The organism is Streptococcus thoraltensis DSM 12221, from assembly GCF_000380145.1.
Classification (GTDB): domain Bacteria; phylum Bacillota; class Bacilli; order Lactobacillales; family Streptococcaceae; genus Streptococcus; species Streptococcus thoraltensis.
Map to the genome: position 1 here is coordinate 57,672 of NZ_KB904620.1, position 57,671 is coordinate 115,342.

Sequence of the window (57,671 nt, forward strand, 5' to 3'; positions counted from 1 at the left end):
TATCATCGTTACTATTTTTTGGAAAAAGAGATGCTAGAAGATGCTATTGTGCAATATCGTGAAGGACATATCAGAGCAGCAGTGGTTAAAAATGTTGAGAAAGAACTGTTTGAACGCTATCAAGATCCTGATTTGAAGCTATCATTTTGGTAGTTAGAAACATTTTTAGTAATGTTTATGCAAGTCATTCCCAAAGTTACTATATGATTTATGGATTGAAAGAATCATGAAGCTAAGTTCAAGCCGTCATCTTTAATTGATTCTAGAGTCTTTTGAATTACCTTTGATACATGGTCACTTTCGACTTGCCTTATTCATACTCAATGAAAATCAAAAGCAGACTAGGCAACACAGATAGCAGATAGAACTAAAGTCCATCAAATCAAGTCAACAAAGTTCGTTTTTGATTTTCAAAGAGTATCAAGTACTGTTCTGCGTCTTTCTGTTCCTTGTTCTGAAAGGTAATGCATTTGACTATAGTAACATCAAATTGATGTATATAGTTGATTATCGTCTTCGTCCTCTTTTCAAGCACCAAAGATAATACCACCAACTGTGCGATGGTGGGAGTAAAATAATCCAGTGAATGATGTCAGAATGAATAAAAAGTCTAATTTGGATATTTTTCTTCAATCTTTTTTCTTTGTATCCAAAAGTAAAAAACTCTCAAAAACACTGAAATAACAGCCTTTTTAAAAGTCTCATTAGTTACTCGTTTCTCTGCACAATTTCCCAAATGATCAAATTTTTAGGAGATTGTCTACGTTCTGAGATACTCCGGTGGATTATGTTAGCCTGAGCCTCGAACACAGAGAGCGAGGTTTCTTTTTCTTTGTTAGAGTTCCTACTGACCTCCTGCTTTGTTTTTTTAGGGTTCTTTGTTTCAAAAATTTGCAAACGTTTACGTAAAAGACTACAATGAATATATCAAGTAAAAAGGAGATAATTATGGCTTATAAAACAATCTACCCTTACACGAATGAAGTGCTCCATCAATTTGACAATGTTTCAGATGCAGATGTAGAAAAAGCGCTGGAAACAGGCCACCAACTCTATAAAGAGTGGCGCCGCGATGATCGTCTAGACGATCGCAAAGCGCAACTACACAAGATTGCCGATTTGCTCCGTCGTGATCGTGATAAATATGCGGAAGTTATGACTAAGGACATGGGGAAACTCTTCACAGAAGCTCAAGGGGAAGTGGAGCTATGTGCTGATATTGCTGATTATTATGCTGATAAGGCTGATGAATTTTTGAAACCTGTTCCTTTAGAAACTAATACTGGTGAGGCCTATTACCTCAAACAAGCAACTGGTGTTATCTTAGCCGTTGAGCCGTGGAATTTCCCATTTTATCAAATCATGCGCGTGTTTGCCCCCAACTTTATTGGCGGTAATCCAATGGTTTTGAAACACGCTTCGAACTGTCCTGCTTCTGCCCAGGCTTTTGAAGATTTAGTTCTTGAAGCAGGTGTGCCCGAAGGGGGATTTAAAAACCTTTTCGTTTCCTATGATCAAGTGAATGCGATCATTGCAGATAAACGTGTTTCAGGTGTCTGCTTAACAGGTTCTGAACGTGGTGGCGCATCGGTTGCTGAAGCAGCGGGACGTCATCTTAAGAAATCGTCACTTGAACTCGGTGGTAATGATGCCTTCATTATCCTTGAAGATGCTGATTTTGACTTACTAAAAGAGACTATTTTCTATGCTCGACTTTATAATGCAGGTCAAGTATGTACCTCTTCAAAACGTTTCATCGTTGTTGGTGAAGAAAACTATAACAAATATGTGGATATGGTTGTGGAAACCTTCAAAACGGCTAAATGGGGTGACCCGATGGCAGCTGAGACAACCTTAGCTCCTCTATCTTCAGCTGGTGCTAAAGAGGAGGTCTTGGAACAAATCAAATTGGCTGTAGATAATGGTGCAACTGTGGAATATGGTAATGAGGCCATTGACCATCCTGGTAACTTTGTTATGCCAACTGTTTTGACTAATATTACAACAGAAAATCCTATTTACAATCAAGAAATTTTCGGTCCAGTTGCTTCTATTTACAAAGTTGATACGGAAGAAGAAGCGATCGAACTTGCTAACGATTCAAGTTACGGTCTGGGTGGTACAGTCTTTTCAAGCAATCAAGAACACGCAGAACGTGTCGCCGCTCAAATCGAAACGGGTATGAGTTTCATCAACTCAGGTTGGGCATCTCTTCCAGAATTGCCATTTGGTGGTGTCAAAAATGCCGGTTACGGTCGCGAACTTAGTGAACTAGGCTTTGCAACCTTCTTGAATGAACACTTGGTATATACACCAAAACGTTAATAAAGAAAAAAATAGATTGGAGAAAAGTCCATTTTAGACATTTTTCTCCAATCTTTTTTTGTAGCCCAAAACACTGAAATAACAGCGTTTCTAACAGGTTAATGTTTATCCGTCTTCCTACAAAGTTTCTCAAATCATCAAATTTTCAGAGGTGTGTCTATGTTCTGAAAATTCTAGTTCATTTTGAACTAGAGTTTTTGATGCAAGCGATCTAATATTATTTCAGTTAAAAGTATTGGAAAAACTTGTGAGTCAATGACTGAATTTCTCGAGAATGTTTTATCTGGTAGTCTAATAATATGTTTAAAATAGGCATCAATAGGAGAGCTTTGATTACTTGTGATTAAGTAAGCATTATGAGGCATATTTTCACTAATTCCGCCTAGACTTCTTTCAAAATTGGATTTATTCGCAGAAACTGAAAAATAAATAAGGAGATCGTTTTCTGTGACGAGATTAGTGAGGTGAGCAATGTCAAGGATGTCACCACTGAAAAAACTATGCTTGTCTAAATTAATCAGACCATAATGGAGTAATTTGGCAGGTAAAGACGATTGATACAGGCCAACTACAAAGATATGGGGTGATACTGCTAGTTGATCTGTTAGAGACTCGAGTATTTTTGATGGAATAGTTTGCAGACTGCTTAAACCATTTTGATATTGTTTTAACATATTTGAGTATGGATCCTCAGTTTTAGAACGAATGCTGGTCCGTAAATCGGTTATGGCGGCATATCTAAAGTCTTTAAACCCTTTATAACCGAGGGATTTGCACAAACGCAATACAGCAGATGTTGATGTGTTGGATAATTGGGCAATTTTAGTAATGGTTAAGGTCTCGATATACTCTAAATGTTCAATGAGTAATTGAGCAACTTGCTTTTCAGCTTTTGGGAGTTCATTTAATTTTTTTGTAAGTAACTCTATTATTGTCATAAGTATCAATCCTTATTGTTCATTCTTAGTTAAATCATATAAAAAAGACAAGAAATAAACAAGCTTTTGACAAAATAATCAAAAAAAAATAACAATTTTATCAAAAAATCTATTGACGGCGCTTTCATTGGTTGTTATATTAGTATTATAAAATTCAAAAAATTATTGAAAGGAATGCTTATGGCAAAAAATTACGATAATTTGGCAAGGGATATCGTTGCTCATGTTGGTGGTGAGGACAATGTTACTAATCTTGTTCACTGTATTACACGATTACGTTTTTATTTGAAAGATGAGACTAAAGCAGACACTGACTATCTTTCAAATCATGACGAAATTGTCACAGTAGTTAAAGCTGGAGGGCAATATCAAGTGGTAATAGGCAATCATGTTGGTGATGTTTATAATGCTATTTTAAACACCAGTCATATTAAAGGTGCTGGTGGTATTGATGTTGATGAAGGGGATGAGGAAGGTCCTAAAGGTAGTCTTCTTGATCGTTTCATCGCTTTAATGTCAGGCTTATTTCAACCAATTCTGGCAGTACTTTCTGGTGCAGGGGTTTTAAAAGGATTAGCTGCCATTATTGCTGTTTTGGGCGTAGAAAAAACTAGCGGTACTTATTTAATTATCAATGCCGCAGGCGATGGTTTTTTTCAATTTCTACCAATGGCCTTAGCGATAACAGCAGCTCGCAAGTTTAAGTCAAGTGAATTTATCGCTATTGCTATCGCAGGTGCCATGCTTTACCCAAGTCTAGTAACTCCTGTAGATACAGATCCGGTGATGACTTTGTTTAAAGGTTCTATGTTTGAATCTGATATTTTTATGACTTTTGCCGGTATACCTGTTATTTTACAATCTTACTATTCAACGGTAGTGCCTGTTATCGTAGCTGTATTCTTTGGATCTAAGTTAGAAAAGTTTTTTAAGAAAGTAATCCCAGATACGATAAAGTTAGCGGTCGTACCTGCATTAACATTATTGATTGCTGTACCGGTTACAATTTTACTGATTGGCCCAATCTCCAACTGGGCATCAGATATTGTCGGTGGTGTTATTTCTGCTGTTATTGATTTTAATCAAACTATTGCATATGCTATTGTCGGTGCCCTTTGGCAAGTCTTTGTTATGTTTGGTCTTCATTGGGGTTTGATTCCAATTATGTATAATAACTATGCAACACAAGGGTTTGATACGGTTTTAGTTGGTGCTTTTGGTGCATCTTTTGCACAGATTGGCGTCTTATTAGCAGTTATTTTTAAATCCAAAGAGAAAAAAGTTAAGCGTATTGGTTGGCCAGCATTTGTAACAGGAATTTTCGGCATCACAGAACCAGCCATTTACGGTATCACCCTTCCTATGAAAACACCTTTTATCATTAGTTGTATTGCATCAGGTATTGCAGGTGCTTTGGCAGGATTCTTAAAACTTGTTTCTTATACTTCTGGAGGCTTAGGGGTTTTCAAATACCCAACATTTCTAGATCCATCAGGAGTAAATACAATGAATATTTGGAATGGTGTCATTGTTAGTGTCTTTGCTTTTGTTGTTGGTTTTGGAATGATGATGTTAGCTAAAGTGCCAGCACTTAATTCTAAGGCGAGTCCAAAGGAGATGTCATCTGTTGATGAAGATAAAAAAGAAAATACGATCAATATTACTGATGAGATGATTAATAGTCCTATTTCTGGGTCTGTGATTGAGCTTAATCAGGTCCCAGATCCAGTTTTTGCTACAGGGGCCATGGGACAAGGGATTGCTATTGATCCTACAGGAAATACTATTGTAGCTCCAGCAGATGCTACTGTTAATCTGCTATTTCCAACAAAACATGCTATTGGCCTTGTAACAGATGGAGGTGCTGAGCTGTTAATTCACGTTGGTATGGATACGGTAGCTCTGGAAGGTGTACCGTTTACTGCATATGTGACTAGTGGTGAAAAAGTAAAAGCCGGACAAAAATTGCTCTCTTTTGATAAAGAGGCGATTACTAAAGCAGGATACTCTGTGGTGACTCCGATTATTGTTACTAATACAAATGCATACAATACCGTGTCGTCTCAGGTAACAGGGTCTGTATTAGAAAATGAGTTGTTATTAACATTGAAAAAATAATATAAAGCTGCATGTCAGCTTTTTTATCTATCAGATTTTTCAGGGAGATAAAGGCGATGCCATATCAATTACCCGCCAATTTTTTATGGGGTGGGGCTACTGCAGATTTTCAGTTTGAAGGAGGTTTTAATGAAGGAGGTAGAGGATTATTATCTCATGACTTTGAGACAGATGGTTCCCTAAAGATTCCCAGACATCATACAATGACATTACCAAATGGTGAGATTATTAAACCCAAAAGTTCCTTCTTTCTTGCTGAAAAAGTTCCAGAGAATGCGCAACCTATTTTTCTTGAAGATGAGTATTATCCTAGTCACAAAGCAGTAGATTTTTACCATCGTTATAAGGAGGATATTGCTTTGATGGCTGGAATGGGATTTAATGTGTTTCGGTTTTCAATCTGTTGGACCCGTATTTTCCCTACTGGCGAAGAAGAGAAACCTAATGAAGAGGGATTAGCATTTTACGATAATGTTATTAGTGAGATGCTTAAATATGGTATGGAGCCTTTGATTACCATTTGTCATGATGAGCTACCAATGGCTCTTGCTTTGAAATATGATGGCTGGTCTTCAAGACATGTTATCAATGCTTATCTGAAGTATTGTAAAGTTTTATTTGAACGTTTTGGTGACCGTTGTCGTTATTGGCTAACCTTCAACGAAATTAATGCTGTCAGAGGTTTTGGACCAACGGGTGTTCGAAACCCAGATGGTCAAGATCGTTATCAAGCCGTGCATCATATGTTTGTTGCTTCAGCTAAAGCTGTTAAGCTTGGTCATGAGATGATGCCTGGTAGTCAATTTGGAGCTATGTATGCTATGAGTGAGCTGTATCCAGCGAGTTCGAAACCAGAAGATGTTTTTCATAGACTTCAAGCACGTCGCGAAAATTGGTATTTTATTGATACGATGGGGAGAGGCTATTATCACCCCTATGTTAAGGAGATTTGGCGAAAACATGGTGTTAAAAATATTAAAATGGATTCAGATGACCAAATCCTCTTAAAAGAAGGACAATTAGACTTTATTAGTTTTTCATATTATAGATCTAACGTTACGCAAGCTGGGGATCCATGGTTTAATGTAGGAGGTTCTCCAAATCCAAATCTTGAAACAACTCCTTGGGGATGGTCTGTTGATCCACTTGGCTTAAGACATGTTATGAATGAAATTTACGACCGTATTCAAAAACCTATTTTCATTGTCGAAAATGGCATGGGAGCTATTGATGAACCTGACCAGAATGGAAATGTCCAAGACGATTATCGAATCAAGTATCTCAGAGATCACTTGAGAGCCATGGCGGATGCTATATTAATTGATGGTGTCGACTGTTTGGGTTATACCATGTGGGGACCGATTGATTTAGTTTCCTTATCTACAGGAGAAATGAAGAAACGCTATGGATTTATCTACGTTGATATGGATGATAAGGGTAAGGGGAGTTTGGATAGGACACCTAAAAAATCCTACTATTGGATGAAAAAAGTAATCGAAACTAAGGGAGCTTATCTTAATGACGATTATCCGACTCCATAGGATAGTACTATTTTTCCCTAGAAAATCATCAATTTAAAGATGTATGGTCTATACTGTAGATAACAAAGTCATTTAAAGGAGATAGTATGCAACATAGGACGCTCAAACCATTTCCAGATAACTTTTTTGGGTGCTTCCACGTCAGCTTATCAAGTTGAGGGAGCAGCTCTATAAGATGGTAAAGGGCGATCGTGTCAAGATGTTAAGGAAACTCCAAGAGAAACTTCAGATTTGTCAGTTTCTGTTGAACATTATCACCATTATAAAGAAGATATTGCTTTAATGGCAGAAATGGAGTTTAAATCATACCGCTTTTCCATTTTTGGGACTCGTATTTTGCCATAAGGAACCGGTACGGTAAATTCCCAAGGGATTGAATTTTACAACAATCTGATTGTGAATGTTTGAAATGCAATATTGAGCCAATCGTGACCATGTTCCATTTTGATATGCCTGCTAAATTAGATGAAGGTGACTCTTGGTCAAACCGCGAGTCTATTGCCTAGTTTGCAGATTTTGTTAAACTTTTATTCGAAATTTTTGGGATCGTGTCACATATCGGCTTACCATCAATGAGCAAAACAAGCTAATATTGGCTGGTCCTGTCATGTACCAGCAGGTACTGAAAACCTTACACGCGAAAGTTATAAACAAAATCGTCGCCCAAGCCTAAATCATGTAGTTTTGCCATGAGGTGCTTCCAGAAGCTAAGATTAGTCCTGCTCCAACTATTTCTCTAGTTTATGCCTCTTCTTCAAAGCCATGTGTAACTGGCTCTACCTAGATGCAGCGGGTTATGGTGTCTATAATAATTTAGTTTGGTCATATTTGGAAGAATATGATGCTGTGTCCGAAGTGACGAAAGAAGACCTCGCTATCATGAAAGCAAGAAAACCTGATTTTATCGGATGCAACTATTACAATACTGCAACAGCAGCAGCTTCATATGGTAGTGAAAATAATTGTTCAACATATGCTGGCCAACAATCTAAATAAGGCGTAGCTAATGTCTTTAGGACAGTAAATAATCCAAATCTGCCTAAGACAGAATTTGGATTGGAAATTGTTCCAATGGGATTCAGGACTACAGTTCGTGAAATGTATAGTCGTTACTGCTTACCATTACTGGTAACGGAAAATGATCTGGGCGCTCATGCTACTTTAACTGAAGATGGAAAAATTCATGATAGTTATCGTATCACATATCTCCAAGATCACATTGAGCAAATCCAACTTGCCATTACAGATGGTGTTGATATGATGGGATACCCCCATGGTCGGCTATTGACCATATTTCAACCTACGAAGGAATTAAAAAACGTTATGGATTTATTGATGTTGATCGTGACGAATTTGTTTTAAAAAACTCGCACGCTACCGTAAGGATTCTTTCTATTGGTATCAATGCGTTATTAAAACAAACGGTCAAGATTTGAGTGATTTGTAAGTTGTATTTGACCATATAAAGGATGAAAAGCAGATGTCTATTAGATTAGGTATCTGTTTTTTTGAAATAGAATAGTTTCAAAAATGGACGATTTTTGTAAGTTGAAGATATATTTAAAATAAAACATCAAATAGGTTTCAAAATAGAACTATTTTTCGAGAGATTTGATATTTTTTTATATCATAATGCTATAAAATTGAAAATGTAAACACTTACAATATTTAAAGGAGAAAATTATGACTTTACAAATGATTTTAGCATTAGGTATTCTAGTACTCATGATTGTCATGATTATGTCTGATAAATTTGCGTTTGGGGCACCCCCATTGTTCGCATGTTTATTACTAGTAGCAACAGGATTATCGACTCCACAAGAAGCATTTGCTGGTTTTATTAATTCTAGTGTTATTATGGTTGCTGGATTTATGGTTGTAATGGCTGCATTGATGAAGACAAGTTTCATTGCTAAAGTTCAAACAACAATGATTGCATTAGTTGAAAAGGGTGGATATAAGAGTTATGCATTGTTATTACTAGTTGTTATGCTAGGAGCAAGTCTAGCTGGTATGGGAGCCACAGGTTATTATGTTCTCATCTTATCGCTAGTATCTACTATTCCTTATAATAAAAAAATGCCGACTTCAAAATTGATGATGCCTTTGGGTTTTGCAACAAATCACCCATTAGTCCCAATTAATGTTGCCCTTACCTATGGTGTGACAGTAAGTGTCTTGGAAAGTTCCGGTGTAAAAGAAACACTTTCAATGGGACGTTTCGCAATTGTTAATCTAATTTTATCTCTAGGGTTTTTGGCTTGGAGCTTAGTTGCCTATAAGTTACTCCCTGATCATCCTATCCAAGCAGATCTTGATCGAGAAGAAGCCAAAGAGCAGGAAATTGCTGTTATGATGATGAATCCAGTTCAGGAAAAGATTACTGTAACCATGTTCATTGTCAGCGTCATAGGCATGATGTTAATGAATCAACTTGGTAACTTTGCATTTGTTCTTCCTGGTTTGTGTGCGGCAGTCATTCTATTCTCTGGTGCACTGGATTTTCGTTCTGTTCGTGATAATATGGGGGCACCTGTTATTCTAATGATGGCTGGTGTTATCGGAGTAGCAGATGCTCTCGCAAATTCTGGCTTTACGGCAATGGTTGGCGACTGGGTTGCAGCAACAGTTGGAACTAATATCAGTCCATTCCTTCTTATTCTTTTGTTTACTTTCTTAACAAGTAGTGCAGCAACATTCACAGGATCAAACATGGGGTCAGTCTTTATTTTTGCACCCATTGCGATTGCAACTAGTGTTAGTTTAGGACTCAATCCTTTAGCTGCAGCTGCAGCAGTAACTATCTCTGGTTGGAATGGCGGGTATATGCCAGTTGATGGTATGCCTGCTATGATTTTGGGTATGGGGAATTACAAACTACCAGAATTCTGGGTGTATTCAGTTCCAATGTATCTCATTCGTGTATTCGCATTAGCATTGGGAGCATATCTCATGTTTCCATAGCGCTGATGTCATTTTAATAAATAGGAAAAGAAGTAGACACTTTTGCTTATAGAATCTTAATGGATAGACTTTAATAAAAGAAGTTTGGAATTTACTTCCAAACTTCTTTTATTGATTCAAATAACGCCATAATGTGGTTCGACTTATGCCAAGTTGTTTTGCAGTTTTAGTCTGATTTCCATTGTTTTTATCTAATGTTAAACGAATAATTTCTTTTGAATAATCAAATAGTGTTCTATTTGAATTGATCCAATCTTTAATTGCTTCTGATTCAAAAAGATTATCGAACTTATTTTTTTCTAAATTTAAGCTAGTCTCAATTTGCGTAGAGGAAATATAATAAGTATCTGTCGCAATAGCAACTTGTTTTAAAATTTGATAAAGTTGATTGAAATTTCCTGGAAAATCAAATTCTGTTAATAATTGTAAAGCCCCCGGCTCAAAACCTACAATATCTCTATTATTTTCAATGTTAATTTTATTTAAAAGTAAGGTAACAATACTGCTTATTTCAGTTTGACGTTCCCTCACTGATGGGGAATAGGTGGTATAAAAGTCTAATTCATCGTTTAAGTGATTTAAGATTGATTGATTATCGTCATCTTTCTTTATGGTATAGGTAAATATAATATTATTTCTTTGTAGTAACTTAGTATTGGAAATAATTGTCATTAATTTATCAAATTCTATAAGTGGCAACTGATCGATATTTTTAAATAAAAAAGTAATGTTGCTATCCATCAATGGACCATTTGAAGGATTAAGGAGATATTTCCAAGTTTTGTCGTTAATGAGTTGTGATTTAATAACGATGAGTTGTGATTGGTTATTTTTTTGTGACAAAAAACTTGTGTAGGCCAAGCTAGTTTTGAATGTTCCAGTCTCACCGGTAATTAGTATTGCATGGTAATGATTTTGAGCTTTTTGAATTTTTTCTTTCATATCAGGTGTGATAAAAGAAGAAAATGACATGTCTGTTGATAATCTTTCTGCTACAGTTTTTTTATCTAAGTATTCGATTCCGAATTGATGATTAATCATAGGAGGAGTCGTTTCTTTAATTTCAATAAGATAGTGATTGTCATCGATAACATTAATATTTAAATGGTAGGTTTGGGACTGATAAGTGTGATAATATTTTGGGTTATCATTTTCGATTTTATCTTTTAAATAGTTCATTATAGCTTTTTGATGTTTGGCATCTATATTGGAAAAAATCGATTGGAAATCTTTTGACATAATCAGTATTTTTGAGTTTTGCTTATAAAAAGCAGTCTGTAGTAATTGTGTGTGATTTTGAACTGCTTTAATATACTGAGTTCTTTCAATAGCGTCATTGTATGCTTTTTTGATACTTTGTTGTCCAGAAGTGATCAATAACGTATTGAGAGACATTTGGAGTGCTGTTTTATTAGTAACGGCATCACAAAGTATTAAGTCAAATTGTTTATTTTGTAGATCACTTAAAATTTCTTTAGTATCACTATTGTGATGTAAGGTGATAATAGAAATGTTGTATTTTAAAATATTGGCTAAAAGATGTGCAGTCTCAGTAATATTATTATAACCAACAATGGCAAATTTTTGACTATAATTTTGGGCTAATTGGATGACACTGAGTATATCATACAAAGAAATCGAAACTTCAATAACAGGAATTTTGACTGCTTTTTGAATTAATTGGGCAGTACCTCCACGAGAAATAATAGCATCATATTGTGTAATATTTAACTTTTTTACTAAGGTTATTGCTTCTTCTAAGTCAGCAGTATAGACATCTAACGTAATATTATCGTAATTAGATGCAATGGTGGCCATAGATTCTCTCAATTCTTCATAAGGAGCAATACCTAATAATCTAACGTTACTCATAAGATCCCTCTTGTTCCATATATGAACAATTATACAACATTATTATTGGTTATAGTATCGTTTTGTGAAAATGTTTCAAAAATAAACATTTTATTATTTCTATTACTTCAATATTTTAGACAGTGTAGTAGAATATCTTCAAGGAGGTGAAAGGATGATAAAGTTATTGGTATTAGCCGATGATTTTACTGGAGCCCTAGATACTGGAGTACAATTTTCAAAGCAGGGTGTTATAACTGAGGTAACTACAGATATTGACATCAATTTTTCAGAAGAAACTGATATTGAAGTATTAGTTATTGATACGGAGAGTCGTTATCTCAGTTATCAAGAAAGCTATCAACTGCATCTAAATATTATAAAAAGAGCTAAAAAAAGCGGTATTCACTACTATTACAAAAAAATAGATTCAGCATTAAGAGGAAATGTTAGTAGTGACATTGCGGCCCTAATGACGAGTTTTCCAAAGGAGCGCATCTCACTTATTCCGGCATACCCAGAGATAAACCGTGTCGTGAAAAAAGGCATTCTGTACATAGAAGGTAAACAAGTCACTGAAAGTAGGTTTGCCGATGATCCATATGAACCTGTTTTAGAGAGTGACATCTTAAAAAGATTACATGACGAAGCTGGTATTGTTGCAAAATTGATTTCTAACCCACAAGATGAAATAGGTGATTATTCCATTGGATTATTTGATTCAGAAACAAGTGAAGAGATTCATTCGATTGGTCAATTATTAAAAGAAAAGAATTTGCTCAATATTACAGTCGGATGTGCTTCATTTGCGAAGGAACTTTCCAGTTTATTATTTAAAAAGAAAGCAATTGAGTTTCAAGAAATAAAATCACCTCTATTAGTGATGTGCGGATCCGTAAATCAGACGACACAAAACCAAATAACATTTGCTCAAGAAAATGGTCACTTTAGACATTCTTTAGATGCGAATCAACTTTTAATAGATAGTTATTGGAATACCAATGAAGGAAAAAAAGAATTTGATAATATCAAAACGCTTTTGAATCCACGACAAATTGCTATTTTTGAAACCTTCTCTTCAAAAACTTCAAAAAATATACTTCGACTTCAGAAAAATTTTGGAATTCAAACATTTGAAGTTCGACAAAAGATTGGTCAATCATTGGGAGAATTAAGTAAAAAGTTATTCTCTTCGGAAATAGATAGAACATACCTTTTTACTGGGGGGGATACCCTGTTTCAATCAATGCAAGTTATTGGAATAACTAGGATTCGACCAAACTTTGAATACAGTCCAGGAGTAGTTGTTTCAACTATCTATTGGCAAGGCAAAGAATATCAAGTCTTAACAAAGTCAGGGGGATTTGGTGAGGAAAATTTGTTTGTTGAAATTCAAAACGACTATTTAAAAAAGGGGGAAAAATATGTTAACTGATTATAATTTAAAGATGCCTAAAAATATTTTTGCTGGCGAAAACGCACTGGAACAGATTGAAACCATTATTCCTGAAAGAACCAAAAAAATTATCGTATTTTCAGATAAGGGTATTCAAGATGCTGGGTTATTGGAAATTCCATTAACGATTTTAGATAAAACCGGAATTGATTATGAGATTATTACAGATATTCCAGCAGAACCTACTTACCACCAGGCACAGGAAATAGTAGAGTATTTTAAATCTTTAAAGGGAGATTTCATCATAGCCATTGGTGGCGGAAGTGTGATGGATACTGCTAAGCTAGCTTCTATATTGGCAACAGATGAGTATGGTGTTAAAGATTTACTAGATAATCCTTTGTTAGCAAAGAAACAAATTTCATCTTTAATGATACCAACAACAGCGGGAACCGGTTCTGAAGCAACCCCAAATAGTATTGTCGCTGTGCCAGAAAAAGATTTAAAAGTTGGTATTGTTAATCCTGAAATGATTGCAGATTTTGTCATTCTTGATGGTCGGTTAATTAAGAATTTACCACTAAAAATTGCTGCAGCAACAGGTGTTGATGCGATGTGTCATGCCATTGAATGTTTTACTTCAAACAAACGTAATCCATTTAGCAACACTTTTGCTTTAGAAGCTTTTGATTTGATTTTCAATAACGTTATTGAAGCTTGTCAAAATCCTGATGCACTAGATGCAAAAAATAAAATGCTTCTTGGGTCTTTCTATGCCGGAGTAGCTATTACTGCTTCAGGCACAACAGGGATTCATGCTCTTTCCTATCCACTTGGAGGAAAATATCATATCTCCCATGGTGTTTCCAATGCTATTTTGCTAATGCCAGTTATGACTTTCAATGAGCCGGTTATTAAAGAATATTTTGCAGAGGCTTATAATAGAGTCGTTAAAGATGGTAACAAGGATCTCTCAGTTGAAGAAAAATCTCAATTTATTCTCAATGGTATGGGAGATATTGTTAAAACATTAAAAATTCCAACCAGCTTGAAAGAATTTGATGTTTCAGAAGATGATCTTGAAGGCTTGGTTGAAGCCGGCATGCAAGTAAGACGTTTACTAGTTAATAACATGAGAGAAATTACAGCAGATGATGCTCGCGAAATTTACAAACAAGTACTATAAAAGGAGAAATCATGGTTAAAATTGAAGGAATTATTGCCCCCATCATCACGCCAATGAATGAAGATGAGTCTATTAATCTAAATGAATTTAGAAATCAAGTAGATCGTTTAATTGATAATGGAATACACGGTATATTCGTTTTTGGCACTAACGGAGAATCATATATTTTAAGTGAGGAAGAAAAACTTGAAGTCATCAAAGTCGCTGTGGAACAAGCTGATGGTCGTGTTCCTATCTACGCTGGTACAGGTTTAAATGGAACAAAAGAAACCATCCGATTTTCTCTCAAAGTGAAAGAGCTCGGTGTTGATGCCTTATCAATTATTACACCTGGTTTTGCAGCTGCCTCACAAGATGAACTTTATGAACATTTTAAAGCAGTTGCTGAGGCAGTTGATTTACCGATTATTTTGTATAATATTCCATCTAGAACTGGAAATACAATTGCTCCAGTAACGGTTGGTAAATTAAGTGAAATCCCTAATATAGTAGGTGTTAAAGATTCCAGTGGTAATTTTGATAATATACTTCAGTATATTGAACAAAGTCGTAATGCAGAAGATTTTGTAGTTCTTTCGGGAAATGATTCCCTTATCCTTTGGACTTTACTTGCCGGTGGTTCGGGTGCGATAGCAGCATGTTCAAATGTTTATCCTTATACTCTTTCACAAATTTATGAACAATTTGTTGAGGGAAATATTGAAAAGTCACGTCAGTATCAGGATTCTATTCGTTCCTTCCGAAACCTATTTGCATTTGGCAATCCAAATACAATTGTTAAATATGGTGTTGCTGAGCTCGGTCATCCAGTTGGCAAAGCAAGAGCTCCATTTAATCATTTATCAGCTGAAGGTCTTGAAGCTCTCCGTCAAGTTTTGGCTAATAATAAAAAGAACGGTATGAAATAGAGGTGTCTTCATGACAAAAAAAATAATTGGAATTACTTTGGGTGATCCAGCTGGAATTGGTCCAGAAATCGCATTAAAGGCTTTTACTAAGGAAGAATTATACAAGAAGTCAAAACCATTATTAATAGGAGATAGTTCGATAGTAAATTACTATCTTGAAAAGCATCCTGAATTAAACTTGAACGTCAATATTATTGATAAACCAGCCGATGGGCAATATGAATTCGGTAAAATAGATTTAATTGATCTAGGTATTATTGATATGTCAACTTTTGAAATTGGTAAAGTATCAGCAGTTGGTGGAGATGCAGCTTTTCAATACGTTAAAAAAGTTATCGAGCTTGCACTTGCTAAAGAGATTGATGCTACAGTTACTAACCCATTGAATAAAGAAGCAATGAATTTAGCAGGCCATCACTATGCAGGTCATACAGAAATTTATGCTAATTTGACAGACACTGATAAGTACACGATGATGTTAGCTGATGGTAATCTGCGCGTCGTCCATGTTTCTACTCATGTTTCTTTAAGAGAAGCTTGTGATAGGGCTACTAAAGATAGAGTTTTAGATGTTATTCGAATAGCTGATAAGGCATGCAAAGATTTGGGAATGGAAAATCCTAGAATTGCCGTTGCAGGACTAAATCCTCACTGTGGCGAAAATGGATTATTTGGTACGGAAGAAATTGAGCATATCAATCCAGCTGTTGAAGAAGCTAAATCAGAGGGCATAAATGCTTATGGATCATTGCCAGCTGATACAATTTTTTCAAAGGCAAATGGAGGAATGTATGATATTGTGGTTGCAATGTATCACGATCAAGGCCATATTCCTTTGAAATTGCTTGGTTTTGTTTATGATCAGGAAAAAGGAGCGTGGCAAGCAGTTCGAGGTGTTAACATTACACTAGGTTTACCAATCATTCGAACATCGGTTGATCATGGAACGGCATTCGATGTTGCTGGTGAGTGGATGGCAAGTGAAGTAAGCCTCGAAAATGCTATTGATTATGCTATTCAATTAGCTGAAAATTCAAAATAAAATAAAGAGGTCACCATTATGATTATTGACCGTCGAGAATGCTTGGCTAATTACCAAGCTATTCTTAGAAATATTGATAAAGCGCTTTCTAAAGTGTCGGAGGTGGAAAATACATGGGAAGAGGGAGTGAGGTATCTTTTTGACGGTGGTTTTGTTTTCTTTCAACAAGGAAAAACGAAGCCATTAAATGAATCTCAATTCGAGGCACATAAAAAATATGTTGATGTCCAGCTTGTCCTAGAAGGGTCAGAGTATGTTGCTATCAATGTTCGTGAAGAGGTATCAATGCTTATTCCTTATGACAATGAGAAGGATGTTGAAAAATATCAAGGTGAAACGGAACACTTCATTAAAGTATCTAAAGGAATGGGGTATGTTTGTTTTCCATGGGATATTCACAAAGCTATTTTTCATATTGAGAAACCACAAGAATTTATAAAAGCAGTAATTAAAATAGAAATTTAGATGAGGTAAAAAATGAAAAAACTTCCAAATGTTCTAGTTTCAGAGCCTAATGGCGTTATTTATCATGATGATTTTTTAAATATTGATTTTGGATTAATTCCAACTGGTGGGAATGCTACCGCACATGCTCCCGCCTTGATTGAAACTGAAGACGGCGGACTTCTTTGTGCCTGGTTTGCGGGTTCATTTGAAGGCTCAGGTGATATCTCAATTGCTATTTCCAAATTAAATCCTAAAACTCAAGAGTGGTCTGATGCTGTTATTGTATCAAAAGGTGAAGATCGTTCTGAGCAAAATCCAGCTTTCTTTCGTGCGCCAGATGGGCAAATTTGGTTGATTTACACCTCTCAGTTAAGTCGTCAAGAGGGTAAGGATAATATGCAATTCACCTCTATTATCATGGTTCAAAAATCTTCTGATGAAGGTATAACTTGGAGTGAGCCAGAAGTATTGTTCCCCGAAGAAGGAACATTTTCACGTCAAGCAATTCAAATCTTAAGTAACGGCAGATGGATTTTTGCCACATGGATTTGTGAAGATTCTCCTGAAGGGCTAACAAATGATCCAACAGAATTTCGAGTTTCTGATGACGAAGGAAAGACATGGAAAGTAGTTCGTATGCCTGAATCTGCAGGTCGCGTCCATGCTAATTTAATTGAAGTTGAACCTGGTCATTTGGTTGCTTTTATGCGTAGTCGTTTTGCAGATAACGTTTATATTAGCGAGTCAAACGATTACGGAGATACTTGGTCAATTCCTGAAAAGACTTTACTTCCAAATAACAATGCAAGCATTTCGGCAATAAAACTTCAAACTGGAGAAATTGCCTTGGCTTATAACGATAATGCTAGCAGAAATGCTGAATTCGGAAAAGTTGCCTGGCCAGGGTTAAGAAATCCTGTTGCTGTATCGGTTACTGAGGATTTCGGTAAGACTTGGCCGATTGGTCGTGTCTTTGAACAAGCAGAAGGATATATTGGTTCAGAAAATCGAACGAACAATAAACAATATGAATACCCAACTTTATATCAAACGAAAGATGGAAAGTTACATCTAGTTTATGCCTATCGAAACAGACTTTGTGTTAAATATGTTAGATTCACTTTAGATGATTTATATGGTTTAAAACGTGAAGTAGAAGGCTTGTATAATCCTACTTCAGGAGCAGGTGTTGATAAATAGTTGACAAAAAAACACTTCTCACGTGAGAAGTGTTTTCTTCTTATTCTTAATCACGTCCTTCAAATACTGGAAGGCTGATGATTTCAATTTTGTAACCATCTGGATCTGTGATGAAATAAAACATTGGTTTTTGGTCTGGCAATCCTTTAATATCTGTGATTGAGTAACCTGCTTCTTGATGAGCTTTATGAAGGTTTTCAATATCTTCAACACCAAGAGCAATGTGGCCATAGCCATCACCAAGTTCATAAGCACCGTGACCATAGTTGTATGTCAACTCAAGTTCGTATTCATACCCTTCTGCACGTAGGTAAACAATAGTAAATTCTTGCTCAGGGAAGTCTAAACGACGGTCTTCAGTCAATGATAGGGCGTCTGCGTAGAATTTTAATGAAGCGTCTAAATCTTTGACGCGAACACAGGTATGTAATGGTTTCATATCAATCTCCTTTGTAGAAATGCTGACTATTTCTTAATTCAGCAAGTATTTTATCAAAAAATTTATTCTTTTACTAATGATAATGCTTACTTTGTATCATCTATTAGTTGAACGTTGAAATGACTGCCTTGCGTTCTTTGCGTTGACGAGGATGTTTAGGATTTTGAAGGCGATAGCCTAAGGACAGCATACTTGCAATCCCCTCCTTGTCACTGTCAATCACACCGTGTTCAGCTAAAATAGCATTGACTTTACCATAAGGGAAACCTTCAATCGGACAGGAATCAATGCCCAATAAAGCGGCAGACGTCATCATATTTCCCAGGGCGATATAGGTTTGTTTAGCGGTCCAATCCCAGAGGCGACGCTCATCGTCTGCGATTTCCATATCTGATTCTTGAAAGATTTGGTACTGTTTTAAACGAGCCTCTAGGGCTTTAGAATCAGAAATACCACGCCGTACAAGACTGTCATAGACTGATGGGCTATCGTAACGGGCATTTTTCTCAGCAATTAAAAGAATAAAGTGACTTGCTGTATCCAACTGCGATTTGGCACCCCATGAAACGGCTTTGATGGCTTCTTTAACGGCTGCATTTTCCAAAACGACAAAACGCCATCCTTCTAAACCGATAGACGAAGGACTCAACCAAGCAGCGTCTAAAATGGTATCTAGGTCTTCTTGAGGAATCTTTTTATCTTGATAAACACGTATGGCTACACGGTTTTGATAGGCGTCTTGAAGTTGTTGACGAATGTTTTGATTATCCATAATGTCTCCTTTTCTTTGGGGATATGATAACATTTTCTGAACCTGATGACTACACATCAAACGCATGAAGTAATTTATTCCTTTCTGATAGCTATCTTTCATCAACAATATAATCCAATTGAAATTGAATAAATAATTATGTTTGACTGTAAAACAGTGAAAAAATCTTAAAAAATGACTGTATCTAGAAAGTGGTGACATGTATTTTTTCAGGCGTATAGCGTGCGATTGCTATGATTCCCTCTTGAAAGTGCGTCTTAAAACGTGTTAAGATAGAAGTATTTAGGATAAAAATGACAGGAGGAATTATGGATCAGCATCAAAAAGCCAGGTCGTATCTATCAGAATCGATTTTGTTTCTCATTTTTAGAGGCATTATCGTAGGACTAATTGCAGGATTTGTTGTTAGTAGTTTTAGGCTGCTTATTCAGATATTTTATGAAAAGTTCTTGTATTTATATGAATTAGCCCATGAAAAAAGTATCTATTTAGCTCTTATTTTGGGGTTATATGTCCTTATTTCTTTGATAGTAGGAAAATTATTGCTATCAGAACCACAAATTAAGGGATCTGGTATTCCCCAAGTTGAGGCTGAGCTGAAAGGATTCATGCATTTGAATTGGTGGAGTGTGCTTTGGAAAAAGTTTGTAGCAGGCTTATTAACCATCTCAAGTGGGATGCTCTTAGGCCGTGAGGGTCCTAGTATTCAGCTGGGTGCTATGGTCGGAAAAGGTGTTGCTACCAAGTTTGGTCTAGCCTCTTTCGGTGAGAAAACCCTAATTGCCAGTGGTTCAGCAGCAGGAATTGCAGCAGCTTTTGGGGCACCGATAGCAGGTCTTCTTTTTGTAGTTGAAGAAGTTTACCATCATTTTTCACGAACGGTTTGGATTACGACTCTAACAGCCAGTTTAACGGCAGATCTTGTTTCCAAACAGTTCTTCGGTATGGCACCTGTTCTCGATTTTGCTTCCAATTTAGCTCAGATGCCTTTAGAGGCTTACTGGTTGTATCTTATCATGGGCCTTGTCTGTGGCTTGTTGGCTTTTGGTTACGAAAAAGTGATTTTGGTTGTCGGAGAGTACTACCAAAAGTTAGGGAAAATCCTTCATATTAAACCGATCTATTTTAGCATTGTTGCGCTCGTTGCCATCATGCCCCTAACCTATTTTCTTCCGATTCTTTCTGGAGGCGGTCACGAAGTCATCATCACCCTCCCAAAACTCCATCTAGGCTTTTGGGTCTTGCTAGCCTGGTTTGTCATTCGCTTTGTCTACTGCATGATTTCCTATGGTAGTGGTGTCCCGGGTGGTATTTTTCTGCCAATCTTATCCCTTGGAGCCCTTTCTGGTGCAGCCTTTGGTGCCTTAGCTGTTCAACTTGGTTTGATTGATGACAGTATGTTTAGTCTCTTCGTTATCGCAGGGATGAGCGCCTACTTCGGCGCCGTTTCAAAAGCCCCACTGACCGCTATTGTCTTAGTCTGTGAAATGGTTGGAAACCTTTCGCAGCTCATGCCGCTAGCCTTCGTCACTCTCATTTCATACACCGTCATGGATTTGCTTAAAGGTGCCCCAGTCTATGAAGCCATGTTGGAAAAAATGTTTGCCAACAAGGAAGTCGAAGTTTCTGAAAAACTCATGCTTTTGCAGTGGCCAGTATCAGACAAAATTGCAGGTAGGCAAGTTCGCGAATTAGAATTACCGCGACAAATTTTGATTACTAATCAAGTCGTCAATGGAAAAAATGAAGTCGTGTCAGGGTCATCTGTCCTATATTTGGGCAATACTATTGATGTCATTATCCGAGAGTCTGATCGTCATTTAGCTGAAAAATATTTACTATAAAATTAGGAGAATTACACATGAAGATAACGATTTTTTGCGGTGCCAATTCGGGGAAAAATCCCATATATGCTCAAAAAACACAAGCATTAGCCGCTTGGATGGCAGACAATAAGCATAGCCTGGTCTTTGGTGGAGGTAAGGTCGGTTTGATGGGAATTTTAGCAGATAGTTTGATCGCTGCCGGCTGTGAAACGATTGGCGTCATGCCGACCTTTCTTAAAGAACGTGAAATTGTGCATACAGGCCTATCTCAACTGATTGTGGTTGAAGACATGCCAAGTCGAAAAGCTAAGCTGATGTCCTTAGGTCAAGTTTTCATTGCCTTGCCAGGAGGTCCGGGAACCCTTGAAGAAATTTCAGAAGTCATTTCTTGGTCACGGATTGGACAAAATGATAAACCCTGTCTGTTATTCAATGTTAACGGTTATTTCGATCCTTTGAAGAAGCAATTCGATCACATGGTTGAAGAAGGCTTTCTCAGTCAAGAAGACCGTGATAAAGTTCTTTTCACAGATAATCTTGATGAGATAGAAGCGTTTATTCAAAATTATCAGGCACCCCAAGTGAGAAAATACTAAAAGGTTGTTGGGATAAAAATCTAACATAAGACATAAAAAAGCGAACAAGATAGAATTCTGTTTAAGAAAAAAACTATCTTGTTCGCTTTTTATCAACCTTATGTAGCCAGATGGTAAAGAATTTCTAAGCTGAAAATCTTTTTTCAAAACTCTTTTTTACTTATATATTTAGTTGATTAGCCTTCAAAATAAAGTAACTCTTTTGGCGTTTTGGTGAAGGTTTCAAAGCCATTTTTGGTGACATAGCCACAATCTTCAATTCGAACACCGACCTTGCCAGGAATATAGATACCTGGTTCTACAGAGAAACACATGCCTTCTTGGATTTCCATATCATTGCCCTCCATAATAGATGGGAATTCATGAACATCCATACCAAGCCCATGCCCAAGACGGTGATTGAAGTATTCTCCGTAACCAGCTTTTTCAATGACACGCCGTGCAGCAGCATCAACTTCAGAAGCTGTGACACCTGGTTTGATAAATTCTTGAGCAGATAATTGGGCTTCTAGACAGAGATTATAAATATCTTTTTTGAATTGATCGGGCTGCCCAACGGCGACTGTTCTGGTCATATCACTAGTATAGCCAAGTGTTTCAACTCCCAAATCGAAAAGAAGTAGGGCGTTATTTTCAATCTTATTGGTGCCAGGAATACCATGTGGGTTGGCAGCATTGTTTCCCGTTAGAACCATAGTTTCAAAGCTCATCTTGGAAATGCCTTGTTTTTTGAGTTCAAATTCAATCTGAGCGATGATGTCAGTTTCTGTTTTATCAAGTGAAATATTGTCAAAACCGATTTGCACAGCCTTATCAGCCCAGTCGCCAGCAATCAACATCTTGTTAATCTCATCTTCGGATTTGATTAGACGCATGTTTTGAATTAAAGGAGTCAAGTTTACAAAGGCACCTGTGAAGACTGTTTCTAAGCCTTTAAACTTGGTGACATTAAGGTTGTCGAATTCCACCGCCACTTTGGTAAAATCAGTTTGCGGCAAGACTGCCTTAATTTTATCCCATGGATTTTCAGAATCTTGATAGCCAACAACTGGAAAGTTGACCACGCTTTTAGCACGAGCAGCATCAAGTGCTGGTAAGAAAAGGAGTGGTTGCTTGTCGGCCATCAAAAAGAGGAACATGTAACGTTCGTGGGGATCGCTAGCAAATCCTGTTAGGTAGTTGATGGTAACAGGATCGGAAACAACAGCTCCTGCAACATCCTGTTTAAGCAAGTTTTCTAAAAGTAAATCAATTTTTGTCATGTTATCCCTTCTTTCTGTCTCTTATTTTTTCAAAAATACCTCTAAAAATCAAACTTTTACAGCCTTTTTCCTCAGATTCTCAAATAAATTAACGAAAAAAATAGCATTAGACTTGAAAGTGTTTCCAAATCATGATAGTATAGACTATGAAAGCGTGATTTTCAAATGACAAAAATACAATGAAAGGAAAATTTATATGAATACAGATGATACTATTACGATTTATGACGTTGCCAGAGAAGCTGGTGTATCTATGGCAACAGTTAGTCGTGTGGTCAATGGTAACAAAAATGTTAAAGAAAATACTCGACAAAAGGTTCTTGAGGTTATCGATCGTTTGGACTACCGTCCAAATGCCGTAGCACGTGGACTTGCCAGCAAGAAAACAACTACAGTTGGGGTTGTTATTCCCAATATTTCAAATGCGTACTTTGCTCTTTTAGCTAAAGGTATCGACGACATCGCTGAGATGTACAAGTACAACATTGTTTTAGCTTCAAGTGATGAGAATGAAGATAAGGAAGTTAACGTGGTTAACACGCTCTTTGCTAAGCAAGTTGATGGGATTATCTTCATGGGTCACCGTTTGACTGACAAGATTCGTGCGGAGTTTTCACGTTCACGTACACCGGTAGTTCTTGCAGGAACCATCGATTTGGAGCACCAATTGCCAAGCGTTAACATTGATTACGAAAAAGCGGTTGAAGGTGTCGTTTCAGACCTAGCTAAAAATCATAAACAGATTGCCTTCGTTTCAGGACCACTTCTTGATGACATCAATGGCAAGGTGCGCCTAGCTGGATACAAAGCCGGTTTAAAATCTAATAAAATTGACTATACAGAAGGTCTTGTTTTTGAAGCCAAATACCGCTATGAAGATGGTTTTGAATTGGCAGAACGTGTGATTAACTCAGGTGCAACAGCCGCCTACGTTGGAGAAGACGAACTTGCTGTAGGTCTTTTAAATGGTCTGTTTGCAGCTGGTAAACGCGTTCCAGAAGATATTGAAATTATCACAAGCAACGACTCGGAAATCGTCAAATACACACGACCAAACTTGTCATCAATTAGCCAACCAATCTATGATTTAGGTGCGGTTGCCATGCGTATGTTGACTAAAATCATGAACAAAGAAGACTTAGAAGAAAAAGAAATTATTCTTAACCATGGTGTTACAAAACGCGCATCAACGAAATAAACAAACAGCATGACCTCTTAGTGGGGTCATGTTTTCTTATTTCTAAAAATAGTGGTAGAATAAATCAAATAATGAAAAAGTGAGACAATAATATGACAAACGAAACCCTCATGCAGTATTTTGAATGGTATTTACCACCAGATGGCCAGCATTGGCAGCGCCTTGTTGATGATGTTGATACTTTAAAACAACTAGGTGTCAATAAGGTTTGGATGCCACCAGCTTTCAAGGGAACTGGCTTTGAGGATGTCGGTTACGGTGTTTACGATCTCTTTGACTTAGGAGAATTTGACCAAAAAGGAACTGTTCCGACGAAATATGGAACCAAAGAAGACTATCTTCGTGCCATCAAGGCTTTAAATGAGGCTGGAATCATGCCTATTGCAGATGTGGTTCTTAATCACAAGGCAAATGGTGATGAAAAAGAACGTTTTAAGGTTTTGAAAATGAATCAAACTAATCGCCAAGAAGCCATTTCAGAACCTTACGATATTGAAGCCTGGACTCACTTTACCTTCCCCGGTCGCCAGAAACAGTATGATGATTTTGAGTGGCACTGGTACCATTTCACCGGGATGGACTATGACGCGCTTAATAATGAAACTGGTCTGTACATGGTCATGGGTGACAATAAGGGATGGGCAGATCAGGACAGTGTTGACGAAGAAAATGGTAATTATGATTACCTCATGTTCAACGATATTGATTTCGATCATCCAGAAGTAGTCGCTAATCTACAAAAATGGGTTAGTTGGTTCTTAGAAACAAGTCAGGTAGGAGGATTTCGCTTAGATGCTGTGAAGCATATTGATTCTAAATTCATGGCTGATTTTATCCGTTATATTCGTGAGCATCTCAAAGAAGATCTTTATGTTTTTGGAGAATATTGGAAGGATGATACTGAGGAAAACATTGACTACTTAGAAGATGTTGACATGCAATTTGACTTGGTGGATGTTGTTTTACACATGAACCTTTACCAAGCCTCACAGACTGGTCAGGACTTTGATTTATCGAGAATCTTGGAAGGGAGTTTGATGCAGACTCGACCAGATTTTGCGGTAACTTTTGTGGACAATCATGATTCTCAAAGAGGGCAGTCCTTGGAGTCTACAGTGGCAGACTGGTTTAAACCTCTTGCTTACAGCTTTATTATGCTGCGCCAGCAAGGGAAACCCTGTCTTTTCTACGGGGATTACTACGGTATTGAGGGAGAATTTGCTCAGCCCTCTTTCAAAGAGGTTATTGACAAATTAGCCTACCTCAGACAGCACCATGTTTATGGCAATCAAGTGGACTATTTTGACCATCCTAATTGTATTGGCTGGGTCAATCAAGGTGATAAGGAACACCCGAATCCACTAGCAGTTGTCATATCGAATGGTGATGCTGGTTGGAAAGACATGGAACTTGGTCAATTACATGCTGGAAAAACTTTCATTGATTACCTAGGTCATTCAGACGAAGAAGTCGTCATTGATGACAAGGGTTGGGCAAGATTTCCAGTTCAAGCTGGGTCAGTCTCAGCCTGGGTTCCAAAAGCTTACTGATTTGAGATTGAAGAAACTGTCTATCTTGGACATTTTCTTCAATCTTTTTCTTTGTAATCATAATCGAAAAACTCTCGAAAATGTTGAAAAAACAACGTTTTTAAGATTTTGATTACCATCCGTCTCCCTAGAAGATGTGTCAAATTATCAAATTTTCAGAAAGGGATTTACCTTTTCTGAATCAGTCCTTGGACTGATTTTTTGGTTTGTTAATGAAAATGTCCTCTGATTACGTTATAATAGGCTTTATGAAAGTATTACTGTATTTAGAAGCGCCAGAACAGCTGAGCAAATCAGGTATTGGTCGGGCTATAAAACATCAGAAAAAAGCGTTGGAGCTAGCAGGTATTGACTATACGACAGATCCCAATGATGATTATGATCTTGTACATATCAATACTTATGGCCTCAAAAGTTGGAATCTTTTAAGGAAATCTCAAAAAGCAGGCAAGCGCGTGATTATGCACGCACATTCCACCAAGGAAGATTTTGAAAATTCTTTTATCGGGTCAAATATGGCTGCACCTCTTTTCAAAAAACATCTCATGCGCTTTTACCAAGCGGCGGATTATTTGATTACGCCAACAGACTATTCTAAAAAGTTGATTCAATCCTACGGTATTACGACGCCCATTTCAGCCATTTCCAATGGAATTGATTTGAGTCGTTATCAACAAAGTTATAGTAAGGAAGCTATTTTTAGGGCACATTTTAACCTTAAAAAAAGCGATAAGGTCGTCATTTCTGCAGGTCTCTTTTTTGAGCGTAAGGGAATCGATGATTTTGTCAAAGTCGCAAAACTGATGCCTCACGTAACCTTTATCTGGTTTGGACACATTAATCATTACTTGATTCCAAGTCATATTAGAAATATTGTCGAAGGCGATCATCCAGACAATGTTATCTTTCCAGGCTATATCAAGGGAGATATTTACGAGGGTGCCATGACAGGAGCTGATGCCTTTTTCTTCCCAAGTCGTGAAGAAACAGAAGGGATCGTTGTTTTAGAAGCTCTAGCTAGTCGTCAAAATCTAGTTTTACGTGACATTCCTGTTTATGAGGGGTGGATTGATGAGAATTCTGCCTATCTAGCTAAGACTGTTGTCGGTTTTGTCTACGCCTTAGAAAAAGTTCTTGCTGGTAAAGAAGATAAGATTGAGGCTGGTTATCAGGTTGCCGCAAGGAAGGATATCAAGCTGGTTGCAGAGCAATTAGCAGCAGTGTATCAAAAAGTATTGGAGCTCTAAAATGAGAGTTGGACTATTCACGGATACCTACTTCCCGCAAATTTCGGGGGTAGCAACGAGTATCAAAACCCTAAAAACAGAGTTGGAAAAATTAGGACATGAGGTCTTTATTTTTACAGCAACGGAAAAAAATATCCGTGTTGATGAAGACCCTACCATCATTCGCTTACCAAGTGTTCCATTTGTAGCTTTTAGTGAAAGACGTGTCGTTTATTCTGGTTTGTCTTCGGCATATAAGATTGCTAAGGAACATCATCTAGATATTATCCATACTCAAACAGAATTCAGTGTTGGCATTTTTGGTTGGATGATTGGGAAAGAATTAGGGATTCCAGTCGTCCATACCTATCACACGCATTATGAAGACTATGTGCATTACATTGCCAAAGGACGATTGATTAGACCGGGTATGGTCAAGTATTTTGTGCGCAATTTCCTGAAAGATTGTGACGGTGTTATCTGTCCAAGCCCTATTGTTTTGAACATTTTAGATTCTTATAAGGTCAAAATTCCTAAGAGGGTTATCTCAACTGGGATTGATTTGGAGCAGTATAAACGCCCTGAGATTCAAGAATCTGATATTGTGGCTTTACGTCAAGAATTAGGGATTGCTAGTGATGAAACCATGCTGTTAAGTTTATCACGTGTTTCCTATGAAAAAAATATTCAAGCTGTTTTACGCGCTCTTCCAGAGGTTATTGCAGAAAATCCAAAGGTCAAATGTGTAGTGGTAGGTGATGGCCCTTACCTTGATGATTTAAAAGAGTTAGTCGATGCCTTAGCCCTACATGACCGCGTGATTTTTACGGGAATGATAGCTCAGAATAGGACAGCTTATTACTATAAGGCAGCTGATTTTCTAGTATCTGCCTCAACCAGTGAAACACAAGGGTTGACCTATACTGAGAGTCTGGTTAGTGGGACACCAATTATCGCACACACCAATTCTTATTTAGAAGATTTGCTGGATTGTCCCATGTTTGGCTATCTTTATGATGATGACGAGGACATTGCCCAAGCCATTTTAAATGCTATCTCTGGTACGCCAGAAATGACAGAAGAGTGTTTAGCTCATAAACTTTATGAGATGTCATCAGAGCGCTTTGCCTTGTCGATTTACGAGCTTTATATTGATGCCATTATTTCTAAAAATTATCAAGTGAGCACAAGTCCCTTTGCTTTGGATGGTAAGAAAAAATACACGCACATCAAATTAATGAGAAACACTTTTGGTGTTCCGTCAACACTTGTTCGAACGACAGCTCAAACGTCTGTTAGGGTGTTAAAAACGCCAAAATTATTAGTAGATCGGATTAGAACAATTTCGTTACGAGATCGGGATTCGGACGACTAAATAATCCGCACAAGAAGGGCATGAAAAAAGTCTCTATTTCAGATAAGGTATTTTCATAAAATTACATTTTTATGCTGACATTTTGTGTGATAGCAATGAAAATGAGGGAATGCCCATGCGATGATATGAATTTATTTGAAACTATTTTGAAAAAATGAACGTAATAAGAAAATAATTTCATTTATTTTCATTCAATAACTGACTTGACAATCTGATGAATTGTGATATTATAAGCCTTAGAAGACACGTCTGTCAGTCGTCATTTTTGAGAGAGTATCCGGTTGGTGTGAGGATATAGGTGGCCTGATGAGATACTACTTCTCATGATTTTATGCAAACATAAAAGGGTGGTTCCCTTATCGCCATTAGAGTTCTAGGGGCTTTTCTTGTCACTAGATAAACTAAGGTGGAACCACGTTACGACGTCCTTTTGGAGGACGTCGTATTTTCTTTTTTAAGAAGCTGGATCCCTTCTTAAAAATAGAAGCCCATAAAATCAGGTGTGTTTTCTTAAACAGTTGTCTAATAATTAGCAAGACTAAAGTCTTGTTTACTAAATAAAAAGGAGATTCTTATGATTAAAATTACTTTCCCAGATGGTGCTGTTCGCGAGTTTGAGTCTGGTGTATCAACAGTTGATATTGCTGAATCTATTAGTAAATCATTGGCTAAAAAAGCTTTGGCTGGTAAATTTAACGGTCAGTTATTGGATACTGTTCGCCCACTGACAGAAGACGGAACACTTGAAATTGTCACTCCAGACCATGAAGATGCCTACGATGTGCTTCGCCACTCAGCGGCTCACTTGTTCGCTCAAGCAGCGAAACGTCTTTTCCCTAATCTTCACTTGGGTGTAGGTCCGGCTATTCAGGATGGTTTCTACTACGATACTGACAATGCTGAAGGTCAAATTTCAAATGAAGATCTTCCTCGTATCGAAGAAGAAATGCAAAAAATTGTTCGTGAAAACTATCCATGTATTCGTGAAGAAATTTCAAAAGAAGAAGCACTTGAACTCTTCAAGGATGATCCTTATAAAGTTGAATTAATCAGCGAACACGCTGACGATGCTGCTGGTTTAACCATTTACCGCCAGGGTGAATTCGTTGACCTTTGCCGTGGTCCACATATTCCTTCAACTGGTCATATCAAAGTCTTCAAACTGCTCAATGTGGCGGGAGCTTACTGGCGTGGAAATTCTGACAATGCCATGATGCAACGTGTATACGGAACAGCTTGGTTTGATAAAAAAGACCTTAAAAACTACCTCAAAATGCGTGAAGAAGCTAAAGAACGTGACCACCGTAAACTTGGTAAAGAACTTGATCTCTTCATGATTTCGCAAGAAGTTGGACAAGGTTTCCCATTCTGGTTACCAGATGGGGCAACTGTTCGTCGTACTTTGGAGCGCTACATCACTGATAAAGAATTGGCTTCAGGTTACCAACACGTTTACACCCCACCTCTTGCTTCAGTAGAATTGTACAAAACATCAGGTCACTGGGATCACTATCAAGAAGATATGTTCCCAACTATGGACATGGGTGATGGTGAAGAAATCGTTCTTCGTCCAATGAACTGTCCACACCACATTCAAGTTTATAAAAACCACGTTCGCTCTTACCGTGAGCTACCAATTCGTATCGCAGAGCTTGGTATGATGCACCGTTATGAAAAATCTGGTTCCCTCACTGGACTTCAACGTGTACGTGAAATGACTTTGAATGACGGTCATATCTTTGTGGCGCCTGAACAAATCCAAGAAGAATTCCAGAAAGCACTGCAACTGGTTATTGATGTTTACGGTGACTTCAACCTTACTGACTATCGTTTCCGTTTGTCATACCGTGATCCTGAAGACAAGGAAAAATACTTTGACAATGATGAAATGTGGGAAAATGCTCAAACCATGCTTAAAGCAGCGCTAGATGAAATGGAGTTGGATTACTTTGAGGCAGAAGGTGAAGCAGCCTTCTATGGTCCAAAACTTGATATTCAAGTGAAAACTGCCCTTGGTAATGAAGAAACCTTGTCAACAATCCAACTTGACTTCCTTCTTCCTGAACGTTTTGAACTTTCATATGTTGGTGCAGATGGAGAAGAACACCGTCCGGTTATGATTCACCGTGGTATTATTTCAACTATGGAACGCTTTACTGCCATTCTGATTGAAACTTATAAAGGAGCCTTCCCAACATGGCTTGCGCCACATCAAGTGACAGTTATTCCGATTTCAAATGAAGCTCACGTAGACTACGCTTGGGAAGTGGCTAAGAAACTTCGTGATCTTGGTATTCGTGCCGATGTTGATGAACGTAACGAAAAAATGCAATACAAGATTCGTCAAAGTCAAACAAGTAAAATCCCTTACCAATTAATCGTTGGGGATAAAGAGATGGAAGATAAATCTGTTAACGTTCGTCGCTACGGTAAGAATGAAACTGAAACAGTGCCAGTTGAAAGCTTTATCGAAGCAATCCAAGCAGATATTGCTCGCAAATCAAGACCAGTTGAAGAAGCTGTAGAATAATAATCTGATATAAGAAGCATTCTGTCTTTGGGTTACTAGCAGTCACAACATTCTATACCTTATAAGATTATGCTTTAAGGCAATCGCATGTGGTTTTGTAGAAATCACTTGCGGTTGCTTTTTTTGTTTTCCCTAAAAAATGTGAAAAATTGTAAGGTGTGGTATAACTAATGCGATGTTATATCCTTTAAAAATCAAATTCAGAACTTGTTGAGTTAAGTCTATGAACTTCCTTATTTAGTATGGGCTATTCAACATACTAAACAAAAGATATAGAAAAATTAAATTATAGAAATTTCAATCATAATCAGAAGATGGTTTAGAATGAGTGTGATAATGATGATAACAGTAAATTGATAAATTCAGATGTAGTATTGAGTTGAGCTGTTTTAAATCAATTCTTAAAAGTTCTTCAATTTTTTGAAGACGAAAGCGTAAAGTATTTTTATGAATGAAGAGTTTCTGAGCAGTGGTTTGATGATTTAAATTGTTAGCAAAAAACTGAGTTAAGGTATTAATTAAGTCGGTGTGATGCTCCCTGTCATATATTTTTAATGGGTCAATATACTGTTTTAAGAGTCTATCAATCATGGCGTGATTTAATTGACTATCATCATCCAAAAAGAGTTGTAAAATACCTAATTGTTGGTAGTATTGGCACCGTGATGATGATGGATTATTTTTCGTAAATAGATAAGCCTGTTCAGCTTCTTTATATGCCTCGTCAAGTTTATAGTAAGAGTGAAGGTTACTTACTCCAATTGAATAGGTGTTATAGGCGACATTGTGGTTTATAAAATGTACTAGAGAATCAATAAATCTTTTAATTTCTTGCTGTTCCCTTCCATATAAAAGAATTAGGTAAGAACCTCTATTAAAAACTAATATATTCTCGTTATTAAAGACTTTAGAAATCAAATCCTCACTTAATCGATGAAGATTGTTTTCCCTCTTAATAAAACTAATTTTTTCTAAATCAGGAGAAGAAATAATCACTAAATAGTAATTAGTTTCGATTTTTGATCCTAAAGATAGACTATAGCTGTCTTTATTGTATTGGATATGTTCTGTATTTTGAGTGAGAAGTTCTTCTAGAATTAAATTACGATAGCGTTGGTTATTTTGTCTAATTTCACGAAAGATGGCCTGTCTTAAAAGAAAAATTGATTGAATACTCTTGATACGAGCAATAATTTCAGAAGAAAGAGTGCTATCTTTACTCATTTTTAAAAATGTGTGAGCAATAAGTTTTCCTTTCTGAATGATGGGTATTTGATAGTATTTATAAGAATTGTCCTGATTATTTATAAAAGAATGTCCATAAACAGCTTGCCTATGTATATCATAACCAATAATAATTTCAGAATCTAGGAGTATACGCTTGAAAAGAGTGATTTGTGATTGCCAGTCAGATTCGAATGAGGCGTCAATAATTTCCATATTTGGGTTAATGATTGAAAGAGATATTCCTGTCATATTATAGACAATTGAACATAATTCGTTCATGCTTTTACTGTCACTTAGATAATTTAGGAGAGAGTGATGGAACTTTTCAATTTCTTGCATTTGTATATTTTGTTGTTCTTGACTTAGTTTATGGATTTCACGTGTTAACTCACTCCAAGAATAATCATTATCAACAAAGATTATGGGAAGGTCAATATCTAGAAGGAAATCACGAATAGTTTTATCAACATGAATTTTAAATTTTTTCTTACTAACAATAGCAGTTACACCTTTATGTTTTAATCTACGAATAAAATTTATAGATAAATGGGTTTCCATGAAGTTTCCAATGATCAAAAGCTCATTTGGCACAATCCAATCATCAATAGTCGGAGTATCCATAATAGTGAAGTTGATAAATTTTTTGAGAAGGCTTTTTTCATTGCTGGCTAGTAAATCAGCTTGTCTAAAAGGTTTACAGATGAGCAGTTCTTGAAGGCTTAATTTCATATAGAGTTCTCCTTGTAACAAAGCACAAAGAATGCGCTTTCATTATGTGCTTTAGTACATTGATTCTAACATATCCGATTGTTAAAATAAAGATAAAAAAAGGAGGGATTTCGTTATGAGGAATCGTTATCAAGGAAAAGACTATTTGGCTTTTAAAGATATGACACGTGAAGAAATCGAATTCATCACAGATTTATCTTTAGATTTTAAGAAAAAATGGTATGCCCGTGAACCACATGAATACTTTAAAGGTCAAGTATGGGCGGCATTGTTTGAAAAAAATAGTACGCGCACTCGTAACGCATTTGAACGTGCAGCAGCTGATTTAGGCATTAAAGTTGTATATTTACGTCCAGATGAAATGCAAATGACGCGTGGAGAACCTTTGAAAGATACTGCACGTATTCTTGATCGTTATTTTGATGGTTTATTCATTCGTACATTTGGACACGAGATTGTAGAAGAGTGTTCTGCTTGGATGGAGAGTCCTGTTATTAATGGTTTAACAGCTCTTGAGCATCCAACTCAGGGTATTGCAGATTTAATGACTATTAAAGAAAAGAAAGGTGATTTCAAAGGTCTTAAGATTTGTTACTCTGGTAATCTTTACAATGTTTGTTATACAACAATGATTTTCTGTGCGACACTGGGAATGAATCTTTCGATTGCTTGTCCAGAAGGTTTAGAGCCAGATTCAGAAATTTTAGCTGAAACAAAACGTCGTGCAGCTGTATCAGGTGCAAAAATTGAGCTTACACAAGATTTTGACGAAGCCCTAAAGGATGCCGATATCGTCTACGGAATGTCACAATACAGTATGGGACAATCAGAAGAAGAAATTGAATACTTAAAATCAGCTTTCAAACCTTATCAAATTACATTAGAAGCTATGAAAAAGGCAAAACCAGATGCTATTTTTATGCATTGCTTACCAGCTCATCGTGGTGAAGAAGTTACTGATGAAGTGATGGAATGTACCCAGTCAGTTATTTTTGATGAAGGTGAAAACCGAATGCACTCAATTAAAGGTATTTTAGCAGCGGTTGCGAAATAATACCTCGTTTACATTAAGAAGTTCGAGGTAGTAAGATGAAAACAAAGAGAAACAAAAGACAATTTAAGTCTCCAAATACCTATGTTATTATTTTTATAGTGCTAGTATTAGTATCACTGTTAACCTGGATAATTCCAGGTGGGCAGTATAATTTAGATGATGCGGGTCGGTCTATTGGGGGAACTTACCATACTGTAAAAGCCAATCCACAAGGTTTGTGGAACGTTATTATGGCACCAATTATTGGGATGGTTGGTAATGATAAAGTTGCTGGCGCTATAACTATTTCTTTAAATGTTATGCTGTTTGGTTCATTTTTAGAGATGATGGACTCGACTGGAACTGCCAAAATCGCTTTAAAGAGTGTTGCTAAGAAGTGTCAAAAAAATTACTATTTTTTAATTACAGTATTAACCTTTATAATGGGTATTTTTGGTACAGTACAAGGTGCTTATGAGGAAGGTTTTGTTTATCTTTTAATGTTTGTCCCTATTATTTTAGCTTTAGGAATGGATACTATAGTTGCTTTAATGATTGTTATTTTTGGCACGCAGGCTGGATGTGCAGCTTCTATCATCAATCCATTTTCAACAGGTATCGCTTCAGGTATTGCAGGGATTAGTCCAGGTGAAGGAATTCTTTTTAGAAGTTTAATTTTTATAATCTTATTATCACTTAGTTCCTTTATGATTTGTCGCTATGCAAAATCTATAAAAGAAAATCCTCAAAAGTCAGTTCAGTATTTTAGACATGAACAAGACTTAGCTGAATTTTCAAAAGAAGAAGAAGCGTTAGAGTTAGATAGTAAGCAACGCAAAGTATTAGCGATCTTTGTATTAACCTTTGTGATTATGATTATATCTTTGATTCCCTGGACAGCATTAAATGAAAAATTTACATTTTTTGTGGATATTACTAACTGGCTCAATAATTCCCCTATTTTAGGTAAAATTTTAGGAAGTAATTTAGTTCCTCTTGGAGATTGGTATTTCAATGAAGTAAATGGACTTTTAATTGTTATGACTCTAGCAGTGGGTGCCATTATGGGATATTCTTTTGATAAGAGTATTCAAATTTTAATAAAAGGAGCAGCAGCTCTCGTTTCAACTGCTTTTATTGTACCTTTAGCACGGGGAATTCAAGTTTTAATGACCGAAGGTAATATTACTGCGACAATATTAGATGCTAGTTCTAATACACTAGGCAATTTACCCCCAGTTGCTTTTGTATTAGTATGTTTCCTAGTCTACATTGTGATGGCCCTTTTTATTCCGAGTTCTACTGGTCTTGCAGCTGCAACAATGTCTATTATGGCGCCATTAGCTGTCTTTTCAGGCGTCTCAGAGAGTTCGATGGTTGTTATTTATAACTTAGCACTTGGATTTGTCAAACTGTTTGCACCCACATCAATTATTGTTATGACATGTACACAAGCAGTACATGTTGATTATGGTTCGTGGCTTAAAGCTACTTGGAAATACGCAGCAATTTTCTTTGTTGTTTGTTGTGGATTATTATTGTTACAAGTTATGTTGATTTCAATAGGAGGATAGAAAATGACTAAAAAACATTACGTTTCAAACGCAACTAACCCTTTAAAAAAAGTACTCGTATGTTCCCCTCGTTATTATAAATTTAATGCTATTAACGAAATCACCAAGAGTTGGATGGATAAGGGTGAGACAGAACAAAACGAACGTATGGTTGCAGAGTGGCAAACATTAGTGGATGCGTATAAGAATGAAGGTGTAGAAGTTATTGAAGTAGATAGTTTTCCAGAATTAGAAGTGCAGACGTTTGCTCGTGATTTTGGTGCGATGGTAAAGGAAGGTGCCATTATTGGACGTTTTCGTCATCCTGCGAGACAGAAAGAAACAGAAATCTATGAGAAAAAACTAGAAGAACTTGGTGTTCCAATTATCGCTCGCTGTAATGCTGGTTGTTTTGAAGGCGGTGATTTTTGGATGATCGACGAACACACTTTAGCTTTTGGGTTGGTAGATCGTACAGACAAAGCTGGTGTAGATAATCTCCGTGAACAGTTGGAAAAATTTGGTTACACAGTTGTCGGTGTTCCTGCGCCACCATCTAATTTACATTTAGATATGATTTTCAATATTGTAAGTGAAAAAGTTTGTATTGCGGCAACAGATGAGTTACCATATTGGTTTTTGGAAATGTTAAAACGTCGTGATTTCAAGATTATTCATGTCCCAACTGAACTAGTGTTTAAACATGGTTGTAATGTTCAGGCACTTGGCAATGGAAAAGTGCTGGGTATTGAAAATAATAAGAGTGTTAATGAGGCAATGGAAGCCGCAGGTATAGAAGTTATCAAATTACCGCTAGAGCAAATCTTGAAAGCTGGGGGAGGACCTCACTGTATGACTTATCCTGTAGAGCGCGCTTAGATAAAATGGAGGATATAAATGAAAATTGTTATTTCAGATTATCCAGATTCAATGATGCCTACTCACGATTATGAGAGAGAAATACTGTTAAAGGGTCTAGGACAGTGTGAAGTTATTATTCATGAATATAGTGATGGGAACCGTGAGAAATTCTTGAAGCTTATGGAAGATGCTGATGCACTATTAACAGCATTTATTCAATTAGATGAAGACTTTTTTAAACGTGCAAAAAAACTCAAGATTATTTCAAATAATGCCACAGGATACGATAATGTTGATTTAGAGATTGCAAAACGTTATAATGTGGCAGTTTGTCCAGTAGGTGAGTATGCCACTGTTGACGTTGCTGAATTTACAATTGCATTATTGGTATCATTAGTGAAAAATTTAAAACAATATGAAAAAGATATTGATGTGAACCATTTATGGCGTTATGATGCAGCAAAACCAAATAAGCGTCTTAGTGAAATGACTTTGGGGATTTTTGGTTTTGGTAAAATTGGGAAAAAAGTAGCACAATTAGCGCACAGCTTGGGAATGAAGGTATTGGTATGTGATATCATTGACTACTCAAGTGAAGCGGATGAAATGGGAGTGAAACAGGTTTCTAAAGAAGAAATTTTAGTACAATCTGATATAATCAGTAATCATATGAATCTTAACCCAACAAATATAAATTTTTTTGACTATGAACTTTTTGAGCGTATGAAAAAAAATCCTTATTTTATCAATATGGGTCGAGGAGGTAGTATTGTTGAGGAAGATTTAATAATGGCTTTGGATAAAGAATTATTAAAAGGTGCTGGATTGGATTTACTCAGCGATGAAACACCAGACTTAGCTAATCATCCATTGGTAGGACGGACAAATGTTTTGATAACACCGCATGTAGCCTTTTATTCTTCAACTTCAATCAAAGAGCTGCAACGAATCTCAACAGAAAATTTAGTTTATTATTTAACAAATCAGAAAGAAAAAGTTTTTAAGTTAGTAACCGATTTTTAATCCCTGATAGAATTTTATCTTTCAAGAAAGCAAAGAGAAATCATTATAAATGGAATTTTACTCTTTTTGATGGTGAAATGATTATATGAAAAACACCTGATATAGTTACTTTGAAAGTAAGATATCATAATAATCTGTAAGAAGCATTCTGTCTTTGGGTTACTAGCAGTCACAACATTCTATACCTTATAAGATTATGCTTTAAGGCAATCGCATGTGGTTTTGTAGAAATCACTTGCGGTTGCTTTTTTGTTTTATAGACTGCAAGGCGTAGCATGATATAAACTTGAGTGAATTATTGTTATGATTTGTTACGACTCAGTCATGTCTTACAGTACTAAGGAAAATAAATGATCACTGTTACTATGAATGGCAGCTCTGCTTATTCTTACAACAGAGATTCTTTTTGGGTAGAAGTAACGAGAAGAACGGTTGGAATGTGTTATTTTTAAATTAGGTAACTAGAGAACATATCTTGATGTTAATTGAGTAACGTGATTTATATAATCAGGTGAAGTCCTATCACTGCCGTTATCGTTATATTTTTGCTAGAATAGAAACATGACTATGATAGTGACAAAAGAAGAATTAAGGCAACAGGGGTGGGCTGAAGTGTTGCTGGTGCATTTCAATGAAGCGATTACAGAAGGAGTGGACTTGACAGTTGGAGGGCATTTTTTTAATCGTTTCTGGAAGAAAAGCCAGACATTAATGTCTCCTAAGGAACGCTTAGAAGCCTTTCTAAATTTAATTAATATGCCGAGTGATTTAGTCGGAAAAGTTAGAGAAAATAAACAGTTGGTTCAGAAAATCAGTTTGGATTTAGCACCAGATGCGCCTTTTTGGTATGATTTTGCAGCCTTGGTTGCTAAAGCTTTTCCAGAGAGTAGTCTCGCTCAGGCAGGAGATTTGGAAAGGCGTTTGCATCAGTTTCGTTATATTATTTCGAGTCATCAAGCTCAGTTTGTTCGAGAGCATTTTAAAAAAACAGGAATGACCGATCGAGATGCGCTAGCGTTTTATTTGAAAGATAAGAAGCGAGCAAAGTTGTTTTGCAAGGGTGACTACACACTTAGGGAGTCTTCACGACTTCATAATAAAATAGCCATTCAAGATGGTCAGGTGATTTACCCTGATCAAGAACGTTCTGCTAATATTAAGGTTTTGATGGGCTTTCATACGGAATTTATTCTTGATAGTAAGGGGAATTTTTTAAATGAGAATGATGCTGAAGTAGTGACTGAAAATGGTATTGTCAATGGGGCTAGCTTTAACTATGGAACAAAGGGGAAGAGACACTGGCAATTAGATGTCGATCCTGTCCGAAGGCATGATCCTATGTTTCGTAAGCAGGTTACACGAGGATTTCGAGCGCCTAATCGCCGTCGTCATTGGTTAGTTATGGTGAAAGAAGATTATGAGCGGAGTTATTTTAATGCTAAGGGCAAGTATAGTATTAATCAAACAAGTCGTCAGAAGTTGGTTGCCAGAGAGGTGAGACGTTTCAAAAAGAAAATATAGCTTTTTGCATTCACTTTGATACAGCATCACTTTCGACTTGCCCTACTCATACTTAATGAAAATCAAACTCAGACTAGGCGATGCTGATACCTATAGAACTGAAGTTCATAATTGAAGTTCATCAAATCAAGCCCAAAAGGTCTGCTTTTGATTTTCGAAAAGGATCAAGTACTGTCCGCGTCTCAACTCCTTGTTCTGAAAGTTAATTCATTTGACTATAACATAAGCCTAAAAAGAACTTGAGGGGGAGATGCTATTTAAAGGTGATGTCGTGTGTCTCACCTTGATGCTAATACTTGCTTTAGTTAGTAACAGAGACTTCTAAGATTTCCTGGCTTTGTGATATTCTTTCAGGTTAGCCTAGCTAGGCTAGTGGTTGGAAAGATGAGTGAGAAATAAAACAGCGACTGACGATTTTGATAGAAAGATGAGGAGCAATCATGTATACAATCTATGTAGCTGATGACGAAAAGTCCATTCGTGACTTAATCAAGACGTTTTTACAAAAGGAAGATATGGACGTCAAAACCTTTGAGACGGGTGATCAGCTCTTATTAGCTTTTATGGAAAGGCAGGCTGACCTTGTTGTTTTAGATGTTATGATGCCAGGTACCGATGGTTTTAGTATTGCTAGAAAAATCAGGCAAGTTTCCCAAGTACCCATCTTTTTATTGACTGCGTTGGATTCTGATCAAAATTATATTGATGGATTCAAGACAGGGATAGATGATTATTTTACCAAACCCTTTTCTCCCATCAAGTTAGCACTTAGAATTAAAGCAATCCTAGCTAGACAGCCTTTTACAACAACGGTTACAGAACTAAGTTTTGAAGGATTACGTCTTATGAGCGCTCCTCCTCAGCTAATGATAAAGGATCACATTATCAGTTTAACGAACACAGAATATAAAGTCATGAAGCTCCTTCTAACAGAGCCAAACCGTTCTGTTTCTAGAGAACAGTTACTTGATGAGGTTTGGGGGATTGATAGCGACGTGGAGACACGAGTGACAGATGATACGATTAAACGATTACGTCAAAAATTAAGGCAGGTGGACAGTCATGTCATTATTGAAACGGTTTGGGGATATGGCTTCAAATTGTCTAAAAAAGAAGTCTCCTAAAGCACCAAGTTTAAGGGCTATTCTCTTAAAACGGCCCTTTTTAGTTATTGCTGGGACCTTTTTACTCCTATTTCTAGGATTTAACATTGCAGTAACGCGGTTGGTGAATACCCAGACTCGCTCTGCGATTCAGTCGCAATTCAACCGTTTAGATATTCTTTACCGGTCAGAAAAAGTAAAACTAGAATCAGAAGCACTGGTGGGGACGTCATATCTCATTATGGATAAGCAGTTTAAACCAGTATATGTCTCTGAAAGCCTGTCGCACCAGGAAGATGAAGAATTGATTGAAGCACTAACAGATTACGTTGAGAGACGACAGCGCTTCTGGTCGGTTGACAAGGATGATGACGAGACAGACGATGAGAAGAAAATTGTTTTGGACCGTCAAGTTCAGAGCCGTCTTAGTAAACGTTCAGGTCTGGTGAGAGTCGATGATGAGAGCTACACTATTAGGTTACAAAAATATTTTGGCAAGCTGGCTGGTGATCATATCGATAGAACGCAACGACATCAAGCGCAGACTTACTATGTCATCGCTTTTGCTAATATTACTCCCATTCAAGATTGGTTGATAGGTGTCAACATTATTTTAGGGATTTTGCTATTGCTAAGTGCTTTAATGCTATTAGTTTTCGTTCAATCCATTGCTAGGAAAACTCAAAAAGATTTTCAGAAGCTAAGCTACTATTTAGCGGCTATTGGTGAGAGGTCCGAGGAACGCACGGAGCCGATGTTGCGTTATCAGGAATTTCAGGAATTAGGGCAGGCAGCGACTCGCATGGATGACTTGATTAGTCGCCATCAAGAAAGTCAAAAAATCTTTTTCCAAAACGCATCACATGAATTGCGCACCCCCTTAACGTCCATTAAAGGTTATGCTGAAGGGCTAAAAGCAGGTCTTTTAACAGATTCTTCATTAGCAGCTGAAACTATTTACCAAGAAAGTCAAAAAATGTCGCACTTGATTGATGACATTTTAACCCTATCACGTTTAGAAGTTCAAAGTGATAACTTGACGCTAGAGCGTTTTGCCATTAACGACTTTCTTTATGATATTTCTTGGCGTTTTGAACATCAGATAAAATCAGCTAATCTAATCTTGCTACATGAATTTCCAGCAGGTCATTTTGATATTATTGCCGATGAAGACTTGCTAGACAGAGCTCTTTCAACGATTATTAGCAATGCTATTCGTTACGCTAAAAGAACCATCCGCATTAGCTATGAGCTATCTTCTCACAGTCTAAGGATTAGTATTGCAAATGATGGTCCTCCAATTATTCAGAAAGATCTTCCTCATATTTTTGATCGTTTTTATAAAGGGGAATCAGGTCATTTTGGCATTGGTCTGGCTATCGCTAAGGAGATTGTGAGTCAGCACGGAGGTGATATTATAGTCTCTTCAAATCAGCAAGAAACTCGCTTTACTCTTTATCTTCCACAGTGATTAGTCTTTGCCACAATTTTGCCACAACTTTACCCCAAAATTTCCCAACATTTTAAAGCAATCTCTTGTATACTAAGGGTATCATATATAAGAAAAGAGGAATAGTTATGAAAAAATTAATTCGTTTTGCGATGGCTTTCTTAGTCATTTTAGGAGTAGGATTTGGTGGATACTTTGTTTATCAGCAATCACAATTTAAGGTTTCAGAATCAACAGCCAAGAAAACAGCGATGACAGATGCCAATCTAAAAGCTAAAGACATCACAAGAACAACGGTTGAAAAAAGTCTTGATGATGGTATGGCAGTCTATGAAATTGATTTAACCACTGTAGATGGCGAGTACGAATACACAATTGATGGAAAGACAGGTGACATCATTACACGAGATGCTGAATTGTCAAACCTAAAGCAGTCCTCATCTAGAGCTTTAGAAAGTGAGACTGCAGACACTTCGTCAACTTCAAAAACATCAACCGCTTCCTCATCTTCTGCCAACATCAGTGCTGCTGATGCGAACAAAATTGCGTTAAAAGATGCCGGTCTAACAGAAGACCAGATTACTAATTTGGAAACGGAAGAAGACACCAAGAATGGTAATTTGTACTATGAGATCGAATTTGATAATCCAGCTACCAATGAAGAACACAGCTACGACATTGATGCACGAACAGGAAAGATTGTCCACAAAACAAAAGAACCGTTAGACAACTACTAACTGTAATTACTACTAAAAAATATTAAAAGCAAGAAGCAGTGCCAAAGTGAACTGCTCCCTTTAGAGCTTTCAGTGACATGTTTATTCTTTCACTAGCCACTTGACAGGGAGCAGTTCATATCAAGGCTACCTAGCTTCTTTTTTTATAGCCTTTTGAAGTAGCTTTGATACATGGTCACTTTCGACTTGCCCTACTTATACTCAATGAAAAGCAAAAGCAGACTAGGCGACACAGATAGCAGATAGAACTGTCTTCATTAAATCAAGTCCACAAGATCTGCTTTTGATTTTCGAAGAGTACCAAGTACTGTCTGCGTCTCACTTTCTTGTTCTGAAAGTTAATTCATTTGACGATATATTCGTGTGGCTGCTCGTAGTCTGTCGGGTGCATGAATATAGTTAAAAGACTATAATTTAGCCCCATTAGATAAGTGTTATTCGTTTTAAGAGGCAGTCAAGTGGTCTTTATTTACCGACTGCTTAGCTTTTATCAGGAAGCTTCATTTCGCAGAACTAAGCTGACAAAATCACTGCTTCGCATGAACTATTTTTGCCTTACACATCTTTGACTTTGATGTTGGTACAAACTAATGCTTACAAATAGGGTATTCCACTGTCATAAGAACAGGGTAAAACATTTCAAAGAGTAAAGACATTGATATTCTTTTTTGGGTCACATTTATACTAGCCGTATTTCATTACTCATACGTCACTTCAATAGCTTTTCATTAACTTAAAAATAATTGTCAATCAAAAACAGCACATTATTTTAAGCAAAATACTGTGACATGGAAGTCTTATTGAGCATAGAGAGATTCATATTTGTGTTGATTGTGTCCGGGTGAAGTGACCGCTATTGTGCTAAGTTTAATGATGTGTATAATAATGTTTTGCCTTGGAGCTGATTTGTAACTGCTGTTAGAAATAGTAAGTCTTATTAAAAAATATGTTACAATGTGTCTATGATTGCAATGGAAGAAATGGAAACCCTAACCTTAAAAAATCTCCCCTTGATTACGTTAATCACAGGTGAAGACTTGGGTCAATATACTCAACTAAAGGAGCTATTCTTAACACAGATAGGCTATGATTCTTCAGATTTGAATATGACTTATTTTGATTTAAGCATGGTGCCTTACAGTGACGCCGCTTTAGATTTAGAGAGTCTGTCTTTTTTTGCAGAAGAAAAAGTCGTCCTTTTAGATCATTTTTTAGACATCACAACTGCCAACAAATCCTATCTCTCTGACAAGGAGTTGAAGCAATTTGAGGCCTATGTTGAAAATCCTGTGGAAACAACGCGATTGGTCATTTTTGCTCCTGGAAAGCTAGATGGACGGAGCCGTTTGACCAAACGTTTAAAGCGAGATAGTCGCCTTTTTGAAGCCGCACCTTTAAAAGACCAGGAACTGAGTGCCTATCTTCAGCATTACGCACAAAAACATAATCTTCATTTTGAAGAAGCCGCACTTGAGGCTTTATTGATTAAGTCCAACTTTGATTTTTCAGATAGTCTTAACAATCTGGCTTTTTTAGAAAGTTACAAAAAACAAGGTACCATCACGACTGATGACATTCAAGAAGCCATTCCTAAAACCCTTCAGGATAACATTTTTGACTTAACAAAGCTAATGTTAAATAGTGAGGTTGATGCTGTCCAAAGTCTTGTCAAGGATTTACGCTTGCAAGGAGAAGATGATGTCAAGTTGATTCCTGTTATTCTGGGACAATTTCGTATGTTTTTACAGGTTAATATACTGGCTAAGCGAGGAAAGACCGAGCAACAGATTGTTCAGGATTTGTCAGATATTTTAGGGCGCAAGGTCAATCCTTATCAAGTAAAATTTGCCTTGCGAGATTCCGCTCACCTTAGTTTGACATTTCTTCAAAACAGTATCAGCTACTTGATAGAAGCTGATTATCACATTAAGCAAGGATTGGTTGATAAGGACTATCTTTTTGATATTGCTTTATTAAAAATAATGATGAAAACAGCAAAGATGTCAAGATGAGATAAGAGTAGCGCACAAAACAAATGACCTTTGTTAAACCAGTTTTTCGAGTTTATAATCAAATGAATTAACTTTCAGAACAAGAAAGTGAGACGCGGACAGTACTTGATTACTCTTCGAAAATTAACAGCAGACCTTGTTGACTTGATTTGAAGAAGACAGTTCTATCTGCTATCTGTGTCGCCTAGTCTGCTTTTGCTTTTGATTTTCATTGAGTATAAGTAGGGCAAGTCGAAAGTGACCATGTAGCAAAGTGAATGCAAAAGACTATATTTTGCTAGACAGTGGTAGTGTATTTATTGTGAATTGTAGTACAAACTTCATAGGCAAATCTCTTGAAAGCATTCTCAAAAAAGGTTAAGATTAAGGTATCAAATAAATGAAAGAGGTACTAACATGGCAATTACATTACCAGAACTTCCATATGCCTACGATGCACTTGAGCCACAATTTGATGCGGAGACAATGACTCTTCACCATGATAAACACCATGCGACATACGTGAACAACGCAAATGCTGCTTTGGAAAAACACCCTGAAATCGGTGAAGACCTTGAAGCTCTTTTGTCAGATGTCAACAGCATTCCTGAAGACATTCGTCAAGCGCTTATCAACAATGGCGGTGGACATCTTAACCATGCCCTTTTCTGGGAACTTCTTTCACCAGAAAAAACAGAAATTACAGAAGATGTGAAAGCAGCCATTGATGAAGCTTTCGGTTCATTTGAAGCCTTCCAAGAAAAATTCACTACAGCAGCTACAACACGCTTTGGTTCAGGTTGGGCTTGGTTAGTTGTTAACGCTGAAGGTAAACTCGAGGTCACATCAACACCAAACCAAGACACTCCACTTATGGAAGGTAAAAAACCAATCCTTGGACTTGATGTTTGGGAACATGCTTATTACCTTAACTACCGTAATGTCCGTCCAAACTACATTAAAGCCTTCTTTGAAATCATCAACTGGAATAAGGTTGACGAACTTTACAAAGCTGCTAAATAATTTAAAGAGAGTGGGGAAACCTACTCTTTTTGTTTAGCTATTTGAAAAATCTGATAATTTTGACAAAGCTGTCCATTAATCTTAAATAGTTTATTGAAAAATTTCCTCGAAACAATTGAAAAATGTCAAATTTCCTTTATAATATTAGAGGTTAGGGGAAAAGTTGTGAATTTAAAACGTATCAATCAAATTTTATTAGGTGCTATTTTAGTAAGTTTTGTCTTGTTGGTGATTGTCGGCTTTGAAGACTACATCAAGCCTTTTTTTGCTGTAAAAAATGATAAAACGCAACGCATTGCTAAAACATCGTCAAGCCGTCGCCAGAAAGAAACGAAAAGTAAAGCATCAAAGACAAAGAAACAGGATTTTCCTGAGAAAAGTCAGGCAGAAAAAGATGCTGCCCAGTTAGCAGATTCTGGAATCATGGCAACTTATGGTTTGACGTTTGATTATGCACATATGACCTTGCCCGAAGTTGTTGAGGCTTATATGGATTTTCAAGGTATTGATCATAGCAACATAGCCTTTTCTTACAAGGATATAACAACCGGTAAAACTTATTCAATGAATGATACACAGCCAATGACAGCGGGGTCTACTTATAAGTTACCTCTAAATATGTTGGTTGTTGACAAGGTTGCAAAAGGAAAGCTGTCGATGACAGAACGCTTTGATATTACAAATACGACCTATGAGTATAAACCAGAGCATGATTCTTATGTGGCTGCCTTCAATGGTGCCATGACAATTCCCGAGATGCAGGAATACTCACTCGTTTATTCGGAGAACACACCGGCATATGCTCTGGCAGAGCGTTTAGGTGGCATGTCAAAGGCATATAAAAAATTGGATCGCTATGGAAAGTCTAAAGCAAAAATCAAAACTATCCAACGCGAGGGAAACAAAACGACAACTGATTACTATATTCAAGTGCTCGACTATCTATGGCGTCATCAAAAGAAATACAAAGATATTCTTTATTACATCGATCAATCTTTCCCAGGTCAATATTATGAAACCTACTTACCTTCTGAAATACAGGTTTATCAAAAACCAGGATATGTTCGTGAAGCCTTGAATATTGATGCGATTGTCAAAGAAGAAAATCCTTATATGGTTGCCTTATATACCCGTTACTTGGGTGGTTCTGATGAAAATTCAGAAGAAATCAATCCATACGGCTATAATCAATTAACTCAAGTTGCCTATGTGATTAACCAATGGCATCGGGTTAACATGAATGGATTAAAAGCAAACTAATAAACTGAATCAAAAAACGAAGTTGATTTTTTCCAACTTCGTTTTTTATAATGTTTTGAATTAACTGTGATACACCGTCACTTCGACTTGCCGTCCTCAAGTACTGTTCCGCGCCTTCCGTTCCTTGTCCAAAAGTTAATTCATTTGACTATAATTTGATAGCTTTAATCTTCTTTGCAAGAACGTTTGAGGAACATGGCATCCCCAAAACTAAAGAAACGGTATTTTTCATTAATGGCGTGCTTGTAGGCATCTAAGATAAAATCACGACCAGCAAATGCTGAGACTAACATGACCAAGGTGGACTTTGGTAAGTGGAAGTTAGTTGAAAAAGCATCGACAACAGAAAAATTGTAACCAGGCTTGATAAAGATATTGGTCCAGCCAGAGTCTGCCTCTAGCTTGCCATTGAATTTGTTACCAATGGTTTCAAGTGTACGGATGGATGTTGTTCCAACAGCAACGACACGACCACCTGCCGCTTTAACTTGATTAAGAGTGTCAGCCGCTTCTTGGCTGAGTTGGTAAAATTCTGAATGCATTTCGTGTTCATCAACATTTTCGACAGAAACAGGACGGAAGGTTCCAAGTCCTACATGGAGGGTGAGATAGACTAATTTGATACCCTTGGCTTCGATTTTTTTCAGAAGTTCTGGCGTGAAATGAAGACCAGCAGTAGGAGCGGCAGCAGAACCGTTTTCTTTGGCGTAAACCGTTTGGTAGCGGTCACGGTCGTCTAGTTTTTCATGGATATAGGGAGGTAGTGGCATTTCGCCTAGACTTTCAAGCACTTCTAGGAAAATCCCATCATATGAAAAGCGAACGATACGACCACCGTGTTCAAGTTCTTCGATGATTTCTGCCATGAGGCGTCCATCACCAAAGGTTACTTTTGAGCCAACTTTGAGACGTTTAGCAGGTTTAGCAAGCACTTCCCAGTCATCTCCAGATGTATTTTTTAAAAGGAGAAATTCGACGTGCCCATGGGTGTCAGGCTTTTCGCCATAAAGCCGGGCTGGGAGGACGCGCGTGTTATTTAAGACCAAGGCATCATTAGGATTGAGCTCATCAATGATGTGATCAAAGTGGGTATCTGTCATCTCGTTGGTTACTGGGTCTAAAACTAGCAGTTTTGAACTATCGCGTTTTTCCAGAGGGGTCTGTGCAATCAGTTCTTCAGGTAAATCAAAATCAAAATCCTTAGTATTCATAGGTCTCCTTTATGTTTTGTTATTCTTGTCTCTTGAAACAGCATTCCTATTGTAACACTTGTTTTTATATTTGTTTAGTCAGAGGGTTAGAATTCTTGTCTTGACAAAAATTGGTATATACCATATAATGAAATTATAAATTGATATAGACCAATTACAAAGGAGTTTAAAATGAAAGTCATTACTGTAAAGAATGCTCAAGAAGGTGGCAAAATTGCTTTTACACTCTTGAAAGAAAAGATGACACAAGGCATCCAAACCTTGGGTTTGGCAACTGGTTCAACCCCTGAAACTTTTTATCAAGAAGTTCGTCAGTCTGATTTGGATTTTTCAGAAATGACCAGCATCAATCTTGATGAATATGTCGGATTAGATCAGACAAGTGACCAATCCTATGCTTATTTTATGAAAGAGCATCTCTTTGATACCAAACCGTTCAAAATGTCTTATTTGCCAAATGGTAAGGCGACAGACTTAGAAGCGGCAGCCAAGGATTATGACAGGATTATTGCTGAAAATCCAATTGATTTCCAAATCTTAGGCATAGGTCGCAATGGTCACATTGGCTTTAATGAGCCAGGAACGTCTTTTGATGAGACTACTCATATTGTAGATTTGGCACCATCAACCATCGAAGCCAATAGTCGTTTCTTTGATAGTATTGATGATGTACCAAAACAGGCTATGTCAATGGGGATAGCTTCAATCATGGCTTCAAAAACTATCGTTTTACTAGCTTTTGGATCTGAAAAAGCGGATGCCATTAAAGGGATGGTGGAAGGTTCTGTTACAGAAGACTTACCAGCCAGTGTTCTTCAAAATCATGATGACGTTATTGTCATAGTAGATGAAGCAGCAGCCAGCAAATTGGCATAATCAAAAAGAACCCAGTCTGAAAAAAACAGGCTGGGTTTTGTGATAGGTTATAGTGTCCAGTCGATGTCTGGACCAGCTGGGATAATACCATTTGGATTGATGGTTTTGTGGCTACCATAGTAGTGGGTCTTGATGTGGTCAAAATCAACCGTATCAGCAATTCCTGGAAGATTGTAGATGCGTTTGGTGTATTGCCACAAGTTAGAGTAGTCAACTAAGCGTTTTAGATTGCATTTGAAATGTCCAAAGTAAACGGGATCAAAGCGAACCAAGGTGGTAAAAAGTCTGATGTCTGCTTCGGTCATGCGGTCACCCACCAACCACTCTTGAGTGTCCAGTCTATTTTCAAGGTAATCGAGCCCAGAAAAGAGGTTCAGTAATTCTTTTTCATAAACGGATTGTTCCGTGGCAAAGCCAGTTTTATAAACTCCGTTATTAACCTTATCATAGACCAGAGCATTGATGTTGTCAATGTCAGAACGAAGCTCTTCAGGGTAATACTCGTCGGTATTTCCGGTAATAGCGTTAAAGGCAGTATTGAACATGCGAATGATGTCAGGGGACTCATTGCTGACAATCGTTTCGTTTTTCTTGTCCCATAGGACTGGTACTGTTACGCGGCCAGAATAGTTAGGGTCAGCTTTCAAATACACTTGGTACATGTATTGGCTTTTGAAAAGACTATCAAAAATGACACCAGGATAATCCTCAAAGGTCCAACCATTTTCTAGCATGTAGGGATTAACGATAGAAAGAGAGATATGCTCTTCTAAATCTTTCAATCGGCGCATGATTAGAGTCCGACTTGCCCAGGGACAAGCGAGGGAAATATAGAGGTGGTAGCGACCAGACTCAGCTTTAAAGCCAGCTTTACCAGTCGGGCCAGCAGTACCATCAGCAGTTACCCAGTTGCGAAATTGAGCCTTGGAGCGTACGAATTTACCACCTGTTGATTTGGTGTCATACCACTTATCTTGCCATTTACCATCTACTAAAAGTCCCATTTGAATTCTCCTTTATGTGTTACTAATTAGTATTATATCATTATCTGAAAATGATAGCTAATGAAAACACTTTAGGTTATATGTGTCCATCACCCTATTAAACTTCTAACATGCGTTTGGAGTATTTATCATCTTTTGAATTAACTTTGTTACATGGTTGCTTTCGACTTGCCCTACTCATACTCAATGAAAAGCAAAAGCAGACTAGGCGACACAGATAGCAGATAGAACTGAAGGTCATCAAATCAAGTCCACAAGGTCTGCTGTTGCTTTTCGAAGAGCATCAAGTACTGCCGGTGTTCTCTGTTCCTTGTTCTGAAAGCTAATTCATTTGACTATACTGCAAATTAAAGGTTTTGCTTTGAGAAATGTTATAGTCTTTTGAATTAATTTTAATACATCGTCACTTTTGACTTGTCGTACTCAAGTGCTGTCCGTGTCCTCCGTTCCTTGTTTTGAAAGCTAATTCATTTGACTATACTGCAAATTAGAGGTTTTGCTTTGAGAAATGTTATCTTGATAAGAGGCGAGCAAAGTGCATCAGCTAATCTAGCCTTGGGCTCTTGGTATCGGTAGTTGCTGCATTAAAAATAATGTTAATCTAGCTATTAGTTTGAGAGATGGGAAACCTCTGGCAGTAAGTCTAGTTTTTTCTCATTTTTTTCGTATTGATAGGTAGGAGGAGTTATGTTAATTGCAAAAACAGTTGATGGACGGTTGGTAAAGGCATTTGATGATGACATAAATGGGATGGAATACTATTGTCCGGTGTGTTTGGGACCTGTTCGTTTCAAAAAAGGAGCGATTAAAACATGGCATTTTGCCCATCTATCAACTCAAAATTGTCAATTTAATTTTGAAAACGAATCAGCTGAACATTTATCATTGAAAGCTAAGATGTTTACTTCTTTATCTCAGAATTATCCAGTTGAAATTGAAAAATACTTATCTAAATATCAACAAATAGCAGATATTTTTGTTGCTCCTAAATTAGTATTGGAAGTTCAATGCTCACCCATCAGCGCTCAGAAGTTGCAAGAGAGAACAAGATCGTATCAAAGTCAGGGACTTTACCCCATTTGGTTGTTTGGCGAAAAGTTGTGGTTGAAGAAGCGCTTATCGGCATTTCAGAGGAGTGTTCTCTCTTATAGCGATTGGATTGGCTTTTACTTTTGGGAGCTGGATAATGCTAAAGAGGAGTTAAGATTACACTATTTAATCCATGAAAAATTGAATGGAGAACTTGTCTATTTAACGAAATCCTGTTCTTTTTCTGGTAATATCATGGCATTGTTGCGCTTTCCTTTTCAAAAAAAGAAGGTTGTTCGTTTGACTTGTTCTTGTATGGCAGACCCTCAAACATTTATTCAAAAACAACTTTTTTATAAAAATCCAAAATGGTTAAGAGAGCAGGAATTGGCTTATCAGCGTGGAGAGAACTTGTTGATGCAGGAAACTGACTTTTTCTTCCCACAAATTAAACCACCGCAAATCAATTATCAGAATTATCCAAAACCTGAAAAAATCGAGCGCTATTTTAAGCAGTTTGAGAGTTACTACAAAAATCAAAGGCTGAAAACTTCTCAGACTCTATACCCTCCCCTCTTTTATGATAAAATGATAGAAAAGCAAACAAGGAGAATGAAATGACTGATAATCGTAGCCACTTGAAACAAGAAGAAACCTGGGATTTGAGCACTATTTTTGAGACGGATCAAGCGTGGGAAGTAGAGCGTCAAGCTTTAGAAAGTGATTTGAAAGCTGCTCAAAACGATGCAGGTCACCTCTTAGATTCAGCTAAAAGTTTATTGGATATTACGGAAACCTCTCTAGAATTGATGCGTCGTCTAGAGAAATTATACGTGTACGCTTCTATGAAAAACGATCAAGACACAACGATTGCAACCTATCAAGAGATGGAAGCGAAGGCAACGGCTTTGTCATCACTTTACAGTCAAACCTATGCCTTTTATGAGCCTGAGTTCTTAACTATGACTACAGAGCAGTTAGAAGCCTATAAGGTAGAAGAGCCTAGACTTGTTTCTTATGATCATTATTTTGAAAAATTATTGGCAGCTAAGGATCATGTCTTGTCGCAAGAAGCTGAAGAATTATTAGCGGGTGCGTCTGAAATTTTTGGTTCTGCAGCTGAAACCTTCTCTATCTTTGACAACGCTGATGTGACCTATCCTTGGGTTACTAATGATGAGGGAGAGCTTGTCGAATTAACGCATGGCAACTTTATTAGCCTTATGGAATCTAAAAATCGAGAGGTTCGTAAAGGTGCCTATGAAGCCTACTACGGTGTTTATGAGCAGTTCCAACACACCTATGCTAAAACCTTACAAACCAATGTTAAGGTTCACAATTATAAGGCAAAAGTTCGTGGCTATAAATCAGCTCGCCATGCAGCTCTTTCAGCCAATTTTATCCCTGAAGAAGTTTATGATACTTTATTGGCGGTTGTGAATAAGCATTTGCCGCTCTTACATCGCTACATGAAGTTACGTCAGGATTTACTGGGTCTTGATGAGCTTAAGATGTATGATGTTTATACGCCGCTGTCAGATCATGATATGGCTATTACATATCCAGAAGCCCTTGAAAAATCTCGTCAGGTTTTGACTATCTTTGGTAAAGATTATAGTGAGCGAGTTGACCGCGCCTTTTCAGAACGTTGGATTGACGCTCATGTTAATAAAGGCAAGCGTTCGGGGGCATATTCTGGTGGTTCATACGATACCAATGCCTTTATGCTCCTCAATTGGCAAGATACTTTAGACAATCTTTATACCTTAATTCATGAAACAGGGCACAGCTTGCATTCAACCTTTACACGTGAAAATCAACCATATGTCTATGGGGATTACAGCATCTTCTTGGCTGAAATTGCCTCAACGACCAATGAAAATATCTTGACAGAAACACTGCTTGAAGAAGTAACCGATGATAAAGAGCGCTTTGCGATTCTCAACCACTATTTGGATGGCTTTAAAGGAACGATTTTCCGTCAAACGCAGTTTGCAGAATTTGAATTAGCCATCCACAAGGCTGACCAAGAAGGTAAAGTTTTGACCAGTGATTTTCTTAACAAAACATACGCTGCGCTTAATGAAAAATATTATGGCTTAGCAGCTGATGATAATCATGACATTCAGTTTGAGTGGGCTCGTATACCGCATTTCTACTATAATTTCTATGTCTATCAATACGCGACTGGTTTTGCGGCTGCTTCATACCTAGCAGATAGAATTGTTCATGGAACAGACCAAGACCGAGAGAACTATTTAGACTACCTCAAAGCTGGTAATTCTGATTATCCACTAAATGTCATTGCTAAAGCAGGCGTGGACATGACAAGCGCTGACTATCTAGAAGGGGCTTTCAACGTTTTTGAAGATCGCTTAGAAGAATTGGAAAACTTAATTGCAAAACTAGGCGCTAAATAGGAGTCATTGGCTATGCTTGGACGTTTGTTTAACGATCAATCTATGGTTTTGAAAAAATTAGATAAACCAATAACGATTTTTAAAAAGAAAGGCGATTATTTTTATCTTAAAGAAAATCCTAAGGATGTGCTTAAGGTAACAAAACTTGTTTTCAGCCCGCCATTACCCTATATTGGACCTGGCGTATCAAAAGGAGCCGTAGCTGGTGCTGGAGCTTATGCAACCATAGGAAAAGATCTCTTAAAAGGTGCCATCATTGGTGACTGGTTAGAAAAAAGAAGAAAAGGTAACGCTTCTAGCGCGAGAGTTCATCAGATGTCCTTGATTTTAGAGTCTGAGACCGGACGACAAGAAGTGATTGAAATGAAGGTTAAGCAGGATTCTGCCATCACTATTTACCGATTTTTCAAAGAATAATGCCAAAGCAACTAGGTCGAATCAAATTGATCTGGTTACTTTGGTATAATGGCATAGAGTGTGATTATGTCATGGGAAAATAGTAATAACCAATGGAAATACAGACGATTGATTTTGGAAGATTTGCCCAAAAGGTAAAAGCATTGGAAAATGGTACAGACAAGCCAGATTGCTCAACACTAACCAACTACTATGCTTTGAGATGCGGAAGATGTGGCGAGACTTCCGGTCGTTGGCTAATTATCGTTTTTTGAATTCACTTTGAGACACGGTCGCTTTCGACTTGCTGTACTCATATTCAAGGAATATCAAGTACTATCGGCGTCTCAGTTTTTTGCCTGAAAGTTAATTCATTTGATAATAAAAGGTGATTTAGCAAGAGAAGTAGCTCATATCGGCTAAGTCCTCTCACTGAAACACAGGCAAAGAGGAGTCATGACAACTTTACTATAGCTTGCTTTATTAAAGTATCAAGAACGTGGGATTTCAAAAGAATGATTGCTGCCAATGAACATAGTCAAGCAAGCCGATGACTGTTTATAAGGCTGGTGAATGCTTAGAGAATCTCACTGTGCTTGGGTGAATTACCCTAGTCAATAGATGACAGGTCAAAGGATTGTCCGTTATGGAATAAAATTGGAGAAAAAAGATGACTAAGACAACTTTTATATGGGATTTCGATGGCACTTTAGTAGATTCTTATCCAGCTATTCTGGAATCATTGGAGGTTACTTATCGAGCATTTCAAATTCCATTTGATGCTACTCATGTGGAAAAGTATATTCTAGAAAAATCTACTGGTGATTTATTATTAGAACTGGAAAGGACACATGGTATTTCGTTCGAGCGTTTAAAGAAAAAGCAATCGATAGAACAGGCGGCGCGTGATGATAGTATTGTCTTAATGCCAGGAGCTAGAGAGATTTTGGAATGGACAAGAAAACAGGGGATTCAAAATATCATCTATACGCACAAGGGGGCAACTACCGAGTCAGTTTTGAAGAGATTGGGCATCTTTGACTATTTTACAGAGGTCGTAACCTCAGCGAATGGTTTTAAACGAAAACCACATCCTCAAGCAGTGGATTATCTTATGGAAAAATACCATTTAACCAGAGAATCAACGGTCTATATAGGCGATAGGAGTATTGATATGGCCTTGGCTTTTAATGCTGGTATCAAGTCAATTAATCTGACGCAAGCAGAAAATGAGTTTAATCATAGGGTAACTAAATTGACGGATATTGTTGATCTTGTAGATTAATTACGCTTTTGTTGGTGAACAATACTGGAACTTGGTCATGGCTTTTTCTGATGTCAAGTCACCTTCTTGATAAGTCTGAATGAGAACTAGTAACCAGCATCCATCAGTCCACTTTAAATCACATTCCTAACAAGCGCATCGCTTATCTAGCTGATAAACTCACAGAACTAGCTGAATAATCTCTTTGCGCGTATGTCGTGTCTCGATAATACAGGATTGACATTTGTCTAGGCATAAAATATACTGAAACTATGGTAGAAAGTTATTCAGAAAACGCAAACCACAATATGAGACGTCCTATTGTTAAGGAAGAAATTGTGGATTATATGCGGACACACTTATTAGAAAATCAAGGACATTTGGCAGAGATTGAAGCTTTTGCCCATGAGCATAATATTCCGATTATACAACATGAAGTAGTAGCTTACTTTCGTTTGTTGATGCAGTCTTTGGCTCCTAAGCATATTTTAGAAATTGGGACAGCGATTGGTTTTTCAGCACTTTTAATGGCAGAATTTGCACCAGAATCGCAAATCACAACCATCGATCGTAACCCTGAGATGATTGGCTTGGCTAAGGAAAATTTTGACAAATATGACAGTCGCAAACAAATTAGGCTTTTAGAAGGTGATGCGGTTGATTTAATCAGTGATTTGGATCAAGACTATGATTTTGTTTTCATGGATTCAGCTAAATCTAAGTATATTGTTTTCCTACCGGAAATTCTTAAGCATGTCAAAAAAGGTGGTATAATTGTTTTTGACGATATTTTCCAAGGAGGAGATATTGCCAAACCGATTGAAGAGATCAGACGTGGTCAGAGAACAATCTACCGTGGTTTACATCGACTCTTTGATAGCACACTAAAACATCCCGGCTTAACGGCTAGTCTTATCCCAATGAGTGATGGTTTATTAATGCTTCGAAAAGATGAGGATGAAGTCATCTTATCAGATTAAGTCACATTTAAGTTAACTTATGCTATAATGGAAAATGTTAATGAAAGTGGGAGTAATCCAAAAGTGATTGACTCCCTTTTTAAAGGAGTTCCACAAAATGAAAAAACAAACAAAATTGTTGTCAGGTGTTGTTACCTTTATGTCAGTATTAGCACTGGCTGCTTGTTCGCAAGAAGCCAGTCCAAAGGACAATCTTGTTACAATGAAAGGCGATACCATTACAGTATCAGACTTTTACAATCAAGCTAAAGATACGACTGCTGGGCGACAAGCTATGCTTACATTGGTTCTTGATCGTGTTTTTCAAGAGCAGTACGGTGATAAAATTAGTGATAAAGAAGTCACTAAAGCCTATAACGAACAAGTTGATGCCTACGGTTCAAACTTTTCAGCTGCTCTGACATCAGCTGGTATGACGGAAAAAACCTATAAGCAACAAATTCGAGTTAAAAAAATGATTGAGTATGCTGTTGAAAAAGCCGCTAAGAAGGAGCTAACAGACAGTAATTATCAAAAAGCTTATCAAGCCTATACGCCAGAAACTACAGCAGAAGTTATTAAATTAGATACTGAAGAAAAAGCTAAGGAAGTGCTTGAAAAAGCTAAGGCTGAAGGAGCTGATTTTGCGAAAGTTGCTAAGGATAATACCAAGTCTGATAAAGTAGACTACAAGTTTGATTCATCAGACACAACCCTACCAAAAGAAGTTAAAGATGCAGCCTTCAAACTTAAGGAAGGTGAAGTTTCAGAACTTGTAAAAGTTGTTGATACAACGAACTATAAACCAAACTACTATATTGTCAAAACAATCAAAAAAGAAAGTAAAAATCCAGATTGGAAAACGTACAAAAAACGTTTGACAGAAACCATTCTTAACGAGAAAAAATCAGACGCGACTTTCCAAAACCAAGTAATTGGTAAAACACTTGAGAAAGCCAATGTAAAAATCAAAGATAAGAGCTTTAGTAATATCCTGTCACAGTATACTGCGACAGACTCAAACACGTCGTCAAGTTCTTCAAAATAGTCGTTCTTGACCAAAAGAAGAAAAAACATTATAATGCAAACAGTGAGAATAATTTTTTAGAAGTCTTCTTCAGAAAGCTGATGGTTGCTGCGAATCAGTGAGACTTAAAAGATTTGCTACTTACTGTAACAATTTGACATAATAAAGAGAATGACAAGTTCATTGAATGAAGGTGGTACCGCGGTTTTTCGCCCTTCGTTTTGTGGACTTGTCTTATTTTTTGGAGGAAATCCTATGAAGACTTTTCAAGTTAAACAAAAACTATTGTCTTTAGGTGGTAAATTTACGATTGCTGATAATTTAGGCATACCAACCTATCAAGTCGAAGGCTCTTTTCTAAAAATTCCCAAAACGTTTACGATAACAGATATGAAAGGGCGACAAGTCAGTCGAATTGAAAAGAAAACAATCAGTTTTTTACCCCAATTTAAGGTTAAGTTAGCAGATGGGAATTGTTTTACCATCAAGAAATCATGGACTTTTTTTAAATCTCGTTATCAGATTGAAGGTCTGGGAATTGATGTCAAAGGGAATGTCTGGGATCTATCATTTAATTTGCAAAAAGATGGACAGCAGATTGCTAGTATTAGGCAAGATTTATGGCATCTGACCTCGACTTATACCGTAGAAATCTACGATGAAGCCTATAGTGACTTGGTCATTTCCTTGGTTATAGCAATCGATTATGTCAAAGAGCAAGAAGCATCACAGGCCTCATCTAGTTCTGTTTAATGAATGACGTTTGAACCATGATAGACTAGTTGAATGAAAATAAAACCGCCAAAAAGCCTACACAAAAAAGGAGATAGTAATGAAATCTTTATCATCAGCAGAAATCCGTCAAATGTGGCTTGATTTCTGGAAATCAAAAGGGCACTCTGTTGAGCCATCAGCCAACTTGGTTCCCGTTAATGACCCAACGCTTCTTTGGATTAATTCAGGTGTAGCCACCCTCAAAAAATATTTTGATGGTTCCGTTATTCCTGAAAATCCTCGCATTACCAATGCTCAAAAATCAATTCGTACTAACGATATTGAAAATGTTGGTAAAACCGCTCGTCATCATACCATGTTTGAAATGCTTGGAAACTTCTCAATCGGTGATTATTTCCGTGACGAAGCGATCGAGTGGGGCTTTGAACTCTTAACAAGCCCTGAATGGTTTGCTTTTCCAAAAGAAAAACTCTACATTACTTACTATCCTGATGATAAGGATTCCTACAATCGTTGGATTGCCTTGGGCGTAGAACCAGATCATCTTGT

Annotated in this window: 45 protein-coding genes and 2 pseudogenes (2 of these 47 cut by a window edge); 39 read left to right on the top strand and 8 right to left on the bottom strand. The window is 37.1% G+C overall.

Annotated elements, in window-relative coordinates; all coding sequences use genetic code 11:
- A pseudogene (locus A3IA_RS12020) lies at positions 1-138 on the top strand (family 4 glycosyl hydrolase) (its annotated part extends 771 nt beyond the left edge of the window); the annotation flags it as partial.
- 810 nt (positions 139-948) lie between these two features.
- Positions 949-2,325, top strand: a complete 1,377-nt coding sequence (locus A3IA_RS0108420) for an NAD-dependent succinate-semialdehyde dehydrogenase (RefSeq protein WP_018380886.1) — start codon at positions 949-951, stop codon at positions 2,323-2,325.
- Between the two features lie 188 nt (positions 2,326-2,513).
- Here A3IA_RS0108420 and A3IA_RS0108425 read toward each other — a convergent pair whose 3' ends face one another.
- Positions 2,514-3,263, bottom strand: coding sequence for a MurR/RpiR family transcriptional regulator (locus tag A3IA_RS0108425; protein ID WP_018380887.1), 750 nt, complete (start codon positions 3,261-3,263; stop codon positions 2,514-2,516).
- Between the two features lie 180 nt (positions 3,264-3,443).
- Here A3IA_RS0108425 and A3IA_RS0108430 point away from each other — a divergent pair, with 180 nt between their 5' ends.
- The 4 genes and pseudogenes from A3IA_RS0108430 (at position 3,444) to A3IA_RS0108455 (ending at position 9,886) form a co-directional block, all read left to right on the top strand.
- Positions 3,444-5,381 (top strand): beta-glucoside-specific PTS transporter subunit IIABC, encoded by a 1,938-nt coding sequence (locus A3IA_RS0108430; protein ID WP_018380888.1) that lies wholly within the window; start codon positions 3,444-3,446, stop codon positions 5,379-5,381.
- 56 nt (positions 5,382-5,437) lie between these two features.
- Positions 5,438-6,922, top strand: a complete 1,485-nt coding sequence (locus tag A3IA_RS0108435) for a glycoside hydrolase family 1 protein (RefSeq protein WP_018380889.1) — start codon at positions 5,438-5,440, stop codon at positions 6,920-6,922.
- Between the two features lie 86 nt (positions 6,923-7,008).
- Positions 7,009-8,369, top strand: a pseudogene (locus A3IA_RS12025) (glycoside hydrolase family 1 protein).
- 236 nt (positions 8,370-8,605) lie between these two features.
- On the top strand, positions 8,606-9,886 hold the full coding sequence (locus tag A3IA_RS0108455; RefSeq protein ID WP_018380890.1) for an SLC13 family permease: 1,281 nt from the start codon (positions 8,606-8,608) through the stop codon (positions 9,884-9,886).
- A gap of 108 nt (positions 9,887-9,994) precedes the next feature.
- Here A3IA_RS0108455 and A3IA_RS0108460 read toward each other — a convergent pair whose 3' ends face one another.
- Positions 9,995-11,758 carry a PrpR N-terminal domain-containing protein gene (locus tag A3IA_RS0108460; RefSeq protein WP_018380891.1) on the bottom strand — a complete coding sequence of 588 codons (1,764 nt, stop codon included), beginning with the start codon at positions 11,756-11,758 and terminating at the stop codon, positions 9,995-9,997.
- Between the two features lie 154 nt (positions 11,759-11,912).
- On the opposite strand from A3IA_RS0108460, the gene A3IA_RS0108465 reads away from it, so the two are divergent.
- Genes A3IA_RS0108465 through A3IA_RS0108490 form a run of 6 tightly spaced genes read left to right on the top strand, consistent with a single transcriptional unit; the run spans position 11,913 to position 17,916 of the window.
- The gene (locus tag A3IA_RS0108465) at positions 11,913-13,172 is read left to right on the top strand and encodes a four-carbon acid sugar kinase family protein (RefSeq protein ID WP_018380892.1); all 1,260 of its coding nucleotides are present in this window, start codon (positions 11,913-11,915) and stop codon (positions 13,170-13,172) included.
- Complete coding sequence (locus A3IA_RS0108470; RefSeq protein WP_018380893.1) at positions 13,162-14,319, top strand: iron-containing alcohol dehydrogenase; 1,158 nt, start codon at positions 13,162-13,164, stop codon at positions 14,317-14,319. Before A3IA_RS0108465 ends, A3IA_RS0108470 begins: the two co-directional genes overlap by 11 nt.
- Positions 14,320-14,330: 11 nt before the next feature.
- Positions 14,331-15,227, top strand: coding sequence for a 4-hydroxy-tetrahydrodipicolinate synthase (gene dapA / locus A3IA_RS0108475; protein ID WP_018380894.1), 897 nt, complete (start codon positions 14,331-14,333; stop codon positions 15,225-15,227).
- Between the two features lie 10 nt (positions 15,228-15,237).
- The gene (gene pdxA, locus A3IA_RS0108480) at positions 15,238-16,269 is read left to right on the top strand and encodes a 4-hydroxythreonine-4-phosphate dehydrogenase PdxA (RefSeq protein ID WP_018380895.1); all 1,032 of its coding nucleotides are present in this window, start codon (positions 15,238-15,240) and stop codon (positions 16,267-16,269) included.
- A gap of 18 nt (positions 16,270-16,287) precedes the next feature.
- Positions 16,288-16,734, top strand: a complete 447-nt coding sequence (locus A3IA_RS0108485; RefSeq protein ID WP_018380896.1) for a NanQ anomerase/TabA/YiaL family protein — start codon at positions 16,288-16,290, stop codon at positions 16,732-16,734.
- Between the two features lie 12 nt (positions 16,735-16,746).
- Positions 16,747-17,916, top strand: coding sequence for a sialidase family protein (locus tag A3IA_RS0108490; protein ID WP_018380897.1), 1,170 nt, complete (start codon positions 16,747-16,749; stop codon positions 17,914-17,916).
- Positions 17,917-17,962: 46 nt separating this feature from the next.
- On the opposite strand, the gene gloA is transcribed toward A3IA_RS0108490, so the two are convergent.
- Together gloA and A3IA_RS0108500 are read right to left on the bottom strand one after the other, a co-directional pair.
- Entirely contained in the window at positions 17,963-18,355 is a 393-nt protein-coding gene (gene gloA / locus A3IA_RS0108495) for a lactoylglutathione lyase (protein ID WP_018380898.1), read from the bottom strand.
- Positions 18,356-18,458: 103 nt separating this feature from the next.
- A complete protein-coding gene (locus A3IA_RS0108500) occupies positions 18,459-19,127 on the bottom strand; it encodes an NAD(P)H-dependent oxidoreductase (protein WP_018380899.1) in 669 nt (222 codons plus the stop codon).
- Positions 19,128-19,435: 308 nt separating this feature from the next.
- Between A3IA_RS0108500 and A3IA_RS0108505 the strand changes: the two genes are divergently transcribed.
- Both A3IA_RS0108505 and A3IA_RS0108510 read left to right on the top strand, forming a co-directional pair.
- Positions 19,436-20,971 (top strand): ClC family H(+)/Cl(-) exchange transporter, encoded by a 1,536-nt coding sequence (locus A3IA_RS0108505; protein WP_018380900.1) that lies wholly within the window; start codon positions 19,436-19,438, stop codon positions 20,969-20,971.
- A 17-nt stretch (positions 20,972-20,988) separates the two neighbouring features.
- The gene (locus A3IA_RS0108510) at positions 20,989-21,549 is read left to right on the top strand and encodes an LOG family protein (protein ID WP_018380901.1); all 561 of its coding nucleotides are present in this window, start codon (positions 20,989-20,991) and stop codon (positions 21,547-21,549) included.
- Positions 21,550-21,725: 176 nt separating this feature from the next.
- Here A3IA_RS0108510 and A3IA_RS0108515 read toward each other — a convergent pair whose 3' ends face one another.
- The gene (locus A3IA_RS0108515; protein WP_018380902.1) at positions 21,726-22,811 is read right to left on the bottom strand and encodes a M24 family metallopeptidase; all 1,086 of its coding nucleotides are present in this window, start codon (positions 22,809-22,811) and stop codon (positions 21,726-21,728) included.
- A 196-nt stretch (positions 22,812-23,007) separates the two neighbouring features.
- Here A3IA_RS0108515 and ccpA point away from each other — a divergent pair, with 196 nt between their 5' ends.
- The 5 genes from ccpA to thrS all read left to right on the top strand — a co-directional run bounded on the left by ccpA (position 23,008) and on the right by thrS (position 30,690).
- Complete coding sequence (gene ccpA / locus A3IA_RS0108520; protein ID WP_018380903.1) at positions 23,008-24,009, top strand: catabolite control protein A; 1,002 nt, start codon at positions 23,008-23,010, stop codon at positions 24,007-24,009.
- 92 nt (positions 24,010-24,101) lie between these two features.
- Positions 24,102-25,559 (top strand): alpha-amylase, encoded by a 1,458-nt coding sequence (locus tag A3IA_RS0108525; RefSeq protein ID WP_018380904.1) that lies wholly within the window; start codon positions 24,102-24,104, stop codon positions 25,557-25,559.
- Between the two features lie 248 nt (positions 25,560-25,807).
- Positions 25,808-26,806: an LTA glycolipid anchor biosynthesis glycosyltransferase, IagA/BgsA family gene (locus tag A3IA_RS0108530; protein WP_018380905.1), complete on the top strand. Its 999-nt coding sequence runs from the start codon at positions 25,808-25,810 to the stop codon at positions 26,804-26,806.
- Position 26,807: 1 nt separating this feature from the next.
- On the top strand, positions 26,808-28,160 hold the full coding sequence (locus A3IA_RS0108535; protein ID WP_018380906.1) for a glycosyltransferase family 4 protein: 1,353 nt from the start codon (positions 26,808-26,810) through the stop codon (positions 28,158-28,160).
- Between the two features lie 574 nt (positions 28,161-28,734).
- Positions 28,735-30,690 carry a threonine--tRNA ligase gene (gene thrS / locus A3IA_RS0108540; RefSeq protein WP_018380907.1) on the top strand — a complete coding sequence of 652 codons (1,956 nt, stop codon included), beginning with the start codon at positions 28,735-28,737 and terminating at the stop codon, positions 30,688-30,690.
- A 297-nt stretch (positions 30,691-30,987) separates the two neighbouring features.
- Here the strand turns inward: thrS and A3IA_RS0108545 are convergent, their stop codons facing one another.
- Entirely contained in the window at positions 30,988-32,646 is a 1,659-nt protein-coding gene (locus A3IA_RS0108545; RefSeq protein ID WP_018380908.1) for a helix-turn-helix domain-containing protein, read from the bottom strand.
- A 115-nt stretch (positions 32,647-32,761) separates the two neighbouring features.
- On the opposite strand from A3IA_RS0108545, the gene argF reads away from it, so the two are divergent.
- The 11 genes from argF (at position 32,762) to A3IA_RS0108600 (ending at position 46,201) form a co-directional block, all read left to right on the top strand.
- Positions 32,762-33,700, top strand: a complete 939-nt coding sequence (gene argF / locus A3IA_RS0108550) for an ornithine carbamoyltransferase (RefSeq protein WP_018380909.1) — start codon at positions 32,762-32,764, stop codon at positions 33,698-33,700.
- Positions 33,701-33,735: 35 nt separating this feature from the next.
- The gene (locus A3IA_RS0108555) at positions 33,736-35,253 is read left to right on the top strand and encodes a YfcC family protein (RefSeq protein ID WP_018380910.1); all 1,518 of its coding nucleotides are present in this window, start codon (positions 33,736-33,738) and stop codon (positions 35,251-35,253) included.
- A gap of 3 nt (positions 35,254-35,256) precedes the next feature.
- Entirely contained in the window at positions 35,257-36,111 is an 855-nt protein-coding gene (locus A3IA_RS0108560) for a dimethylarginine dimethylaminohydrolase family protein (protein ID WP_018380911.1), read from the top strand.
- Positions 36,112-36,129: 18 nt separating this feature from the next.
- Positions 36,130-37,116, top strand: coding sequence for an NAD(P)-dependent oxidoreductase (locus A3IA_RS0108565; RefSeq protein ID WP_018380912.1), 987 nt, complete (start codon positions 36,130-36,132; stop codon positions 37,114-37,116).
- Between the two features lie 561 nt (positions 37,117-37,677).
- The gene (locus tag A3IA_RS0108570; protein WP_244862340.1) at positions 37,678-38,637 is read left to right on the top strand and encodes a DUF3114 domain-containing protein; all 960 of its coding nucleotides are present in this window, start codon (positions 37,678-37,680) and stop codon (positions 38,635-38,637) included.
- 440 nt (positions 38,638-39,077) lie between these two features.
- Positions 39,078-39,761, top strand: a complete 684-nt coding sequence (locus tag A3IA_RS0108575; RefSeq protein ID WP_018380914.1) for a response regulator transcription factor — start codon at positions 39,078-39,080, stop codon at positions 39,759-39,761.
- Positions 39,700-41,211 (top strand): sensor histidine kinase, encoded by a 1,512-nt coding sequence (locus tag A3IA_RS0108580; RefSeq protein WP_026217645.1) that lies wholly within the window; start codon positions 39,700-39,702, stop codon positions 41,209-41,211. Before A3IA_RS0108575 ends, A3IA_RS0108580 begins: the two co-directional genes overlap by 62 nt.
- Before the next feature lie 107 nt (positions 41,212-41,318).
- Positions 41,319-41,927, top strand: coding sequence for a PepSY domain-containing protein (locus tag A3IA_RS0108585; RefSeq protein ID WP_018380916.1), 609 nt, complete (start codon positions 41,319-41,321; stop codon positions 41,925-41,927).
- 962 nt (positions 41,928-42,889) lie between these two features.
- Complete coding sequence (gene holA, locus A3IA_RS0108590; RefSeq protein WP_026217646.1) at positions 42,890-43,939, top strand: DNA polymerase III subunit delta; 1,050 nt, start codon at positions 42,890-42,892, stop codon at positions 43,937-43,939.
- A gap of 396 nt (positions 43,940-44,335) precedes the next feature.
- Positions 44,336-44,941: a superoxide dismutase SodA gene (sodA, locus tag A3IA_RS0108595; protein WP_018380918.1), complete on the top strand. Its 606-nt coding sequence runs from the start codon at positions 44,336-44,338 to the stop codon at positions 44,939-44,941.
- A 165-nt stretch (positions 44,942-45,106) separates the two neighbouring features.
- Positions 45,107-46,201, top strand: coding sequence for a serine hydrolase (locus A3IA_RS0108600; RefSeq protein ID WP_018380919.1), 1,095 nt, complete (start codon positions 45,107-45,109; stop codon positions 46,199-46,201).
- 164 nt (positions 46,202-46,365) lie between these two features.
- On the opposite strand, the gene queA is transcribed toward A3IA_RS0108600, so the two are convergent.
- Entirely contained in the window at positions 46,366-47,412 is a 1,047-nt protein-coding gene (gene queA, locus A3IA_RS0108605) for a tRNA preQ1(34) S-adenosylmethionine ribosyltransferase-isomerase QueA (protein ID WP_018380920.1), read from the bottom strand.
- A gap of 171 nt (positions 47,413-47,583) precedes the next feature.
- On the opposite strand from queA, the gene nagB reads away from it, so the two are divergent.
- Entirely contained in the window at positions 47,584-48,288 is a 705-nt protein-coding gene (gene nagB / locus A3IA_RS0108610; protein ID WP_018380921.1) for a glucosamine-6-phosphate deaminase, read from the top strand.
- 47 nt (positions 48,289-48,335) lie between these two features.
- Here the strand turns inward: nagB and A3IA_RS0108615 are convergent, their stop codons facing one another.
- Positions 48,336-49,292, bottom strand: coding sequence for a glutathione S-transferase family protein (locus tag A3IA_RS0108615; RefSeq protein ID WP_018380922.1), 957 nt, complete (start codon positions 49,290-49,292; stop codon positions 48,336-48,338).
- A gap of 687 nt (positions 49,293-49,979) precedes the next feature.
- On the opposite strand from A3IA_RS0108615, the gene A3IA_RS0108620 reads away from it, so the two are divergent.
- The 8 genes from A3IA_RS0108620 to alaS all read left to right on the top strand — a co-directional run.
- Positions 49,980-50,942 carry a competence protein CoiA gene (locus tag A3IA_RS0108620; RefSeq protein ID WP_018380923.1) on the top strand — a complete coding sequence of 321 codons (963 nt, stop codon included), beginning with the start codon at positions 49,980-49,982 and terminating at the stop codon, positions 50,940-50,942.
- Positions 50,939-52,741, top strand: coding sequence for an oligoendopeptidase F (gene pepF, locus A3IA_RS0108625; RefSeq protein WP_018380924.1), 1,803 nt, complete (start codon positions 50,939-50,941; stop codon positions 52,739-52,741). Before A3IA_RS0108620 ends, pepF begins: the two co-directional genes overlap by 4 nt.
- Before the next feature lie 12 nt (positions 52,742-52,753).
- On the top strand, positions 52,754-53,158 hold the full coding sequence (locus A3IA_RS0108630) for a hypothetical protein (RefSeq protein WP_018380925.1): 405 nt from the start codon (positions 52,754-52,756) through the stop codon (positions 53,156-53,158).
- A gap of 649 nt (positions 53,159-53,807) precedes the next feature.
- Positions 53,808-54,422, top strand: coding sequence for an HAD-IA family hydrolase (locus A3IA_RS0108635; protein WP_018380926.1), 615 nt, complete (start codon positions 53,808-53,810; stop codon positions 54,420-54,422).
- A gap of 251 nt (positions 54,423-54,673) precedes the next feature.
- Complete coding sequence (locus A3IA_RS0108640; protein WP_018380927.1) at positions 54,674-55,381, top strand: O-methyltransferase; 708 nt, start codon at positions 54,674-54,676, stop codon at positions 55,379-55,381.
- A 97-nt stretch (positions 55,382-55,478) separates the two neighbouring features.
- Positions 55,479-56,408 (top strand): peptidylprolyl isomerase PrsA, encoded by a 930-nt coding sequence (gene prsA, locus A3IA_RS0108645; protein WP_018380928.1) that lies wholly within the window; start codon positions 55,479-55,481, stop codon positions 56,406-56,408.
- 234 nt (positions 56,409-56,642) lie between these two features.
- The gene (locus A3IA_RS0108650; RefSeq protein ID WP_018380929.1) at positions 56,643-57,140 is read left to right on the top strand and encodes an LURP-one-related/scramblase family protein; all 498 of its coding nucleotides are present in this window, start codon (positions 56,643-56,645) and stop codon (positions 57,138-57,140) included.
- A gap of 79 nt (positions 57,141-57,219) precedes the next feature.
- Positions 57,220-57,671, top strand: partial view of an alanine--tRNA ligase gene (gene alaS, locus A3IA_RS0108655; RefSeq protein ID WP_018380930.1) — the 5' portion only. The gene runs 2,167 nt beyond the window's last position; the window shows 452 of its 2,619 coding nt (coding positions 1-452); the start codon lies at positions 57,220-57,222; its stop codon lies beyond the right edge, outside the window.

Bases quoted from the DNA above. Each gene is read 5' to 3' on its own strand.
- sodA (WP_018380918.1), top strand. From the start codon at position 44,336: ATGGCAATTACATTACCAGAACTTCCATATGCCTACGATGCACTTGAG.
- pdxA (WP_018380895.1), top strand. From the start codon at position 15,238: ATGACAAAAAAAATAATTGGAATTACTTTGGGTGATCCAGCTGGAATT.
- A3IA_RS0108615 (WP_018380922.1), bottom strand. From the start codon at position 49,292: ATGGGACTTTTAGTAGATGGTAAATGGCAAGATAAGTGGTATGACACC.
- A3IA_RS0108555 (WP_018380910.1), top strand. From the start codon at position 33,736: ATGAAAACAAAGAGAAACAAAAGACAATTTAAGTCTCCAAATACCTAT.
- ccpA (WP_018380903.1), top strand. From the start codon at position 23,008: ATGAATACAGATGATACTATTACGATTTATGACGTTGCCAGAGAAGCT.
- dapA (WP_018380894.1), top strand. From the start codon at position 14,331: ATGGTTAAAATTGAAGGAATTATTGCCCCCATCATCACGCCAATGAAT.
- A3IA_RS0108505 (WP_018380900.1), top strand. From the start codon at position 19,436: ATGGATCAGCATCAAAAAGCCAGGTCGTATCTATCAGAATCGATTTTG.
- holA (WP_026217646.1), top strand. From the start codon at position 42,890: ATGATTGCAATGGAAGAAATGGAAACCCTAACCTTAAAAAATCTCCCC.
- A3IA_RS0108530 (WP_018380905.1), top strand. From the start codon at position 25,808: ATGAAAGTATTACTGTATTTAGAAGCGCCAGAACAGCTGAGCAAATCA.
- A3IA_RS0108560 (WP_018380911.1), top strand. From the start codon at position 35,257: ATGACTAAAAAACATTACGTTTCAAACGCAACTAACCCTTTAAAAAAA.
- gloA (WP_018380898.1), bottom strand. From the start codon at position 18,355: ATGAAACCATTACATACCTGTGTTCGCGTCAAAGATTTAGACGCTTCA.
- A3IA_RS0108575 (WP_018380914.1), top strand. From the start codon at position 39,078: ATGTATACAATCTATGTAGCTGATGACGAAAAGTCCATTCGTGACTTA.
- prsA (WP_018380928.1), top strand. From the start codon at position 55,479: ATGAAAAAACAAACAAAATTGTTGTCAGGTGTTGTTACCTTTATGTCA.
- A3IA_RS0108490 (WP_018380897.1), top strand. From the start codon at position 16,747: ATGAAAAAACTTCCAAATGTTCTAGTTTCAGAGCCTAATGGCGTTATT.
- A3IA_RS0108535 (WP_018380906.1), top strand. From the start codon at position 26,808: ATGAGAGTTGGACTATTCACGGATACCTACTTCCCGCAAATTTCGGGG.
- A3IA_RS0108565 (WP_018380912.1), top strand. From the start codon at position 36,130: ATGAAAATTGTTATTTCAGATTATCCAGATTCAATGATGCCTACTCAC.
- A3IA_RS0108635 (WP_018380926.1), top strand. From the start codon at position 53,808: ATGACTAAGACAACTTTTATATGGGATTTCGATGGCACTTTAGTAGAT.
- A3IA_RS0108435 (WP_018380889.1), top strand. From the start codon at position 5,438: ATGCCATATCAATTACCCGCCAATTTTTTATGGGGTGGGGCTACTGCA.
- A3IA_RS0108510 (WP_018380901.1), top strand. From the start codon at position 20,989: ATGAAGATAACGATTTTTTGCGGTGCCAATTCGGGGAAAAATCCCATA.
- A3IA_RS0108630 (WP_018380925.1), top strand. From the start codon at position 52,754: ATGCTTGGACGTTTGTTTAACGATCAATCTATGGTTTTGAAAAAATTA.
- A3IA_RS0108460 (WP_018380891.1), bottom strand. From the start codon at position 11,758: ATGAGTAACGTTAGATTATTAGGTATTGCTCCTTATGAAGAATTGAGA.
- A3IA_RS0108620 (WP_018380923.1), top strand. From the start codon at position 49,980: ATGTTAATTGCAAAAACAGTTGATGGACGGTTGGTAAAGGCATTTGAT.
- A3IA_RS0108455 (WP_018380890.1), top strand. From the start codon at position 8,606: ATGACTTTACAAATGATTTTAGCATTAGGTATTCTAGTACTCATGATT.
- A3IA_RS0108640 (WP_018380927.1), top strand. From the start codon at position 54,674: ATGGTAGAAAGTTATTCAGAAAACGCAAACCACAATATGAGACGTCCT.
- A3IA_RS0108585 (WP_018380916.1), top strand. From the start codon at position 41,319: ATGAAAAAATTAATTCGTTTTGCGATGGCTTTCTTAGTCATTTTAGGA.
- A3IA_RS0108545 (WP_018380908.1), bottom strand. From the start codon at position 32,646: ATGAAATTAAGCCTTCAAGAACTGCTCATCTGTAAACCTTTTAGACAA.
- argF (WP_018380909.1), top strand. From the start codon at position 32,762: ATGAGGAATCGTTATCAAGGAAAAGACTATTTGGCTTTTAAAGATATG.
- A3IA_RS0108470 (WP_018380893.1), top strand. From the start codon at position 13,162: ATGTTAACTGATTATAATTTAAAGATGCCTAAAAATATTTTTGCTGGC.
- queA (WP_018380920.1), bottom strand. From the start codon at position 47,412: ATGAATACTAAGGATTTTGATTTTGATTTACCTGAAGAACTGATTGCA.
- A3IA_RS0108570 (WP_244862340.1), top strand. From the start codon at position 37,678: ATGACTATGATAGTGACAAAAGAAGAATTAAGGCAACAGGGGTGGGCT.
- pepF (WP_018380924.1), top strand. From the start codon at position 50,939: ATGACTGATAATCGTAGCCACTTGAAACAAGAAGAAACCTGGGATTTG.
- A3IA_RS0108525 (WP_018380904.1), top strand. From the start codon at position 24,102: ATGACAAACGAAACCCTCATGCAGTATTTTGAATGGTATTTACCACCA.
- A3IA_RS0108425 (WP_018380887.1), bottom strand. From the start codon at position 3,263: ATGACAATAATAGAGTTACTTACAAAAAAATTAAATGAACTCCCAAAA.
- A3IA_RS0108430 (WP_018380888.1), top strand. From the start codon at position 3,444: ATGGCAAAAAATTACGATAATTTGGCAAGGGATATCGTTGCTCATGTT.
- A3IA_RS0108500 (WP_018380899.1), bottom strand. From the start codon at position 19,127: ATGGATAATCAAAACATTCGTCAACAACTTCAAGACGCCTATCAAAAC.
- A3IA_RS0108465 (WP_018380892.1), top strand. From the start codon at position 11,913: ATGATAAAGTTATTGGTATTAGCCGATGATTTTACTGGAGCCCTAGAT.
- A3IA_RS0108580 (WP_026217645.1), top strand. From the start codon at position 39,700: ATGTCATTATTGAAACGGTTTGGGGATATGGCTTCAAATTGTCTAAAA.
- A3IA_RS0108515 (WP_018380902.1), bottom strand. From the start codon at position 22,811: ATGACAAAAATTGATTTACTTTTAGAAAACTTGCTTAAACAGGATGTT.
- A3IA_RS0108650 (WP_018380929.1), top strand. From the start codon at position 56,643: ATGAAGACTTTTCAAGTTAAACAAAAACTATTGTCTTTAGGTGGTAAA.
- nagB (WP_018380921.1), top strand. From the start codon at position 47,584: ATGAAAGTCATTACTGTAAAGAATGCTCAAGAAGGTGGCAAAATTGCT.
- A3IA_RS0108485 (WP_018380896.1), top strand. From the start codon at position 16,288: ATGATTATTGACCGTCGAGAATGCTTGGCTAATTACCAAGCTATTCTT.
- thrS (WP_018380907.1), top strand. From the start codon at position 28,735: ATGATTAAAATTACTTTCCCAGATGGTGCTGTTCGCGAGTTTGAGTCT.
- A3IA_RS0108420 (WP_018380886.1), top strand. From the start codon at position 949: ATGGCTTATAAAACAATCTACCCTTACACGAATGAAGTGCTCCATCAA.